The sequence below is a fragment of the Arcobacter sp. genome, from assembly GCF_050300555.1.
Lineage (GTDB): Bacteria > Campylobacterota > Campylobacteria > Campylobacterales > Arcobacteraceae > Arcobacter.
Genome location: NZ_JBNKXY010000017.1, coordinates 1 through 51,656, shown reverse-complemented (window position 1 = coordinate 51,656; position 51,656 = coordinate 1). Strand labels below are relative to the sequence as shown.

General features: G+C 27.0%; 48 protein-coding genes and 1 pseudogene. 41 read left to right on the top strand and 8 right to left on the bottom strand.

Annotated features, from left to right (window positions below; all coding sequences use genetic code 11):
* The first annotated feature begins 467 nt into the window (after positions 1–467).
* The 3 genes from ACQY5W_RS11705 (at position 468) to ACQY5W_RS11695 (ending at position 3,634) form a co-directional block, all read left to right on the top strand.
* Positions 468–2,648, top strand: a complete 2,181-nt coding sequence (locus ACQY5W_RS11705; RefSeq protein ID WP_428025158.1) for a hypothetical protein — start codon at positions 468–470, stop codon at positions 2,646–2,648.
* A gap of 334 nt (positions 2,649–2,982) precedes the next feature.
* On the top strand, positions 2,983–3,294 hold the full coding sequence (locus ACQY5W_RS11700) for a nucleotidyltransferase family protein (protein ID WP_428025157.1): 312 nt from the start codon (positions 2,983–2,985) through the stop codon (positions 3,292–3,294).
* Positions 3,287–3,634, top strand: coding sequence for a HepT-like ribonuclease domain-containing protein (locus ACQY5W_RS11695; protein WP_428025156.1), 348 nt, complete (start codon positions 3,287–3,289; stop codon positions 3,632–3,634). Before ACQY5W_RS11700 ends, ACQY5W_RS11695 begins: the two co-directional genes overlap by 8 nt.
* Before the next feature lie 5 nt (positions 3,635–3,639).
* On the opposite strand, the gene ACQY5W_RS11690 is transcribed toward ACQY5W_RS11695, so the two are convergent.
* Both ACQY5W_RS11690 and ACQY5W_RS11685 read right to left on the bottom strand, forming a co-directional pair.
* Positions 3,640–4,425 (bottom strand): exodeoxyribonuclease III, encoded by a 786-nt coding sequence (locus ACQY5W_RS11690; RefSeq protein ID WP_428025155.1) that lies wholly within the window; start codon positions 4,423–4,425, stop codon positions 3,640–3,642.
* Positions 4,426–4,536: 111 nt separating this feature from the next.
* Positions 4,537–5,202, bottom strand: coding sequence for a peroxiredoxin-like family protein (locus ACQY5W_RS11685; protein ID WP_428025154.1), 666 nt, complete (start codon positions 5,200–5,202; stop codon positions 4,537–4,539).
* A gap of 134 nt (positions 5,203–5,336) precedes the next feature.
* On the opposite strand from ACQY5W_RS11685, the gene ACQY5W_RS11680 reads away from it, so the two are divergent.
* Positions 5,337–6,053, top strand: coding sequence for a TSUP family transporter (locus tag ACQY5W_RS11680; protein ID WP_428025153.1), 717 nt, complete (start codon positions 5,337–5,339; stop codon positions 6,051–6,053).
* Between the two features lie 15 nt (positions 6,054–6,068).
* On the opposite strand, the gene ACQY5W_RS11675 is transcribed toward ACQY5W_RS11680, so the two are convergent.
* Positions 6,069–6,314: a hypothetical protein gene (locus ACQY5W_RS11675; protein ID WP_428025152.1), complete on the bottom strand. Its 246-nt coding sequence runs from the start codon at positions 6,312–6,314 to the stop codon at positions 6,069–6,071.
* Between the two features lie 14 nt (positions 6,315–6,328).
* The gene (locus ACQY5W_RS11670) at positions 6,329–7,243 is read right to left on the bottom strand and encodes an AEC family transporter (RefSeq protein ID WP_428025151.1); all 915 of its coding nucleotides are present in this window, start codon (positions 7,241–7,243) and stop codon (positions 6,329–6,331) included.
* A 121-nt stretch (positions 7,244–7,364) separates the two neighbouring features.
* On the opposite strand from ACQY5W_RS11670, the gene ACQY5W_RS11665 reads away from it, so the two are divergent.
* The 11 genes from ACQY5W_RS11665 (at position 7,365) to ACQY5W_RS11615 (ending at position 20,361) form a co-directional block, all read left to right on the top strand.
* Positions 7,365–8,801, top strand: a complete 1,437-nt coding sequence (locus tag ACQY5W_RS11665) for an alanine/glycine:cation symporter family protein (RefSeq protein WP_428025150.1) — start codon at positions 7,365–7,367, stop codon at positions 8,799–8,801.
* 51 nt (positions 8,802–8,852) lie between these two features.
* Positions 8,853–9,986, top strand: coding sequence for a sensor histidine kinase (locus ACQY5W_RS11660; RefSeq protein ID WP_428025149.1), 1,134 nt, complete (start codon positions 8,853–8,855; stop codon positions 9,984–9,986).
* A complete protein-coding gene (locus tag ACQY5W_RS11655; RefSeq protein WP_428025148.1) occupies positions 9,983–10,669 on the top strand; it encodes a response regulator transcription factor in 687 nt (228 codons plus the stop codon). The genes ACQY5W_RS11660 and ACQY5W_RS11655 overlap by 4 nt, the downstream gene beginning before the upstream one ends.
* A 35-nt stretch (positions 10,670–10,704) precedes the next feature.
* A complete protein-coding gene (locus tag ACQY5W_RS11650) occupies positions 10,705–11,529 on the top strand; it encodes a hypothetical protein (RefSeq protein ID WP_428025147.1) in 825 nt (274 codons plus the stop codon).
* Between the two features lie 70 nt (positions 11,530–11,599).
* Entirely contained in the window at positions 11,600–12,589 is a 990-nt protein-coding gene (locus ACQY5W_RS11645; RefSeq protein WP_428025146.1) for an HD-GYP domain-containing protein, read from the top strand.
* Positions 12,590–12,605: 16 nt separating this feature from the next.
* Positions 12,606–12,962: a hypothetical protein gene (locus tag ACQY5W_RS11640; RefSeq protein WP_428025145.1), complete on the top strand. Its 357-nt coding sequence runs from the start codon at positions 12,606–12,608 to the stop codon at positions 12,960–12,962.
* Positions 12,963–12,988: 26 nt separating this feature from the next.
* On the top strand, positions 12,989–16,273 hold the full coding sequence (locus tag ACQY5W_RS11635; protein ID WP_428025144.1) for a transporter substrate-binding domain-containing protein: 3,285 nt from the start codon (positions 12,989–12,991) through the stop codon (positions 16,271–16,273).
* Entirely contained in the window at positions 16,266–16,961 is a 696-nt protein-coding gene (locus ACQY5W_RS11630) for a response regulator transcription factor (RefSeq protein ID WP_428025143.1), read from the top strand. Before ACQY5W_RS11635 ends, ACQY5W_RS11630 begins: the two co-directional genes overlap by 8 nt.
* A 97-nt stretch (positions 16,962–17,058) precedes the next feature.
* The gene (locus ACQY5W_RS11625; RefSeq protein WP_428025142.1) at positions 17,059–19,032 is read left to right on the top strand and encodes a diguanylate cyclase; all 1,974 of its coding nucleotides are present in this window, start codon (positions 17,059–17,061) and stop codon (positions 19,030–19,032) included.
* A gap of 11 nt (positions 19,033–19,043) precedes the next feature.
* Entirely contained in the window at positions 19,044–19,496 is a 453-nt protein-coding gene (locus ACQY5W_RS11620; protein WP_428025141.1) for a GNAT family N-acetyltransferase, read from the top strand.
* Between the two features lie 4 nt (positions 19,497–19,500).
* Positions 19,501–20,361, top strand: a complete 861-nt coding sequence (locus tag ACQY5W_RS11615) for a helix-turn-helix domain-containing protein (protein WP_428025140.1) — start codon at positions 19,501–19,503, stop codon at positions 20,359–20,361.
* Between the two features lie 9 nt (positions 20,362–20,370).
* Here the strand turns inward: ACQY5W_RS11615 and ACQY5W_RS11610 are convergent, their stop codons facing one another.
* A complete protein-coding gene (locus ACQY5W_RS11610; protein ID WP_428025139.1) occupies positions 20,371–20,742 on the bottom strand; it encodes an EthD domain-containing protein in 372 nt (123 codons plus the stop codon).
* Positions 20,743–20,940: 198 nt separating this feature from the next.
* Between ACQY5W_RS11610 and ACQY5W_RS11605 the strand changes: the two genes are divergently transcribed.
* From ACQY5W_RS11605 to ACQY5W_RS11570, 8 genes are all read left to right on the top strand, one after another.
* The gene (locus ACQY5W_RS11605; RefSeq protein ID WP_428025138.1) at positions 20,941–21,234 is read left to right on the top strand and encodes a putative quinol monooxygenase; all 294 of its coding nucleotides are present in this window, start codon (positions 20,941–20,943) and stop codon (positions 21,232–21,234) included.
* Positions 21,231–21,596, top strand: coding sequence for a carboxymuconolactone decarboxylase family protein (locus ACQY5W_RS11600; protein WP_428025137.1), 366 nt, complete (start codon positions 21,231–21,233; stop codon positions 21,594–21,596). The genes ACQY5W_RS11605 and ACQY5W_RS11600 overlap by 4 nt, the downstream gene beginning before the upstream one ends.
* A gap of 168 nt (positions 21,597–21,764) precedes the next feature.
* Complete coding sequence (locus ACQY5W_RS11595) at positions 21,765–23,858, top strand: methyl-accepting chemotaxis protein (RefSeq protein ID WP_428025136.1); 2,094 nt, start codon at positions 21,765–21,767, stop codon at positions 23,856–23,858.
* 105 nt (positions 23,859–23,963) lie between these two features.
* A complete protein-coding gene (locus ACQY5W_RS11590; protein ID WP_428025135.1) occupies positions 23,964–24,257 on the top strand; it encodes a YciI family protein in 294 nt (97 codons plus the stop codon).
* 63 nt (positions 24,258–24,320) lie between these two features.
* Positions 24,321–24,665 (top strand): zinc ribbon domain-containing protein YjdM, encoded by a 345-nt coding sequence (locus ACQY5W_RS11585; RefSeq protein ID WP_428025134.1) that lies wholly within the window; start codon positions 24,321–24,323, stop codon positions 24,663–24,665.
* Between the two features lie 12 nt (positions 24,666–24,677).
* Positions 24,678–25,022 carry a DUF4430 domain-containing protein gene (locus ACQY5W_RS11580; protein WP_428025133.1) on the top strand — a complete coding sequence of 115 codons (345 nt, stop codon included), beginning with the start codon at positions 24,678–24,680 and terminating at the stop codon, positions 25,020–25,022.
* A gap of 97 nt (positions 25,023–25,119) precedes the next feature.
* Positions 25,120–26,067 carry an N-acetyl-gamma-glutamyl-phosphate reductase gene (gene argC, locus ACQY5W_RS11575; RefSeq protein WP_428025132.1) on the top strand — a complete coding sequence of 316 codons (948 nt, stop codon included), beginning with the start codon at positions 25,120–25,122 and terminating at the stop codon, positions 26,065–26,067.
* Positions 26,068–26,676, top strand: coding sequence for a Crp/Fnr family transcriptional regulator (locus ACQY5W_RS11570; protein ID WP_428025131.1), 609 nt, complete (start codon positions 26,068–26,070; stop codon positions 26,674–26,676). It abuts the gene before it with no gap.
* Position 26,677: 1 nt separating this feature from the next.
* Here ACQY5W_RS11570 and ACQY5W_RS11565 read toward each other — a convergent pair whose 3' ends face one another.
* On the bottom strand, positions 26,678–27,640 hold the full coding sequence (locus tag ACQY5W_RS11565) for a D-2-hydroxyacid dehydrogenase family protein (RefSeq protein WP_428025130.1): 963 nt from the start codon (positions 27,638–27,640) through the stop codon (positions 26,678–26,680).
* Positions 27,641–27,763: 123 nt separating this feature from the next.
* Here ACQY5W_RS11565 and ACQY5W_RS11560 point away from each other — a divergent pair, with 123 nt between their 5' ends.
* Positions 27,764–28,645, top strand: coding sequence for a DMT family transporter (locus ACQY5W_RS11560; protein ID WP_428025129.1), 882 nt, complete (start codon positions 27,764–27,766; stop codon positions 28,643–28,645).
* Here the strand turns inward: ACQY5W_RS11560 and ACQY5W_RS11555 are convergent.
* A complete protein-coding gene (locus ACQY5W_RS11555; protein ID WP_428025128.1) occupies positions 28,642–29,511 on the bottom strand; it encodes a LysR family transcriptional regulator in 870 nt (289 codons plus the stop codon). The two genes, ACQY5W_RS11560 and ACQY5W_RS11555, sit on opposite strands and share 4 nt — an antisense overlap.
* A 100-nt stretch (positions 29,512–29,611) precedes the next feature.
* On the opposite strand from ACQY5W_RS11555, the gene ACQY5W_RS11550 reads away from it, so the two are divergent.
* The 17 genes and pseudogenes from ACQY5W_RS11550 (at position 29,612) to ACQY5W_RS11470 (ending at position 50,238) form a co-directional block, all read left to right on the top strand.
* Positions 29,612–30,631: a YeiH family protein gene (locus tag ACQY5W_RS11550; RefSeq protein WP_428025127.1), complete on the top strand. Its 1,020-nt coding sequence runs from the start codon at positions 29,612–29,614 to the stop codon at positions 30,629–30,631.
* A 199-nt stretch (positions 30,632–30,830) separates the two neighbouring features.
* On the top strand, positions 30,831–32,246 hold the full coding sequence (gene aspA / locus ACQY5W_RS11545) for an aspartate ammonia-lyase (protein WP_428025126.1): 1,416 nt from the start codon (positions 30,831–30,833) through the stop codon (positions 32,244–32,246).
* Entirely contained in the window at positions 32,243–32,734 is a 492-nt protein-coding gene (locus ACQY5W_RS11540) for an asparaginase domain-containing protein (protein ID WP_428025125.1), read from the top strand. The genes aspA and ACQY5W_RS11540 overlap by 4 nt, the downstream gene beginning before the upstream one ends.
* A gap of 63 nt (positions 32,735–32,797) precedes the next feature.
* Positions 32,798–35,407: a PAS domain-containing sensor histidine kinase gene (locus ACQY5W_RS11535; protein ID WP_428025124.1), complete on the top strand. Its 2,610-nt coding sequence runs from the start codon at positions 32,798–32,800 to the stop codon at positions 35,405–35,407.
* A gap of 16 nt (positions 35,408–35,423) precedes the next feature.
* On the top strand, positions 35,424–36,137 hold the full coding sequence (locus ACQY5W_RS11530) for a response regulator transcription factor (RefSeq protein ID WP_428025123.1): 714 nt from the start codon (positions 35,424–35,426) through the stop codon (positions 36,135–36,137).
* Positions 36,138–36,262: 125 nt separating this feature from the next.
* Complete coding sequence (locus ACQY5W_RS11525) at positions 36,263–37,219, top strand: COG2958 family protein (protein WP_428025122.1); 957 nt, start codon at positions 36,263–36,265, stop codon at positions 37,217–37,219.
* Positions 37,220–37,330: 111 nt separating this feature from the next.
* A pseudogene (gene radC, locus ACQY5W_RS11520) lies at positions 37,331–37,966 on the top strand (RadC family protein); the annotation flags it as partial.
* Positions 37,967–38,119: 153 nt separating this feature from the next.
* Positions 38,120–39,148 (top strand): DNA adenine methylase, encoded by a 1,029-nt coding sequence (locus tag ACQY5W_RS11515; RefSeq protein ID WP_319045496.1) that lies wholly within the window; start codon positions 38,120–38,122, stop codon positions 39,146–39,148.
* A complete protein-coding gene (locus tag ACQY5W_RS11510; protein ID WP_428025121.1) occupies positions 39,135–40,037 on the top strand; it encodes a DNA adenine methylase in 903 nt (300 codons plus the stop codon). Before ACQY5W_RS11515 ends, ACQY5W_RS11510 begins: the two co-directional genes overlap by 14 nt.
* 160 nt (positions 40,038–40,197) lie before the next feature.
* Complete coding sequence (locus ACQY5W_RS11505) at positions 40,198–41,763, top strand: AlwI family type II restriction endonuclease (RefSeq protein ID WP_428025120.1); 1,566 nt, start codon at positions 40,198–40,200, stop codon at positions 41,761–41,763.
* Between the two features lie 559 nt (positions 41,764–42,322).
* On the top strand, positions 42,323–43,342 hold the full coding sequence (locus ACQY5W_RS11500; protein WP_428025119.1) for a TAXI family TRAP transporter solute-binding subunit: 1,020 nt from the start codon (positions 42,323–42,325) through the stop codon (positions 43,340–43,342).
* Between the two features lie 94 nt (positions 43,343–43,436).
* Positions 43,437–45,386, top strand: coding sequence for a TRAP transporter permease (locus tag ACQY5W_RS11495; RefSeq protein ID WP_428025118.1), 1,950 nt, complete (start codon positions 43,437–43,439; stop codon positions 45,384–45,386).
* The gene (locus tag ACQY5W_RS11490) at positions 45,370–45,966 is read left to right on the top strand and encodes a lactate utilization protein (RefSeq protein ID WP_428025117.1); all 597 of its coding nucleotides are present in this window, start codon (positions 45,370–45,372) and stop codon (positions 45,964–45,966) included. The genes ACQY5W_RS11495 and ACQY5W_RS11490 overlap by 17 nt, the downstream gene beginning before the upstream one ends.
* 2 nt (positions 45,967–45,968) lie before the next feature.
* Positions 45,969–47,156, top strand: coding sequence for an L-2-hydroxyglutarate oxidase (gene lhgO / locus ACQY5W_RS11485; RefSeq protein WP_428025116.1), 1,188 nt, complete (start codon positions 45,969–45,971; stop codon positions 47,154–47,156).
* 83 nt (positions 47,157–47,239) lie between these two features.
* Positions 47,240–48,415 carry an MFS transporter gene (locus tag ACQY5W_RS11480; RefSeq protein WP_428025115.1) on the top strand — a complete coding sequence of 392 codons (1,176 nt, stop codon included), beginning with the start codon at positions 47,240–47,242 and terminating at the stop codon, positions 48,413–48,415.
* A 76-nt stretch (positions 48,416–48,491) separates the two neighbouring features.
* Complete coding sequence (locus ACQY5W_RS11475; protein WP_428025114.1) at positions 48,492–49,412, top strand: manganese-dependent inorganic pyrophosphatase; 921 nt, start codon at positions 48,492–48,494, stop codon at positions 49,410–49,412.
* A gap of 58 nt (positions 49,413–49,470) precedes the next feature.
* The gene (locus ACQY5W_RS11470) at positions 49,471–50,238 is read left to right on the top strand and encodes a sulfite exporter TauE/SafE family protein (protein WP_428025113.1); all 768 of its coding nucleotides are present in this window, start codon (positions 49,471–49,473) and stop codon (positions 50,236–50,238) included.
* Positions 50,239–50,245: 7 nt separating this feature from the next.
* Here the strand turns inward: ACQY5W_RS11470 and ACQY5W_RS11465 are convergent, their stop codons facing one another.
* Positions 50,246–51,307: an agmatinase family protein gene (locus tag ACQY5W_RS11465; RefSeq protein WP_428025112.1), complete on the bottom strand. Its 1,062-nt coding sequence runs from the start codon at positions 51,305–51,307 to the stop codon at positions 50,246–50,248.
* Positions 51,308–51,656 lie beyond the last annotated feature (349 nt).

Below are 51,656 nucleotides of genomic sequence, written 5' to 3'. Positions count from 1 at the left end.
GTAGTATACGAGTCCTCACTGTTCCCCGAAAAAAAAGCCTAAAATCTTAGCTTCATCAAAGGCAGAAAGAAATCCCTATAGTTTAAACTTTCATATATAAATTTACTAAAGTGAAGTTAAGTATCTAAACAAATCAAAAATGCAAATGTCCTTATCCCACCTTTTATCTTCAACATTTGCAAGTCAGATGCTGGAACGAAGTGACTAAATTCTGGTACAGACAAATGATAAATAATAAATGAGGGAACCCAAAGGGCTTTCAAACTCTGTTGGTGGTTTTCTCAAAGAGAGTGCAAGCACAAGGCTTACTTTGTCCACACAAAGTAAGCGAAGGCGGAGAGGTTTACCTCTTCAAGAAAGAATATAATTTTATAATTTATTAAAAATGTGACATGATATGTGACGGTAAAAAGATAGAATATATTATTTTAAAGTTTTTAAATTTAATTAATATAAGGAAAATTTATATGAATAGGGTAAATGTAAGCTTAGAAAACTGTTATGGCATAAATAAATTAATTAAAGATTTTGATTTTAGTCAAAAAAAGATTAAGAATATTTATGCCCCAAATGGATTTATGAAATCATCTTTTGCTAAGGTATTTATTGACTTAAGCAATAATAGAACACCAAAAGATGAGATATATCCTCATAGAACTCCTATTTGTAATATAAAAGATGAAAGTGGTAATGAACTTATATCAGATAATATTTTTGTTATAGAATCATATAAAGAGGACTATAAATCTAAAAAAATATCAACATTATTAGTAAATGAAAGATTAAAAGAAGAGTATGATGAGATATACACTAATTTAGAAAATTTGAAAAAGACGTTGATTTCCTCGTTATATAGTGTAAGTGGCATATCAAGGCAAAGATTAGAAAATGAACTTTTAAGTTCTCAAATTAATAGTGGGCAATCTTTTTTTCAAGTATTTGAATATGCAAAAACTGAAATTGAAGCAATGGAAGAAAGTCAATTTGAAGGTATAAAATACGATGTGATTTTTAATGATAAGGTTAAAAAATTTTTAGAGACACGAGGTATTCAAGAAAATCTACAAAATTATATAGAAAAGTATAATAGCTTAATTGAACAATCACAATATCTACAACCAAATTTTACCCATAACAATGTTGCCACAATATCATCCTCCTTATCAAAAAATGGTTTTTTTAGTGTACAAAATAAGATAAATTTGAAAAAAAATGATGGAAGTTATCAGGAAATATTATCTGAAAATGAATTGTCATCATTAATAGAAGAGGAAAAACAAGCAATTTTAACAAATCCTGAGCTACAAACAATTTTTCAAAAAATTGATGATGCTTTAGAAAAAAATGCAGAACTAAGAAACTTTAGAAAATTACTAGAAAATAATCAAGATATACTTTTAAAATTAAACAATCCTCAACTTCTAAAATATGATTTATGGATGGCTTATTTTAAAAAGTGTGAGAGAGAAATCTTTGATTTATTAGATTATTATACTGAATCCAAGACAAGGTTATTGGAAATAATTGATGAAGCAAAAAATCAAGAAACAGATTGGCAAAATGTAGTTGATAAATTTAACCAAAAATTCAATGTTCCTTTTAAATTAATTGTTGAAAATAAAGCAGATGTGATTTTAAATGAAGATACACCTCCTAACATAAAGTTTATATATACTGATAGAGGAGAGGAACAGACAATAGATGAACAAAAATTAAAAGAAAATATATTAAGTAATGGCGAAAAAAGAGCACTATACATTTTAAATCTTATATTTGAAATTGAAGTACGAAAAAAAGATGGAAATGATACTTTAGTAATAATTGATGATATTGCTGATTCATTTGACTATAAAAATAAATATGCCATTATTGAGTATCTAAAAGAGATATTAGAAGAAGATATTTTTTATATGATAGTAATGACACATAATTTTGATTTTTTTAGGACAATAGCAAGTAGATTAGATATTAAACGTGAAGATTGTTTTATGACATTAAAAAATGATAGTGAAATCAAACTTATTCCTGCAGGTTATTTAGAAAATGTATTTAATTATTGGAAAAACCATATTAATACTAATCAAACAATTTTAATAGCTTCAATTCCATTTGTAAGAAATTTAGTTGAATATATACAAGGTAAAAGTTCTACTAATTATAGTACATTAACATCTTTACTTCATATAAAGTCTAATACAAATAGTATTACACTAAATGATTTACAAAATATTTTTCAAGGTATTTTATCAAGCCAAACTTTTAACTTTGGAAATAGTAATTATGTGTTAGATTTGATTTTTAATGAAGCTTATAGTGTTTCTACTGTAGATGAAAATAACAATCTTGAAAATAAGATAACACTTTCTATTGCAATTAGGTTAAAAGCTGAACAGTTTATGATTGATAAAATAAATAACCCTACTTTTGTAAATAGTATAACTAAAGTTCAAACATTTGAACTTTTTAATAAATATCAAGAATTGTATCCACAAGAAACAGATAATTTAAAGGTATTAGGACAAGTTAATCTAATGACACCTGAAAACATACATTTAAATTCATTTATGTATGAACCTATACTAGATATGTCAGATAGGCATTTGATTACTTTGTATAATGATGTAAAAAATTTAAATAATAATTTATAAATATTTAAAAACTATAATGGTAAAAATCAAAAGTGATTTTTACCATTTTTATATTTCCAAGACCAAAGCAATAGGGTAGTGATTACTTCCAAAATTCAAAATTTCAGTAACAGGATACATTTTTTATTTAATTAAATATACACTTACATAATTTTCATAAAATTCAAAGGTATTTGCTTTTTTTGTTTTGTATAGAAAAAGTAAGAAAGCGGAGAGGTTTGTCTTTTCAAGAGAGCAATATATTTTAAATTTAACCTAAAGACATTCAAACACAAAATTTGTAATCATCATAAATATTTTGATATAATCAAAACACTTAAAAATAGAGGTACTTATGGATAATCAAGAAGTATTTGAAAACTTAAAAGCATTAAAACAAACATTGATGACTGATGGCTTTATTATTGATGGAGTTTTTGGTTCGTATGCTAGAAATGAAAATCTTAAAGATAGTGATGTAGATATTTTATACCATCTTGAAAAAGTTTTTTATGATAAATATAGTGGTTTTATAGGGTTTAAAAAACTTGATGAAATAAAAGAATATATTGGTAAAAGTTTAGGTAAGAAGATTGATTTAGCTCCTAAAACAAATCTTTCTAAAACAGCTAAAAAGTATATTTTAAAAGATGTAGTTTATGTCTGAAAACTCTTGTTTAGCAAAAATTGATTTTATTCTTGAAATGATAGAAAATGTCGAGTTAATAATTAATAGACATAAAGGTATTGTTGAAACTTTAGAAGATATTGAGGGACAAATGGCAATATTAATGGCTATTTCTCAAATTGGCGAAACTCTAAAAAAGTTTGATGATACTTTGATTGAAAAATATGATTTAAAAGAAGATAAAGAGGGTGCTTATTACACTCGAAATTATATTGTACATGATTATGAAGGTGTCGATTTAGGCTTTATAGAAAATATTCTAAGAGAATATCTTCCAAAGCTTAAAACTAAAATACTAAAAATTAAAAGTGATTTTTAGTATCTTCATATCTCCATCTCCAAAGCAATAGGACAGTGGTCACTTCCAAAAATATCACTCATAATATAAGCATTTGAAATATGAGGTTTCAAGTCCTCACTTACATAAAAATAATCAATCCTCCAGCCAACATTATTGGCTCTGGCATTTGCTCTATAACTCCACCAGCTGTAATTATGTGGTTCATCGCCAATTACGTGTCTTAGGGTGTCTATGTAGCCGTGAGATAAAAATTTGTCTATCCAAGCTCGCTCCATGGGTAGGAAACCTGACACATCTTCATTGGCTTTTGGTCTTGCTAAATCTATCTCTTTGTGGGCTGTGTTTACATCTCCACATACTATGATTGATTTACCTTGTTTTTTTAAATTTTCACAATGCTCTAAAAATCTATCGTAAAACTCCATTTTATATACAAGTCTCTCTTCTTTACTTTGACCATTTGGAAAATATACATTAAAAAATGCTATATCCTTATCTCCTAAAGTAAAGTGAACTTCGTTGATTCTTCCTTCATCTAAGATATCTACACTTGGGCAGTTACACTCAAAAGTTATATCCAAATCAGTAAAAAGTGCAGTTCCACTTCTACCTTTTATGGCTGATTCACTTGCTGTTACATTTTTAAAGTTTTTTTCAAAGATAGTTTGAGGGATTTGTGTTTTCATTGATTTTGTTTCTTGAACTCCAAGAAGATGGATATCATGTTCATCTACCCATTTAAGAGCTTCTTTTTTATCAACTGCTCGGATACCATTTACATTCCATGATACAAATTTATATTTATTCATTTAAAACCTTATAATATTTTTTAAAGTTTTTATTATAGCTAAGATTATTTTAGTTCAAAGTTTTGTGAAGAGAAATAAATATGTACCTAAAAAGATACATATCTATTTTTATTATCTTTTGTTGATAATATCTTTTTTAAGTACGTCTATTATTGTTTTTGGTTCACATCTTTTTCTGTGATTTGCATCTACAAAAGCATAAATGATTTCATAATTTTTATTTACAATATAAGTTGCAGGTAGTGGCAAAGCATATGTTCCATTTCTATTTGCTTCAATAATATCGATTTTAAGTTTTTCATAAATAGGAATAACTTCATCACTTAAAGTATAAGCGATTCCAAAATCTTTAGCTATGGTATTATTTTTATCATAAAGAATATCAAAATTTAAAGAGTGCTTTTCACTTAAATAAAGTGATTTATCTTGTGTTTGAGGACAAATTGTAACAAGTGTAGCATTCAAGATTTTTAGTTGAGAAACAATTTTTTGTAAAGCTAGTAGTTGAAAGTTACTATAAGCAGACCAAGAACCTTCAAAAAAACTCAATACTGTATATTTGTTCTTTTCTACTACATCTTTTATGTTTATTATTTTTTTATTTTGATTTGATAGTGAGAATTCTGGAATTTTATTTCCAACATTAAGTGCTTTGCTAAAAATATTTGATTCTTCTAATTTTTTAATTGCACCATTTAATATATCTTGAGTTTCTTTCGGGACTTTCCCTTGAAATTCTGTTAGATAATTTTCTATTTCTTTTTCCAACGTAGCCATATAAACTCCTCATGTGAAAAGATTATCTCTTTTTTTCACAACTTAAAATAAAATATTTTGTCAGCATTATAAAGAAAGCTAACTTTAAATTAATTGTATTATATTACAAAAATATAATATTTTTGGGAAGTTTTATGAATCAAGAGTTAATTTTAGGTTTAATTACCTTTTTAACCTCCACAGTTGCAGGTGTTGTTGGTATTGGAGGAGGTATGATGTTAATTGCAATTTTACCTTCATTTTTACCACTTAATGCTCTTATTCCAGTACATGGTTTGACTCAAATGTCTAGTAATTTTAGTCGTGCTGTATTTGGATACAAGGATGTTAAGTTAGAAGTCATTCCAAAATTTTTATTTGGATCACTATTTGGTATTGGTTTTTTTGCTTCAATTTTGTATTTTATCTCTTTAGATTATGTACCATTTTTTATTGGGGTTTATATACTTTTATCTCTTTGGTCTGAAAAATTCAATGAAAAACTTAAAAAATACGAAAGCTATTTTTTGGCAGGATTTTTTCAAACGGGACTTTCTATTGTTGTAGGGGCAACAGGACCTCTTACTATGACACTACTATTAAAAGATTATAATGATAAAAATATAGTTGTGGCAACAGGAGCAGCTTTGATGAGTATTACTCATACTTTAAAGGTCTTTGCTTTTATGTTTTTTGGTTTTGTATTTTTTGATTATATTGGAATTTTAGTTGTAATGATAATTGGAGCAATAGTAGGGAGTTGGACAGGTACAAAGTTAAGAGATACTATTGATGGTAAAAAGTTTATTATGTTTTTAAAAGTTTTATTATCGTTATTGGCAATAAAAGTAATAGTTAGTGTATTAATTTAAAATTAATACACAAGCTTATAATCCTAGCTCTTTTAACTCTTTAAACTCTTTTTCTTCAATTACTTCTGTTTTAGGTTCTTTTTTCTTTTTTAATTGATTGCTTAAACTGTTTGAATTCATATTTGAAAGTGAATTTTTATCTTTTAATAAGTTATCAGATTTGCCACCATGCATATCTATTTTACCACTATTTTGATTTGAGTAATTATAATTTGCAAAAACTAAAGTTGTAAAAAGTATGCTAAAAAGCAAAGTTTTCATAGTATTTTCCTAACTTAGATAAAATAGTGCAAAACTAAAAGTATGCAAACTATTGATAAAAGTGTTTGCACAGTTATAATTGAAGACATTAACCCCACATCTCCACCAAGTTGACGTGCTAATATAAACGAAGAAGGTGCAGTAGGTAATACTCCAAAAAGTACTAAAATAGACAACATCATACCATCTATTCCAAAAAACTTTCCAAATAAAAAGATTAAAATAGGAAAAATAAGATGCTTCCCTAAACTTGAGATAATAACTTCACTTTTTGAAGATTTTATCTCTTTTATTACAAGTCCAAAACCAACAGATAGAAGTCCCATTGGAAGTGCAGCTTTACTTAATATTTCTAAAGTATTATTTAAAACTACAGGAAGATGAATCCCTAAAAAGTTTATACTTCCACCAACTACACAAGCTACTATTAAAGGGTTTGTAATAATTGATTTTAACAGATATAAGAAGTTTAATTTATCATTTGTAATATAAATAGCAAATATACTTATACATAAAATATTGATAAATGGAATTGCAAATGTAAGTATAATTGCAGAATAGACTAAACCTTCATTCCCAAATATAGATGCTGATAGGGCTAAAAATACATAAGTATTAAATCTTATTGCTCCTTGTACCATAGATGTAAAAGCACTTGGTGCAGATGGGATAATTTTATTTATAATTATAAGAATAATCATAGTAAAAAGTATTGCTAGTAATGCTGATGCTACAAAGCCAAAGCTATTTTCTGAATCAAGGGATGCTGTCGAAAGTTTATAAACTAAAAGTGAAGGCATAAGTACATAATATGTCAGTTTATCTGCTTGTGGCCAAAATTCATGGGATGGAAATTTTATTTTTTTGAAAAAATAGCCTATTAGAATAAGGCTAAATACAGGGATTAGTGCTGAAAAAATATGTATCATAAAAAAATCTTTTTATTAATTTGAACAGAATATTATCATATTATCAATAAATTATAAAACAAACCCACTTTTTAAACTCTTTGGAATGTTAGAATTTTTTTTTGCAAAAAGGAGAACATAAATGTTAGCAGAAATAAATACATTCCTAAATGATTTGATTTGGGGATCGCTTTTAATTTACTTACTACCAATTCTTGGTATCTTTTTTACAGTAAGTTCTAGATTTGTACAATTTAGATATTTCTTTAAAATGTTTCACATTTTAAGAGAAACTGTACATGATAAAGATGGACATATTAGTTCATTTCAAGCACTTATGTTAAGTGTTGCTGGTCGTGTTGGTGGTGGAAACATCGCTGGGGTTGCAGTTGCAATCACACTTGGTGGTGCTGGAGCTGTGTTTTGGATGTGGGTTATTGGACTTGTAGGAATGGCGACAAGTTTTTTTGAATGTTCATTGGCACAACTTTACAAAGAAAAAGATGAATTAGATTCTTGTGTTTATAGAGGTGGACCTGCTTATTATGCTACAAAAGCATTAGGTCAAAGATGGTTAGGTGTGGTTATCTCTATATTATTAATGATTACATTTGGTTTTGCTTTTAATGCAACACAATCATTTATTATTTCTACTTCATTTGAAGCATCATTTAACTTACCAACATGGATTAGTGGTGTTATTTTAACACTTGTATTTGGTATCACTATTTTTGGTGGAGTAAAAAGAATTGCTAGAATGTCAGAAGTTATTGTTCCTATCATGGCTGTTAGTTATTTACTTATTGCTTCAGTTGTAATTGTTTTAAATTTTAGTGAAATCCCAGCATTAATTACAAGAATCATAACAGAAGCATTTAGCCCAAGTTCTGCAATTGGTGGTGGAATTGGTGCAGTTATTTTACAAGGTGCAAAAAGAGGAATGTTTTCAAATGAAGCAGGTTTAGGTTCTGCTCCAAACGTTGCAGCGGTTGCTTATGTTGGTCACCCAGTTCAACAAGGAATTGTTCAATCATTCTCTGTATTTATTGATACAATTATATTATGTTCTTGTACAGCATTTATTATTCTTTTATCAGGTGCTTATGTTCCAGGTGCTCAAGGTGTTCAAGGGGTATTATTAACTCAAACTGCATTAATTGAGCATATTGGACCATTAGGTGGTTACTTTGTAACTTTTGCATTATTTTTATTTGGTTTTTCTTCAATGATTTATAACTACTACTTAGCTGAAAATAGTTTAAACTTTTTTAGCAAAGGAAATGCAACATCATTTAATGTATTTAGAATAATTTGTATTGCATTAATTATTTGGGGTTCAATGCAAGATTTAGGTTCAATCTTCTCTTTTGCTGATTTATCTATGGGATTATTAGCTATTATTAATATGGTTGTTATTGCATTATTATACAAACCTGTATTAAAATTAATTAGAGGATATGAAAGACAACTTAAAGAAGGAATTGTACCTGTTCTTAGATATAATGATTATAGTGAATTTAAAATTGATAAAGCTATTTGGAAAGAGATAGTTGATAATATTAATGATAAAAAATCATAAATCAGTATAAGGTGTGAGATGATTCTCACACTTTACATTCAAGGAAAAAAAGTGTTTAATAAAGACGGGATACCATTTTTTATAATAATAATACCGTTTTTGACTATTGTTTTTTGCTTATTCTTTATTAGCTCTTACTACTTAAAAGTTTCACAAGAGAACTTTGACAAAGATTTAAAAAACTACGTAGAAATTTATATACAAGAAAATAAAAAAAGCGATAAATTAACAGAAATTATAAAAAATAAAACAGAACTATATGAACAAAGTAAAGAAAAATTTTTATATTTTGTTATTGTATTAGGTTTATGTGTTTTAGTTTTTATGATTTTATTTACTCTTTTAATGATTACTATAATTAGTGATATTGTAAAAAAATATGTAAAAAAAGTGAGAGAAGAAGAGATTAAGTTAAAAAATCTAAATGAAACACTAGCTTCTAAAGTTGCATTTGGAATTGAAGTTGGTAAGAAAAAAGATAAAGCAATACTTCAACAATCAAGATTGGCAAAAGTAGGTTCAATGATTTCTATGATTGCTCATCAGTGGAGACAACCACTAAGTGAGTTATCTGGTATTTTGATGGAACTTGAAACCGCAACTAGATTTAAAAAAGTCGATGAAAAACATATTTTAAATTCTATTGATAGAAGTAATGAAATGATTGATTTTATGTCAAATACTATTGATGATTTTAGAAATTTTTATAAGCCAGATAAGAAAAAAGAGTATTTTTGGATTAGTGATGCTTGTAAAAAAGCACTTAATTTAGTGGATGCAACATTGCATAATCTTTCCATAGAATTGCTTTTAGATATAAAAAATGACAAAAAAATATTTGGATATCCAACAGAGTATTCACAAGTTATTTTAAATCTTATAAGTAATGCAAAAGATATTTTGGCAGAAAAAAAGATATCTGATCCTAAAATTAGTATTACAATAGATTCTAAAGGTATGCAAAGTATCGTAACCATAAAAGATAATGCAGGTGGAATAAATGAAGAGAATCTTGATTTGATTTTTGATCCTTATTATAGTACTAAAGACTCCACAAAAGGAACAGGACTTGGACTTTACATATCAAAAATAATTATTGAAAATAATATGGGTGGAGATTTAAGTGTTGAAAATGATGATGAGGGAGCAATTTTTAAAATAATAGTATTAGGAATAGATATATGAATGATGAATTAATAGAAAAGTTAAAAGATATAAGTATATTATGTGTAGAAGATGAAAGTGGTATTAGAGAGTTTATTGTAAATACTTTAAAATATTATTTTAAAGAAGTATATGAAGCTAAAAATGGTTATGAAGGTTATGAATTATATCAAGAATATAAACCTAAAATAGTTTTATCTGATATTGAAATGCCAAGAATGAGTGGAATTGATCTTGTAAGAAAGATACGTAGAGATGATTTATCAACTATGGTTATTATGTTAACTGCATATTCAAGTGAAGAGTACTTGATGAATCTAATAAATTTAAATGTTGACCATTTTATTTTAAAACCTTTAAATTCAAAAAAATTAAATGAAGCCTTACTTAAATATATAGATAAAAATCTTAGAGAACAAATATTTTTACATGATGATTTAAAACTTGATTTATCTAAAAGAATACTTATTTATAAAGAAAATGAAGTAATACCTTTAAGAAAAAGAGAACAAGATTTTCTATATCTTTTATATAAAAATAAGAATTCAATAACAACTTATGAGCAAATAGAAGTTGAATTATGGCAAGATAAATTTATGACAAGTCATGCCTTAAAATCTTTTATTAAAGAGATTAGGCATAAAATGCCAATAAATATAATAAAAAATGTATCACAAGCTGGATATATTTTTGAAAAAGAGTAATATTTTTATATAAAAATTCTAAATAAAGACATCATATGCAATTTTTAAAAACTCATTGGAATAAGCTGTTAATTATTTTTTTATCAATAATTATAATATTTTTTGCTTTTTCTTATACTTTGGATATAAAAGGCAAAGAGTTAGTTGATAAAAGTTTTACACAATCAGTGATTGTTTTTGGAAGTGCAAAAGCTTTAAATGCTGTGATTTCTCTCGCTCAAGGTACTGAACTAGATTTACCTTTTTTAACTGTAGCTATTGGAGAAGTTTTAGATCCTATAAATGATCTAGTAGAACAATTTTCTTTTGTTATGTTAGCTAGTATGACTTCTCTTGGTATTCAAAAAATAATGATGAATTTTGTTACAAATGATTTATATAATTTTATTTTACTTTTTACTTTAGTGATTTTAAATGTGTGGTTATTTTATAGATTTTCAAAAGATGAACGATTTAGAACACTATTTTTTAAAGTTACTATAATACTTATTTTTCTTCGTTTTGCAGTTCCACTCATAGGTTTAGTAAATGATTTTGCATATAATAGTTTTGTAAAGCAAGATTATAATATTAGCCAACTAAATGACAATATTCTAAAAGTAAAAGATGAAGTTAATCAAGTAACAGTAAATACAATCCAACAAAAAGAAAATAGCTCTATTTTTAATAAAATTGCAGAAAAATTTGATTCAGATTATTACTCAAAAAAAGTAGATGAATATAAAAAAGCAGTTGATAATTCTAGTGAGTATATAGTCTCTTTAATTATTGCTTTTGTATTTCAAACTATACTTCTTCCTCTTATTTTTCTTTTTATTTTATATCAGTTTGTTAAAGGGATTTTTAACTTAGGCAAATAATAAGCCACAACTACTTTTCACTACTTTTTCACTACTTTGTAATACAATTTTTTTTTGGAGGTGTATTGCATTGAACAACATTATTAATACAGAAAAAATAGTGACAACTGTTAGTTATGAAAGAGATAAATTAATAAAAATATCACCTAAAATACTATTTTTAGGTGAAAGTTTAAGCTACTCCATATACAAAGAAAATGAAGAAAATATATTTAATAAATTTTTAGGATTTGAAGACAACTATGATAAAAGAACTGTTGAGTCTTTAGAAACTGAAAATATAGAAAATTTATATATTAAACATGAAGATTTTGATAAATATTCAAATGATATAAATAAGTATCTCTTTTCTATTTTAAACAATAAAGAAAATACACCATTAATAAAATCAGAACTTATGCACGAATTAGCAAACGATACCATGCAAGATTTATTGGTTGGTGAAGTTACAAAAAATAAGATAAATCACATATCTGAAATTGTTAGTAGTAGTGTTGATTTTATATTAAATGATTCAAATGCACTAAAATCTATGATTGAAGTTACAAGTCATGATTATTGTACATATACACATTCTGTTGATGTTTCAACATATGCTTTAGCCTTTGGAGCATATTTAGGATTAAGTGAAAATCAACTCAAATCAATAGGAAAAGGTGCCATGTTGCATGATTTGGGTAAGAAAAATATTCCTTTATCTATTTTAAATAAAAAAGGAAAATTATCAGATGAGGAGTTTGAAATTATGAAAAACCATCCCTCTTATGGTGTTGATATTCTTCGTGAAATGGGAGAAGAAGAGGAAGGTGTACTTTCAATAGTAGAACAGCATCATGAAAAAATAAATGGAAAAGGTTATCCAAAAGGATTGGAATATATTCAAATTCATCCATTTTCACAGATTGTAGCTATCTGTGATATTTTTAATGCTTTGACTACAAAAAGATCATATAAAGAACCAATGTCAAGTTTTGAAGCTATTAAACTTATGTATGTACATATGAAAGATGAGTTAAATCTAAAGTTGTTAGCAAAATTTATTAATTTTTTAAAAAAATAATTAAAAGGAGACAAATTTGAGTGCTAAAAGAATAATTGATATAATAAAAGATGATAAAAATTTTAATTCAAAATCAGATTTAGATTATTTTGGACTTATAAATATTTTTCTTCGATTAGATATAATTTGTCCAAATGAAAATCATTGGTTTATTTTATGGGAAGATTTGAAAAACTATTCTCAAGATAAAGAGTATTTACCTATAGCTTATGTGGCTACTTCATGGCATTATACGACTGATACCCAAAAGCGGGAAAGATTTTTTGAGCATCTTAAATTTGCAGAAGAAAAAAATGTTCTTAAAAAGGCTATTAATTATCTTCTAAATCTTACTATTGATGATTTTAATATTGAATTAAATTTTTATTTTTAGAATAGTTTATTGTAAAGGGTTATTTTGTGATTAGATTTTTATTTCTAGTCTTTATATTATTTAATTATCTTTTTTCTGATTCTATAAAAGTAGAACTTCAATGGAAACATCAATTTGAATTTGCTGGATTTTATGCTGCTTTGGAAAAAGGGTATTATAAAGAGGTGGGCTTAGATGTAGAACTTTTAGAGAGAGACCTATCTGTTCCTTTTGGTGAAAAATGTTTAAAAAATGAAGTACAGTTTTTTATAGCTTATAGTAGTATAATCCGAGATATTCAAAATAAAAAACCATATTTATTGGTAGCAAACTATCTTAAAAGATCACCCCTAGCACTTGCCGTTAAAAAAGATATTTTAGTTCCAGAAGATTTAAAAAACAAAACTATTGTAGCATCAAAAGAAGAAATAGAAAGTGCTAACTTTAGAAAAATGTTTTTAGAACACGGAATTAAAGAGGGTGATTATAATTTGATTCAAAACTCTATGGATTTTGAAGATTTTAATTTTGGCAAGGTAGATGCTATGTCTATATATATTACAAATGAGCCTTATTATTTAAGAAAAAAGAATATCCCTTTTGTAATAATGGATCCAGCTCACTATGGTGGAGAGCTTCTTTATGACGTAAATTTAGTTACAACAAAAAATTATGCTGAAAATCATCCTAAGGTGGTAAAAAACTTTGTAGAAGCTACAAATAAAGGCTGGAAATATGCCTTAGATAACAAAGAAGAGATAGTTAATATTATTTTAAAAAAATACAATACCCAACATAAAAGTAAAGAACATCTTCTTTTTGAAGCAGAAGAAATAGAAAAACTTATGGAGCCAGATGGATATGAGATTGGTAGTATTGATTTAAATAGAATTAAAAAAATAGAAGAGCTTTATATAAGTTTAGGGGATACAAAAGAGTTTATAAATCCTGATAAATTTGTTTTAAATCAAAGTAAAAAGGGCATCTCTTCATATCAAGAAAGAGAACAATTTAGTACATCTTCAAATAAAAAAATTTCACAAATATATTTTACAGAAGAAGAAAAAAAGTGGTTAAAAAAACATCCAATTATCAAAGTTAGTAGCGAGTTTGATTGGCCACCAATGGATTACCATGAAGAGGGTAAACCTGCAGGATATAGCATAGAATATTTAAATCTTATTGCTAAACAAGTTGGAGTCAAGTTTGAGTTTGTTTCTGATAAATGGAGTAGTTTAGTAAGAAGATTTAAAGAGCATGAAATAGATATTATTCATTCTTTAGCAAAGACAAAAGAGCTTGAAAAATATGGAGAGTTTATACCTTTTTTAAAATTACCAGGTTATTTTATTATTAGAAATGATATTTTAGAACCAAGAACAATCGAAGACTTATATGGAAAGACAGCTATTTATTTTAAAGGATGGCAAAGTAGTGAATTGTTGAAAAAAAAATATCCTCAATTAAAATTTTATGAAGTTTCTACAACTGAAGAAGGATATGAAGCCGTTGCTACAGGTAAAGCTGATTTTTTATTAGATCAACGACCAAGTGCATTTTATATGATACAAAAAAATAGATTTTATAATCTAAAAGTTGCAGGAATTTTTGAAAAAGACAACAAAACAGGTTTACATATTGCGGTACGAAAAGATTGGTCTCTCTTTGCAAATATACTACAAAAAGCTATGAATTCTATTTCACTAAATGAAATGAATAAATTAAATAAAAAATGGCATATTTGGGATGATAAATTAGAAATACTTTCATTTAAAGAGCGTGAATTTCTTAAAAATCATGGAGATATACAACTTTGTGCAGACTCTGTATGGCAACCTCTTGATTATATTGATAAAAAAGGAAAATATTCAGGTGTTGGGGCAGAGTTTATAAAATTATTCTCTAAAAAAATAGGACATAAAATTGTTAATTATCCTGCAAAAAATTGGCAAGAAGTATTAGAAGCTGCAAAAGAAGGTAAGTGTGACATAGTATCAATGATCGCTAAAACTTCAAGTCGTGAAAAATATCTATCTTTTACTACTCCTTACTTTTCAAGTCAAAATGTAATAGCAACCCGTGAAGATGTTTCTTATATTGAAGATTTATCAAAATTTAAAAATGAGAAATTTGGAATAATTAGAGGTTATGCTTCCATAGAATTATTAAAAAAGAAATATCCTAGTATTAAATTAGTTGAAGTAAGTTCAGTAAAAGAGGGGCTTATAAAAGTAGAGGATAAAGAAATTTTTGGTTTTATTGATACTATTCCTACTATTGCATGGCATATTCAAAAGATAGGATTTATACACCTTAAAATTTCAGGAGATACTGGAATCCCTTTGGAACTAAGTCTTGGCATAAAAAAAGAACTTCCTATACTTCATGACATTTTCCAAAAAGCAGTAGATTCTATAAAAGATAGTGAAAAAGAAACTATTTTAAAACATTATATCAATGTACGTTATGATAAAGGGGTTGACTATACATTATTATATAAAATTTTAATTTTTATCCTAGTTGTTTTTGCTTTTATTTTATATCATACTATCCAAAAAGAAAAATTAAACAAAGAATTACAAAAAAAGGTAAAAGAGGAGTTAGAAAAATCAAGACAAAAAGATAATCTGATTTTTCATCAAAATAAGCTTATATCAATGGGAGAAATGATAGAAAACATAGCTCATCAATGGAGACAACCACTTTCGCAGATAAATGCTTCGGTGCTTATTATAGATGATGAGATGTCAGATAAAGGGTTTAGCTCTGAAATTATGGAAAAAGAGTTGGATGAAATAGAGAAGATGACAAAATATATGTCTCAAACTATAGATGATTTTAGAAATCTACTTTCCCAAGATAAGTTTAAAGAAATATTTGCTTTAGAAGATGTGATAAATGAATCTTTAGCAATTGTAGAATCATCTTTAAAATATCATCATATAAATCTTGAAAAGAAAATTCAAAACAATTTTAATATTTGTGGTTATAAAAGTGAATTGTTGCAAGTACTGCTTGTAATCCTAAATAATGCCAAAGATGTTTTGATTCAAAATAAAATAGAGTATCCTAAAATATTGGTACACTTATATTCTAATGATGAGTCGATATTTATAGATATGATTGATAATGGAGGGGGAATAGATGAAAAAAATATCAACAAAATATTTGAGCCATATTTTACAACAAAACATAAAGCACAGGGGACGGGATTAGGATTATATATATCAAAAATAATAGTAGAGCAAGGTATGCAAGGAAAATTAGAAGTTGAAAATATTAATGAAGGTGCATGCTTTAGAATAAAATTTAATAAGGATATTAATGAGTAATGAACAAAAACCTTATAGCATTCTTTTTATAGAAGATGAGGATGATATTAGAAAAAAATATATAACTTATTTTCAAAAATGGTTTAAAGAAGTTTATGAGGCAAAAGATGGAGAAGAAGCATATAAAATATATAAAGAAAAAAAGCCACATATTTTGATAATAGATATAAATTTACCTAAACTTAATGGTTTAGAACTTTTAAAAAAGATTAGAGAAAAAGACCATACTACAAAAGCTATAATGCTTACAGCCCATTCTGATACGCACTATTTATTAAGTGCAACAGAATTAAAGCTTACAAAATATTTAGTAAAACCAATAACTAGGGTAGAGTTAAAAGAGGCTTTAAATTTAGCTATGGAAGAGCTGGATAATTTTAATATAACATCTAAAAGAATTGTTAATCTAAAAGATAATTATTATTGGAATGTTGAAACAAGTGAATTGTACAATAATAATCAACTCATCTCTTTAACAAATAATGAAACGAAAATTGCAGAAATATTATTTTCAAATATAAATCAGACAATAACTTATGATAATATTATTTTGTATGTATGGGAAGATAATTTTGAAAGGAATTTTTTAGATACATTAAAATCAACTATAAAAAATCTTAGAAAAAAATTGCCTGAAAATAGTATTAAAAATATTTTTGGTTTGGGTTATCGTATAGAAAATAGCTAAATAACACCACTTTTTGTACTAAAGTTTTATTTTCATTAGTTTAAAAGTATTAAAATAATAAACTAAAGCATAATAAGTAGATATTTAGGATTTATGTGTGTTAGATGAAAAAGTTATAAATGATGGTGCTAGGTATAAATTTGATGATTTAGTTGATATTACTGAATTTGATGAATTATTACAAAGTTTTTATAAAGCAACTAAAATCCCAAATGGCTTAGTCAATAATGAGGGGAAAATTATAACTCAAGCTGGTTGGGTTAGTGCCTGTTCCTTATTTCATCGTGTTAATTCTGAATCCAGTAATTGTTGTGAAGAGAGTAATCTTTCTTTGATGAAAAATTTACATGAGGGAGAAGTTAGTTACTCAAAATGTAAAAATGGTCTTATTGATTATGCCACTCCTATTGTGATTGATGGAAAAATACTAGCAACAGTTTTTTTAGGACAAGTTTTAGAAGAAAAACCTAATGTTGATTTTTTTATTGAACAAGCTAAAAAATATAACTATGATGAAAAACAATACTTAAAAGCAATAAATAGTGTTCCAATAGTTACAAGAGAAAAGATGGAAGCACTTATGGATTGTATTGTAAAAATGGTGCAAATGTTAGCTCAAAATAAGTTATCAAAATTAAATGAATCAAAATTGAAATTTCGATTAGAAAAAAGTACTAAACAACAGATTCAATTAAAAGATATCTTAGATTTTTCTCCTGTGGGAGTTGGATGGTCAAATCAAGATGGAAAAATAGAGTATGTAAATCATCAATTTACAAAACTATTTGGCTATACCATTGAAGATTTACCTGACCTTGATACTTGGTATAAAAAAGCATATCCCGACATAAGATACAGAAACGAAGTTATTGTTCCTTGGCATAAAGAAGTTGCTTCTTCTATTCGAGGAGGTACATCTTGTCCTGAATTAGAGGTAACAGTAACTTGTAAAGATGGCAGTGAACGTAGAGTTTTTATAAGAGTTTCTTGGATTGGAAATAAACGTTTAGTTAATTTTAGTGATATAACAAATCATTGGAAAAGTGAACTAAGAAATCGTGCCCATGACCGTATGTTAGAAATGGTGGCAAAAGGTTCTAATTTAAATGATATTCTTTTCAATATTGTTCAAACCATAGAATCTGAAGACCCAACGTCTTTATGTAGTATATTATTATTGGATTGTGATAAAGAACATCTGAAAACAGGAGTTTCATCTGCTAATCTTCCTAAATTTTATAATGAAGCAATTGATGGTATCAAAATTGGTGTAGGTGTTGGCTCTTGTGGTACTGCTGCTTTTCTTGGAGAACGTATTATTGTAGATGATATCTTAACTCATGAGTACTGGCAACCATATTTAGATTTAGCAATAAAAGCTAATTTAAAAGCTTGTTGGTCTGAACCAATAATCTCTTCTAGTGGTGAAGTTTTAGGTACATTTGCAATATATCATAAAGAACAATGTTGTCCAAATTTAATGGATATTGAAAGAATTACTTTTGCTGCAAATATAGCTGCTATTGCTATAGAAAATAGAAATGTAAAATTTGAATTAGAGCATAGAGCATATTATGATTATCTTACAAATCTACCAAATAGAAGATATTTTATAGAGCGTAGTGAAGTAGAGTTATCTAGGTTTCATAGATATAAAGGGCAGTTATCTATAATGATGTTTGATATTGATTTTTTCAAAAAAATCAATGATAAATATGGTCATAGTACAGGAGATTTAGTTTTAGAAAAAATATCTGATATAAGTCGTGAACTTTTAAGGGATGTGGATATTATAGGTCGTATTGGAGGAGAAGAGTTTTCTGTTTTATTACCTCAAACAAGTGTTGATGAAGCAGTAAAAGTAGCTGAACGATTACGTATGAAAATTTTTGAAACACAGATAGTTTTAGAAAATGAAATATCATTGAGCTTTACAGCCTCTTTTGGGGTAGCTAGTGCAAATAATTGTGATAATATTGATAATCTTTTAAATAGAGCTGATTTAGCCTTATATGATGCAAAAAATAGTGGACGAAATAGGGTCTGTCTTTATACAAAAGAAAATAGTTAAACTACTAAAATATGAGCAATTCAATAAACGAAAATATAAGAAAAGTAAATCTTAATGATGTGGATGATTTAAGTAAATTATCAAATAGTTTATTGGGTTTTATTTTTGAAAAAGATGCTCCAAAGTGGTTTGTTGATGAGATATCATCAAAAGCTTTTAAAGAGAGAATTTTAGATAAAACTTATGAACAATTTGTATATATAATAGATAAAAAAATTGTAGGACTTCTTACTATAAAAGATAAAAATCAAATTTTTCATTTGTTTGTTGATTCAAATTATCATAAGAAAGGTATAGCAAAAAAGTTTTGGGAATTTACTAAGATGACTTATAATACTGAAAATATGAAAGTTAATGCCTCTTTATATGCTATAAAAGTTTATGAATCATTTGGTTTTGTAAAACAAGGTGAAGAAAAACTTTTTCAAGAACTGAAATATCAACCTATGGTATATAAAAGCTAAAATAATGACAATTACCTTACCTAATTATATATTGGAAAATAAAGAGTTATATCAAATTATTAGTGATGACAAGATATTAGTATCAAAGTCAACAATATATAAAAAAGATAAACTTTTTTTACGAAATAGTGTGCATATTGCTATTTTATTAATCAATGGTGGTAAAACTTTACATCTTAAAAACAGTGATATTAGTATCGATACTACTGATATACTTTATTTGTCTCAAGGTAACTATTTTATGAGTGAAATAATTGGGAATGAAAATGGTTATGAATCTATATTAGTATTTTTTGATGATGAGTATGTTTTTAATTTTATTAAAAGATATAATATCACTGTAGATACAGATGAACAAGAAGATGTTTTACCATTAAAAAGAGATGAGTTTATAAATACTTGTATTGGTACTATAAATAAATATTTTGAAAAAAACATAGAAAATAGTATCGATTTAGTAAAACTTAAACTTGATGAGATATTTTTATACTCCCTTTCAAAAGATAAAGAAAAATTTGCTGCTTTTTTAAATAAAATTATTCAAACAAAATCTTCAAGAATCAAATATATCTTAGAAGAGAATCTTGATATTATAAATAGTGTTGATGATATGTGTAAACTTACAAGGCTGAACTCAAAAGCTTTGCGAAAAGAGATGAATAGACTATATAATAAAAACCCAAAAGAGTGGTTAGATGAAAGAAGACTTCATAGGGCTGTAACACTTCTTAAAAATACTCAAAAAAGCATATCTCAAATAGCAACTTCATGTGGATATTCAAGTGTATCTTGGTTTATTATCCAGTTTAAAAAATATTATAAAATGACTCCCTTACTTTATAGAGAACAAAAAGTAAGAGAGTAAGATTATTATTTATTTTACTATTTCAAACTCTTTTGTAAAAAAAGCAGTAGATTTTGAAAAATTTAAAAATTTTGCTTCATCATCTAAAAATACAGTACGTAATTTTACACCTTCTTCTGAACTTATCGCTTCAATAAATTCTTTTTCTGATTCCCACCAAAGTTCAGCAATTCCATCGTATTCTAATTCTGGCATTTGTCTTGATTTTCTTACATTTTCATTTAATGAAGAATCTATTGTATGGCTTTGAGTATATTTTTTGACATTATATGTTTTTGCAAATTTTTTTAGTAACTCTCCATGAGTATTTAGCCAATACTCTTGAAATTCTTTTCTAGTCATATCATCTTTTTTTGTAACACACATTATTAGTTTTATCATTAAAAATATCCTTTTATATTTATATTATGTTTTGTAATAATAAATAGAAATACCTTAATTTTGTGTGAATATTCATAAAAATATTATAAAACTATCTTTTTGAATTTTATAGAACAAAACTTATAAAAAAAGATACTTTTCTTATACTGTTAAATTTCAAATTCTTTTATAATCTTCTCAAATAAAAAAGGAGATTATATGAAAACTACATTATTTATTTTTGCAACATTACATCCCAAAAAGGAGAGTTTTGATAAAGCAAAAGAGATATTAAAATTAATTATTGATGATACAAGAAAAGAATCAGGTTGTATAGAATTTAATCTATATGAGGACTTAGAATCTAATAAGTTATATTTATATGAGCAATGGAGTGATGAGTTATCATTAAACAATCATTTTACATATCATTACACTTTAAAAGCACTTGAAGATATAAAAAATCATTTAGAAAAACAAACAGATGTTATAAAAATGGAGAAAATAAAATGAAATCAGATAGATATAAAAAAGGTTGGGAAAAATTAAAAGAAGTAGATGGAAGTGCTGGAGAGAAAGTAATCGAGTCACTAAATGATATAGCACCAGACTTTGCAGATATACTTATAGGAATGTTTGGAGAAATCTATGGAAGAAAAGCCTTAGATTTAAAATCAAGAGAAATAGCAACTATTGCTGCACTTACTGTTATGGGAAATGCAGCACCACAACTAAAAGTGCATATTCATGCAGGATTAAATGTAGGGTGTACAAAAGAAGAGATTTTAGAAGTAATTATGCAAATGTCCACATATGGAGGTTTCCCTTGTGCTTTAAATGGATTGTTTGCAGCTAAGGAAGTTTTTGATATATAAGACTTAGAAAATAACTTTATTTGTATTGTGCTAGGTCTTATTTACTCTAATATAATTTTTTCACTACTTTTTCACTAGTATAAGTTAGAATTAACGGTTTTATATAAAATAATATTTTTACTATGTAAAAAAACGTAATTTAAACTAAAAAATAATTAGGAGAAAAAGTTGAGTATAAAGTTAAAACTACTAATATCAATATCAGCAATGGTGGCATTGTCATACATCATACTAGGGTATATGATGCTTTCAAACAGTTATACAGATAATTATAACAATTTAAAGAGTAAAGAGAAATTTCTTTCTACTGAATCAGCAAAATATGTTAATGATTATTTAAACTCTAAAGCAGATGTAATAAAATCTATTGCTAATCAATTGTCATCTTATGATTCTGAAAATTCTAAGGAAGAGATTAAAAACATGTTAGTAGCTGGAAAAGATGCTGGAGGTTTTGGTTCTGTATATGCTGGGTATGAATCAAATGGTTCAATGCTTAGATGGAGTGGTAGAAATACAATGGCAGCAAAAGATGGATATGACCCAAGAGCAAGACCTTGGTATAAACTAGCTAAAGAGATAAAAAAAGAAGGTGTAACAAAACCTTATATTGATAGTGCAACTAAAAAACTTACAATCTCTATTTTTGCACCAATTATAAAAGATAATAATATGATAGGAGTAGTTGGTTCTGATATATTTTTAGACACAATTGTAAAAACAGTTTTAAATATTTCTATAGAGAATTATGGATTTGCTTATTTAGTTGATGAAAAAGGTAAAATTTTAATACATAAAGATAAAAAAATGCTAGATAAGCAAAGTGATATTTTAAAATCATTTAGAACATCAGATGATAAGTTTGGTGAAATCAATGGAAAACTTGTAGCATTTTCAAAGATTGAAGTTGCAAATTGGTATCTATGTGTAGAGCTTGATAAAGAAAAAGCATTTAAAAAAATTTATAATAGTCTATATACTTTTGGTATCTCTTCTATTATTTTTCTAGTTTTGACTCTTATTATTGTTTTTTTATTTTTAAATAAAGTTTTATCTCCTATAAAAAAAGTTCAAGATGGTATTATTATGTTTTTTGAGTATCTTAAAGGAAAAAATGACCATTTAAACGAACTTGATATAGATTCAAAAGATGAATTTGGAGTTATGGCAAAAGAGATAAATAAAGGTATAAAATCTCTTAGAATATCTTTTGAAGAAGATAAAGCCATACTAAATGAAATAGTTCAGGTACTTGGTGAATTTGAAAAAGGTGACCTTTCTCAAAGATTAACATTGCAAGTATCAAACCCAACACTAAGTAGGCTAAAAACTGAATTAAATAACATGGCAGATAATTTACAAAAAAATATTTACAATGTACTTTTAGTTTTAGAAGAATATTCAAATTATAAATATTTAAATAGTGTAGATGTATCAAGTCTAAAGGACGATTTTTTAAAGCTTTCAAATGGTGTTAATACTCTTGGTAAATCTATTAGTGATATGTTAAAAAAAGATAAAAGTAATGGTTTAGTTCTTCAAACAAGTGCAAATGAACTTATGAATAACGTTGAAACACTTAGTAGTTCTTCAAATAAAGCAGCGGCTTCTTTAGAAGAAACAGCTGCAGCACTTGAAGAGATAACTTCAACTATAGCAAACAATACGGAAAATATAATAAAAATGTCAAACTATGCTAAAGAATTGGCAACTTCTGCAAAAGAGGGTGAATCTTTTGCTAAAAAAACTACAACATCAATGGAACAAATAAATGAAGAGGTAAATGCTATAAATGAAGCAATAAGTGTTATTGATCAAATAGCATTTCAAACAAATATCTTATCACTAAATGCTGCCGTCGAAGCAGCAACCGCTGGAGAAGCAGGAAAAGGTTTTGGTGTAGTTGCACAAGAAGTTAGAAATCTTGCAAATAGAAGTGCTGAAGCAGCTAAAGAGATAAAAAATTTAGTTGAAAGTGCTTCAACAAAAGCAAATGATGGAAAAAATATAACTGATTTGATGATAAAAGGATATGAGAGTTTAAATAATAATGTTTCTAAAACTTTGGAGCTTATTCAAGATGTTGAACAAGCAGGTAAGGAACAACGAGCAGGAATTGAACAAATAAATCATGCTGTTACAAGTCTTGATAGGCAAACTCAAGAAAATGCAGATGTTGCATCAAAAACAAGACAGATTGCAAGTGATACATTAGCTTTAGCTACTGCAGTTGTTGATGATACTCAAAAAAAGAGTTTTTAAAGGTTAAAATAAAAGATGATAGATAAAATCATTTTATTTATATATGTTTATAGTTAGATTTAGAAATTTCTATTATAATTTATTTTTAAAATTTAAAGGGTAAGCATGTTTATAGTCAATTTAACATATATTAAATCATTGGATGAGGTAGATAAATATCTTGAAGCTCATGTAAAGTATTTAAAAGAACAATATGCAAAAAAGAATTTTATAGCTTCTGGAAGAAAAATACCAAGAGATGGTGGAGTGATACTTTCAAAACTTACTTCAAAAGAGAAGTTGCAAGAAATATTGGCAGAAGACCCATTTAATATTGCAAAGTTAGCAAATTATGAAATTATAGAGTTTGTTCCAAGTATGACATCAGTTGAGTTTGAGAATTTAAAAGAAGAAATCTAATCATTATATTTGACATTATTTGATTAATATTCTACAATTCCAAAAAAGTTTTAAAGGAAAAGAATGAGTCAATTACCAAATTGCCCAAAATGTGGGAGTGAATATACATATGAAGATGGGAGTTTACTAATCTGTCCTGAGTGTGCACATGAGTGGTCAAAAGATGCAGGTGAAACAGAAGAAGCTACATTAGTAGTTAAAGATGCAAATGGAACTATATTAAGTGATGGTGATGATGTAACTGTTATCAAAGACTTAAAAGTAAAAGGTAGTTCTTCTGGTATAAAAGTAGGAACAAAAATCAAAGGTATTAGACTTGTTGAAGGAAGTGATGGTCATAATATTGACTGTAAAGTTCCAGGAGTAGGGGCTATAAAACTAAAACAAGAATTTGTAAAAAAATCTTAAAAAAAATATTTTATGAAATATATTTTTCTATTATTTGTTCTGACAACTTTTTTAATGTCAGAGCAAATCAAAGTTACTATCATATATGGTACTCATAAACTTGATAAAGTTGTAAATACTGAATATCAAAATGGGACTACTGCATTAGAGTTATTAAAAAAAATCAGTGATGTTCAAGCTGTAAAAACTGGCAAATATAATTTTGTACGTTCTATTGATGGAGTAAAGTCTGAAGTGGGAGTTTATGGTTGGTTTTATTTGATTGATGGTGAATCAACACATAAAATGGCTGAAAAATTTTTATTGAATAACAATAAAACAATGACTTGGTATATACACAAAGAACAATGCAATTAGTTTGCAAATATTTTTTAAAATGGTAAAAATAAAAAATATATACAATTAACCAAAATCAAGTTAAAATATCGAAAATATAATAATTTAAAGAGTAAAAATGAAATATAAAATTTTTGTAGATGGACAGTTTGGAACGACTGGATTAAAAATAAACGAGATGTTAAAGAATAGAAGTGAATTAGAGCTTCTAACAATAAGTGAAGAAGAAAAAAAAGATATTGAGATTAAGAAAAAGTTTTTAAATGAAGCTGATTTAGTCTTTTTATGTCTTCCTGATGCTGCTTCAAAAGAGTCTGTTGCATTAATCACAAATGAAAATGTGAAAATAATAGATGCAAGTACAGCCCACAGAACAAACCCAGAATGGACTTATGGAATTGCAGAAATAACTCCTACTCAAAGAGAAAAAATAAAAAACTCTAAAAGAGTTTGTGTTCCTGGTTGTCATGCTAGTGGATTTATTATGGCTATGAAACCATTGATTGAAAATGGGATTGTTTTAAAATCACAAAAAATAGTTTGTCACTCTATTACAGGATATAGTGGTGGAGGAAGAGCATTGATTGATGCTTATGAAGATCCAGCAAATAAAGGTAAATTTGATAGTCAAAGACCATATGCTTTAGGACTTAGTCATAAACATTTACCTGAAATGAAGCATGTTTTAGGATTAGAATCAGCTCCATTTTTTACTCCAAGTGTTGGAAACTTTTCACAGGGAATGTTAGTTATGTCTTATTTGATAAAAGATGAACTATCAAAAAAAGTTTCTAAAGACGAAGTAATTTCTATTTATAAAGAGTATTACAAGGGTGAGCAATTTGTAAAAATTATTGAAAATGATATTGAATACCTTGATGATGGTTTTTTAAATGCCATGAATTGTAATAATACAAATACAATTGAAATATCAGTATATGATAGTGAAGATTATATGCTTGTAATTTCAAGACTTGATAACCTTGGAAAAGGAGCTTCAGGTGCTGCTGTTCAAAATATGAATATCATGTTAGGTCTTGATGAAAAGTTGGGTTTAAATATTTAAATGCCAAAACAAAGTTATGAAAAAAGTTGTTTTAATCAGTTAAGGGAAACTTGTAAACAGTATCAAAATTTTTCCGATAAATCATTTGGAGAATTTAGAAAAATAAGCTTTTTAAAAGAGGTAAAAAAAGGTGAGGTCTTACAAGATGTATATTCACCTGCAAAATATATTTATTTTATTTGTAAAGGTATCTTACGCACTTTTTTTTCAAATGAACAAGGTGCAATTTATACTAAAAATTTATTTAGTGAAAACTATTTTTCAGCTTCAAAAGTTTCTCTTATTACTGGGGAAGATTCATATCTTTGCATTGATGCTTTAGAGGATTCTACGCTTATTTATATTGATTTTTTTAAATATAAAAAGCTTATTGAAACTAATGATGAGTTTAAGAATTTTTATATTAATTATTTAGAAAAAAATTGGATAATAGTAAAAGAAAAAAATGAGATATCTTTAATACTTGATGATGCAACAAAAAGATATGAAAACTTTATAAAAAATAATCCAAATATAGAAAATAGAATTCCACTTCACCATATAGCAAACCATTTAGGTATCACTCCTACACAGTTAAGTAGAATTAGAAAAAAGATAAAAGAGAGTTAAGCTATTTGGCTAAGTTTTGAGGTAAACCATTTGCATATGCAATGATATTTTCAAATGCTATTTTAAAATATAGTTCATAGCTATTTTTTTCAACATAACCAAGATGTGGAGTACAAAGTACATTTGGTAAAGTTAAAAGTGGCTCAGACTCTTTTGATATGGGTTCATTTTCATAAACATCTATTGCTGCTTTTTTTGATGGATTATTTAACAGTTCTTCATATAAAGTACCACTTTCAACTAACTCTGCTCGACTTGTATTTACAAATAAAGAATCTTTTTTCATCAATTTTAAGTCCTCTTTCGTAACGCAATTTTTAGTAGCTTCATTAAGTCTTAAATGTAAAGTTATAATATCTGCTTCTTTGAAAAAATGCTCTTTATTATCAGTAGATTCAAATCCATGCTCGTTTGCTAAAGTCCTAGATGCTTCTCTTCCATAAATTAAAATATTCATACCAAAAACTTTTGCGTATTGGGCTATTTTTTGACCAATTTTTCCATATCCCCAAATACCTAAGGTAAGACCATTTAAACTTCTTCCTAAACCTAAGTTCCTTGATTGTTGCCATTTATTTTGTAGCAGGTTTGATACATATTCAGGTATATTTCTAGCAGATGTCATAATAAGTGCCCAACATAATTCAGCTGGTGCGATAGGTGAACCAACTCCTTCTGCAACTTCTACCTTATATTTTTGACATAGTTTTAAGTCTAGGTGATTGCTTATTTTCCCTGTTTGACTAATAAGTTTTAAATTAGGAAGTTTAGATAAAAGTTCTTCAGTGATAATTGTTCTTTCTCTTATAAGTACTAAGGCTTCAAAATCTATTAATTTTGAAGCTAACTCATTTGTATTTTTATATGTGTCATTGAAAATGTGTACATCATGATTATTTAAAATTTTGAAACAATCAAGTGTTCTTACCACATCTTGATAGTCATCTAATATCGCTATTTTCATTTTAATTCCTTTAGCTTAGTTAATCTGTTGTATTTTAACCAATTCAAATAAAAATCAACATATGTAAAGGACAAACTATTTTTTTTTGATTAGTATTTTAATATATATTTCAAAAGGATAATTTTGACAAATCAAATAAAAGCTCATCTTTTACTTCTACTAGCTACTTTTTTAGTAGCAGGTTCATTTATTGCTTCTCAAAAGCTTTCTGGTGTTATTGACCCAATTTCATTGACCCTATGTCGTTTTATTTTTGCAACACTATTTTTAGCTCCGTTAATTTTTATAAATAAAAAATATAGAAACAAAGTTTTATCTACTCTTCCAAGAGGTATGATTATTGGATTATTTTATTCTTTATATTTTATTGGATTGTTTAAAGCTTTGGAAAGTACAACTGCTCTAAATACGGGAACACTTTTTACCCTTGTACCTTTGCTTACAGCAATATTTGCAATCTTTTTATTAAAACAAAAAATAGGGCTAATCCAATTAATAACCTATCTTGTAGGTATAGTTGGAACTTGTATCGTAGTTTTTAAAGGTGATTTACAACTGTTTTTAAAATTTCATTTAAACCAAGGTGATATTATTTTTCTTTTTGCCATTATTTCTATGGCTTTATACTCTATATCTACAAAGTTAGTTCATAAAAAAGGTGATGAACTAATAGTATTAGTTTTTGTAACTTTATTTAGTGGAATTATTTGGATGTCACTTGCTTTATTGTTTATGGAAATACCTCTACAATGGGAAAAAATATCAGGTGATTTGATTTATTATATGCTTTATTTGATTATTGGAGCAACGTTATTTACTGTTTATTTATACCAACAAGCATCAATAAATCTAGGTCCTAAAAAAGTTATGGCTTATGTTTATATAAACCCAGCTTGTATTGCTTTATTGATGTTTATAATTCAAGGACAAACTATTGGGTTAAAGGTTCTAATTGGAATTTTAATCTCTTCAATAGCTACACTAATTCTTTTATTAAAGGATTAGTGTAGCTTGTTTTTTAGATATTCAATAAAAGTTTTAAAAAGAAGATTGTTTGATTTATTTTTATGATATATCAAATAAAACTCTCTTTTGAACTCAAAGTTTTTTAGTTTTATTTCGAAGAGTTGTTTATTTTCAATCTCTTTTTTAACTGCAACTTTTGATATGGCTGTTATACAATCTTTGTTATCCATAACTATTTTTTTTATCTCTTCAAAACCATGAAGTTCCATAAAGATATCTAGTTTTTCTGTGTGTTTCCCAAGTTTATTTATAAATATTTCCCTTGTCCCAGAACCAATTTCTCTTAAAATCCATTTTTTATCTATGGTATCTATATAAGAAGTTCTAGGATAGTTTTCATCACTTGTGACAATGATTAATTCATCATCATATAATTTTTCTCTTATTATATTTGAATGAGTAAAATCTGTTTCTATTAGTCCAATATCAAGTTTTGAATCTAAAACTTTTTCTAATATTATTGTTGAATTTATAGTTTCTATGTCAAATTTTACTTCTTTATATTGAGATAGAAAATCGAAATAAATATCTGGCATGATGTAGTTAGAAATAGTTTTACTAGCTGCTATTTTCATCTGACCTGCTAGTTTGTTTTTTTGAAAAATATTTTTTGCATCTTTTATGGCAAGATAGTGTGAATAGGTTTTTTCCTTAAAGAATCTTCCTCTTTCATTAAGTACTAACTTTTTTCCAAGCCTATCAAAAAGTTGTTCATTAAGTTTGTTTTCTAAAGATTTTATTGCTAGTGAGATAGCTGATTGACTTATATTTAACTCTTGTGCTACTTGAGTTACTTGTGGGTTATCACATAGCTTATAAAAAAAGCTTAATTCCTTTAATGTCATATTTTTCCTTATTAAAAATATTTATTATTATATTAAAAATAATATATTTTACATATTAAAAAAAGAGAGTTATACTTCAAAAAATCAAAAGGAGCTAAGGGTGTTATTTGAAATAGATAATAAAAAAGGAACAATATTTGGGATTATTTTTGTTGCTTTATTTTCTTTATTGGCAACTTATCTTTCAGAACTTAGGATATTTAAAAGTATTGGAATAAGTCCTTTGATTATTGGTATTGTATTGGGCATGATATTTGCAAATAGTTTAAAAAGTAAATTTCCAAAAAGCTGGAATAGAGGGGTGAAATTTTCTACAAAAACAATATTAAGACTAGGTATAGTCCTTTATGGTTTTAGATTGACTTTACAAAATTTGCAAGAGGTAGGATTAAATGGATTTTCAGTTGCTATTTTAATTGTATGTTTTACATTTATTTTGGGATATTTTTTTGGAGTAAAAGTTCTAAAAATGGATAAAAAATTGACCATATTAATAAGTGTTGGAAGTTCTATTTGTGGAGCAGCAGCAGTTTTAGCTACAGAGTCAGTTTTAAAATCACAAGCATATAAAAGTACAATTGCTGTATCAACTGTTGTGATTTTTGGAACAATTGCGATGTTTTTATATCCTTTTATGTACAAAGCAGGATTTATTAATCTTGATGTTTTTAATATGGGAGTATATATTGGTGGAACATTGCATGAGGTTGCACATGTGGTTGGAGCAGGCAATGCCTTAGGAACAGAAGTATCAGAAAATGCTGTAATAGTAAAAATGATAAGAGTAATGCTATTGGCTCCTTTTTTAATAATTTTGTCTATTTTTATAATTAAAACTGGATTATCAAAAAGTGATGAAAAAAAGAAAATAACTATTCCTTGGTTTGCTGTGATGTTTATGTTAGTTGTTGGAGTTAACTCTTTTGATTTTTTACCAAATGTGGCAGTAGATTATATAAATATTATTGATACTTTTATTTTAACTATGGCAATGAGTGCTTTAGGTATGGAAACTACTTTTGAGAAGTTTAAAAATGTAGGTTTCAAACCTCTTATTTTGGCTTTAGTCTTATTTATATGGTTGATTTTTGGTGGATATTATATTGTTAAATTATTTTAATAATTAAGCTTATTATCTTAATAGTTATTAAATTTTGAAATTTCAAGTTTTATTACTTTTTTTTGTTGATTTTATATTTATTTAATAGTAGAATTTGCTTTTATTTCGTAATTTAAAATTATGAAATAAAAACACACTTTTTACATACTTATTTACACTATTATTTTGTGAATTATTAATTAAAAACAAAAGAGGGACTATGGGAACTAAACATAGAATAGAAAAAGATTTTTTAGGGGAAAAAGAGATTCCATCGGATAAATACTTTGGAATACAATCATTAAGAGCAAAAGAGAATTTTGATATTACAAAAACAGATATATCATTGTTTCCAAATTTTATAAAGTCAATTGCAAAAGTTAAAAAGGCTTGTGCTTTAACAAACTTTGAACTAGGCGATTTAACAGATGCACAAAGAGATGCAATCGTTCAAGCTTGTAATGAAATTATTGATGGAAAACTTCATGACCAATTTATAGTAGATCCAATTCAAGGGGGAGCTGGAACTTCTACAAATATGAATGCAAATGAAGTAATCGCAAATAGAGCTTTAGAAATTATGGGAAAAGAAAAAAGTGCATATGAGTTTATTCATCCAAATAATCATATCAATATGAGTCAATCTACAAACGATGTTTACCCAACAGCTATTAAACTTACTTTACATGAGTTAATTTATAAATTAAAAGATTCTTTGAGATTTTTAAGAGATTGTTTTGAAGAAAAATCAGTAGAGTTTAAAGATGTACTTAAAATGGGAAGAACACAGCTTCAAGATGCAGTTCCTATGACATTAGGTCAAGAGTTTAAAACTTATGCTGTAATGATTGACGAGGATATTTATAGACTAAGAGAAGCACAAGCACTTTTAAAAGAAGTAAATTTAGGTGCAACAGCAATTGGTACAGGGATTAATTCAAAAGCTGCTTACCAAAGAAAAGTTATCAGTAACTTAAGAGAAGTAACTGGTGTAGATTATGTTGCTGCTGGAGATTTAATTGAAGCGACTCAAGATACAGGTGCTTTTGTACATATCTCTGGAATATTAAAAAGAGTTGCAATTAAAATCTCTAAAATATGTAATGACTTAAGACTTTTAAGTTCAGGTCCAAGAGCAGGATTCAATGAAATAAATCTTCCTCCAATGCAACCAGGAAGTTCAATCATGCCTGGTAAAGTAAATCCAGTAATACCAGAAGTTGTAAACCAAGTTGCTTTTGAAGTAATTGGTGCTGATGCGACTATCTCTATTGCTTGTGAAGGTGGACAATTACAGCTTAATGTATTTGAACCATTAATTGCATATAAATTATTTACTTCTATAAATATGATGAGAAGAGCATTTTATTCTTTAGGTGAAAAATGTGTTAAAGGTATCACTGCAAATGAAGATGTTTGTATGAACAATATCTTAAACTCTGTTACTTTAGTAACTTGTTTAAATCCAATTTTAGGGTATGAAAAAAGTTCAGCTCTTGCAAAAGAGGCATTAGCTACTAACAAAAGAGTATATGACATAATTTTAGAGCAAGAATTATTTACAAAAGAAGAGTTAGATGAATTACTAAAACCTGAAAATATGGTAAATAATCTTATGAAGGAAACTACAAAATGACAATAACTGTTCTAAACACTGGTGGAACTTTTAATAAAAGATATAATCCTATCAAAGGAAAACTTGAAGTTCCTAGTGATAATATAGCATTGGACAAGATAATTAAATCTTGTCACAATGTAACTTTTGATATTAAAAATATAGTTTCTAAAGATAGTTTAGATTTCACAGATGAGGATAGAGAAACAATTTTAAAAGAAGTACAAAATAGTACATCTGAAAAAATTATAATCATCCATGGAACAGATACAGTTGATTTGACTTCAAAATTTTTTGAAGGAAAAATTGAAGGTAAAATTATAGTTTTTACAGGTGCAATGGTTCCTATGAGTATTGATGAAGTTGAAGCTACTATGAATTTCTCACAAGCTTTAGGATTTTTAAATGCAGATGTTAAACCTGGCATTTATTTATCTATGCACGGTGTTGTTGTTGAACACAGCAGACTAAAAAAAGATAGATCTGTAGGACAGTTTTTAATTAATTAGCTATATTTAATATAGTTTCAATATAATTGTTAAGTCTGAAACAATTATGAAACAGGTAATTAAATGCTTTTTAAAAATGATAAAAAATATAGCTTAAATGATATAGAGCGATTATACTCACAAATACCACTTATTTTTATAATCGTAATCGCTTTATTATCATGTATTATTACTTATTTTATTTTAGATTCAAAACAAGCAAGAGAAATAGATTTACTTAAACAAAAATATTTTTTAAATTATGAATTTACAAAAAAAGAAGAGATTAGTAGATTTAAAACTTTTGTAGAAAAAAAGTTAAAAAATAGATTTACTATCGAAGAGATACAACTTAAAAATATCACTTATAAAGTAATAGGTTTTGTTCAATCAAATCGTTTAAAAGATCCTAAAAAACTAGAAAATTTTTTAAATAATATAGAACAATCAAATAATATAAATATTGCAATATTTAAGAAAAATGATTTATCTATACTTCATGGAAAAGAATCAATTTCATATCTACAAGAACTGATTTTTTCTTATAAAAAAGATAAAGATAAAAATTTAATTCTTAAGTATATTTATTCTCAAGGGAAAAGTAATCTTCAATATTGGAAAGATGATGTTGCAAGAACAGTAAGACTTAGTTTTTTTGATACTATTTCTATAAATGGTGATGATTATTATATTGGCACATTTTCTACTATTAACTCAATTAGTGAAATCACAAAAAATGCAATTATAAGTGCTATAAATACTGATAAATTTGATATTTGGTTTTATGATATTATTTCTAAACGCACATACAATTTTTATAAACAAAAGAAATATAATGATTCAACAAAGTTATTAAGAACAAAGCAAAAGAGTAAGTCTTTTGAGATATTAGAATATTATTATAATAATTTCGGTTATAGTGAGAAATTTAGAAGTTATACATACTTTTACGAAAAATATGATTTTTTGGTATCTATATTTTATGATAGAAAAATTGTAGAAAATGAGATAAAAGATACTATTAACAAAATCAAAAAAGATTATCGAACACTGCTTTTTAAAATTTATACTTATATCTTGATAAGTGCTGGGTTACTTATCTTACTCACATATTTATTTACAAACTTTATTAAAACAATTATTACTGAATATAATGATGAATTGGAAAATAAAACTGTCTCTTTAATTCATTGGAAAAAAAGATTTGAGTTGGCAATTATTGCTTCAAATGATGGATTGTGGGATATTGATTTTAAAACCCAAAAAATATATTTTTCAGATAAATGGTTAGATATGTTTGGTTATGAAAAAGATGAAGTACTTACTTTTTCTGATTGGTTTAGTCTAATTCATAATGAAGATAAAGTAAATGTGGAAAAACTCTTTGATAAAATTTTTGCAAAAGTAGATGATACTTTTATATGTGAGTATAGATTAAAAACTAAAAACGATGGCTTTAAGTGGGTACTTGCTCGTGGTAAATCTTTCCTTGATGATAACAATGAACTAGACAGAATGCTTATGATGTCTATGGATATTGATAAAAATAAAAGGATGAAAAAAGAGTTACTTGACGTTGAACTCTTAGTTGAAGATGGGAAAATTGTAATTTTTAAACTTGTTAATAATCAAAATTTATCTGTACAATATATTTCAAATAGTATTCAAACTTTTGGATATACCAAAAAAGAGTTTGAAAAAGAGAATATGAAGTTTATGGATTTGATTCATGAAGAGGATGTTGATAAGGTACAAGTTGCAATAAATGCAGCTGTGAAAAATGATTTACAAAATTTTACTTTTATTTGTAGGATGATAAATGCAGCAAATGAAATAAGATGGATATCAAGTAGGGTAATACTTATTAAAAATCACTCTGGGCAAGTAAGCCATTTTTACGGATATTTAAATGATATTACAAAAATAAAACTAAGTGAAGAGGAACTGAAATTAAAAGTAGAAGATGAACTAGGTAAAAATAGAGAAAAAGATAGAATCCTAATCCAGCAAAATAAACTAGCAGCTATGGGAGAGATGTTAGGTAATATCGCTCACCAATGGAGACAACCACTAAATAATGTCTCCTTGATACTCCAATTTTTAAGGGATAATTATAAAAATATTGCAGTAAGTGAAGAACAAATAGATAAGTTCATAAATAAAGCTAATAAACATATAGAGTACATGAGTGAAACAATTGATGACTTTAGAAACTTTTATAAACCCTCAAAAACACAAAACAAATTTTTTGTAAATGAGTCTATTGATACTTTACTTTATATGGTAAGAAATCAATATGAAAGTGAAAATATAAAGATAAATTTTGAGTATGAGAAAGTAGAAATTACAAACTATGAAAATGAACTAAAACAAGCTTTATTAAATATTTTAAATAATGCAAAAGATGCCTTACTAATGAAAAAAGAAAAAGAAGATTTTGAAGCAATTATAAACATATCTTTGAAAAAAGATAAGGAAAAAATGAAGTTAGAAATATCAAATAATGGAGGAAATATAGGTGAAGAGATTTTATATAAAATTTTTGAACCATATTTTACAACTAAGTTTGAAACGCAAGGTACAGGAATAGGTTTATATATGACAAAATCAATTATAGAAACTAATATGAAAGGAAAAATAGAAGTAGAAAATATAAGTGATGGTGTTAAGTTTACCATTACATTAAATATTTAATTTCTTAGGATATCAAATGAGTGAATATATTACAAGAGTATTATTAGTTGAAGATGAAGAGGATGCAAGGGAGATATTAAGTTTTTATCTTGATACGGTTTTTGATGAAGTTAAAATTGCTTGTGATGGAAAAGAGGGATTAGAACTTTATGAAAAAGCATATAAAGATAATGAAATCTTTGATTTAGTTTTAACAGATATCAAAATGCCAAATATGGATGGACTAAGTATGATTGAAAGTATTACAAATATAAATGAAAATCAAAAGTTCATAATAGTATCAGCATACAAAGATGAAGAGTATTTGTTTAAATCAATAAATTTAAATGTTATCTCATATTTTGTAAAACCATTAGAAGTAAAAAATATGATGGAGATGCTAAAAAAAGTTAAATCAAAAGTTTTAGAAGATAAGTCAAATGAAATAGTAGAAGAAGAGATTGTAAAAATAAACAATACCTATGAATACAACAGAAAAACAAATCTTTTATATAAAAATAATGACTTAGTAGATTTATCAAAAAAAGAAAAACTACTTTTAGAGGCTTTAGTTAAAAATATAAAAGAGATAAAAACAAAAGAATATCTTAAAAAATATATTTGGGATGATATAGAAACTTCTGATGCAACTATGAGAACGGTTATAAAAAGGGTTAAAGATAAGATTGCTGATGATGATTTTATTGTTTCAAAAAAAGGTTTGGGGTATTTGATTGAGAGAAGTTATTAGTGTAGAATATAAAATGATATATGTTTATTTACTATATTTTTAATGTATAGAATTTGTAATTTTTAGGCTATTTTGTATATAGTGTATACTGAATAAATTGTTATCAATATAAAAGGAAGATTAATATGGCAATAACTTTTAAAGACTTTGCAAAAGAAGTTTTAACAAACTCTGATATACCATTAACACCTCAAGAAATATGGGATCATGGTCTTAATCAATCACTTGACCAACAATTAAAATCTAGTGGTAGTACGCCATGGAATACACTTGGTGCACAATTATTTGTAGATACAAGAGATAATGAAAAAAGTTTTTTTGTTAAAGTTGGGAAAAGACCTGCTAGATTCTATTTAAAATCAAAACAAGATGAATTACCGACAAATATTATTGAAAAAATAGAAGAAAAAGAACAAAAAACACCAGTTAAAAAAACTACGTTTCACGAAAGAGAATTGCATCCTCTCTTAGCATATTTTGCAAATGCAAATCCATTATTTAATAGAGGTAGAAATATTTATACAAAGACAATATTTCATGAAAAATCAACAAAAAAAGGTTTTAATGAATGGCTACATCCAGATATGGTTGGATTTTATTTACCTATTGATGATTGGAACACAAATTTATTAGACTTTAATAAAATTACTGACAATAATTCTCTAAAATTATTTTCATTTGAATTAAAAATAAAACTTGATAAAAGTAATTATAGAGAATCGTTTTTTCAAGCTGTTTCAAATTCAACTTGGGCACATGAAGGCTATTTAGTCGCATCTAATATTGCAAATGATGATGATTTATTGTCAGAACTTGAAAGATTATCAATGTCATTTGGTATTGGTATTATCAAATTAAATCTTGATGATATTGACTCTTCATCTGTTTTATTCCATGCTAGAAAAAGAGAGAATCTTGATTGGGAAACAATGAATAAGTTATCCGAAAAGAATCCAGACTTTATGAAGTTTCTACAAGATATTAAAATAGATTTTGAATCTAAGAGAATCCATAAAAATGAATATGACAAAATTATTGACCCATATAAACACATTGAAGATAAAATTGCTAATAAGTACTAGGAGATAAATAAGTTAATATGCTGGTAAACTTATTTTTCAAAATAGTCGTTATGTGCATATAGAAAAATAAGATTAATATGGTAAAATTCAATTAAAAAAGACAAATAGAATATGGCAAAAATCAAAGATATACCAAAAGTAGAAAGACCAAGAGAGAAGTTATTAAAATATGGAGCAGACTCTCTGTCTAAAACTGACCTATTGGCTATATTATTAGGAACTGGAATAAAAGGTACTAATGTACAAAAATTATCAAATCAAATAATTAAAAAATTTGGAAAAACTTTTTTAGATGTTACATTCAATGAATTAAAAATGGTTTCAGGAATTGGAGAAGCTAAAGCTTTACAAATTATTTCTGCTATTTCATTGATAAAAAGATTTTTTGATGAGAATAAAAATGAAATAGTTATTAAAAACTCACAAAATGTACTTTCTTTATCCTATGAATTAAGAGATAAGAAAAAAGAATATTTAGTATGTTTTTATCTTAATGCTAGAAATGAATTGGTAAAAAAAGAAACTATAAGTGTTGGTACAGTAGATAAAAGCTTATTTCATCCAAGAGAAATTTTTCACCCTGCAATTGAACTAAATGCTTCAAATATTATTTTGATACATAATCACCCAACAGGCAATGCAACTCCAAGTCAAAATGATAAAGAAATCGTTAAAAAAATTACAGAAGCTGGCAATTTGATAGGTATTAAAGTTATTGATTTTTTAATAATTTCAAAAAATGACAGTTATAGCTTTTTTAGTCAATTATCAAATGAAAATAAGATTGATTATATATCGGAAGGAGAACAAAAAACATTATTTGATTTTTTAGAAATAGAAAAACCAATTTATGAAAGTTCAATTGCCAAAATTACAGAGTATAAATACTTTTTACCTAAAATAAAAAATAATTATCATCAATTACACAATAGAAGATATATAGGAAATAAACAAAAATTATTGGATTGGATTTTTTCAATTATTAAACAAGATTGTAAAAATGTCGAAAGCTTTACAGATATTTTTGCAGGGACAGGGATTGTTTCTAGTGTAGCGATTAGCCAATATAAAGAAGTAATATTAAATGATTTTTTGTACTCTAACAATATTATCTACAAAGCTTTTTTTGAACAAAAAAGCTTTGATGAAGATAAAATCAATAATATTATTAGAAACTATAATAATATAAATTCTGATGATTTAGAAGAAAATTATTTTTCTAAAAATTTCGGAGGAAAATATTTTAGCCATAACTCAGCTAGAATTATAGGTTTCATAAGAGAAAACATTGAAGAAAACAAAGAAAATTTAACAGATAAAGAGTATTCAATTTTAATAGCTTCATTATTGTATTCAGTAGATAAAATAGCAAATACTGTAGGTCATTATGATGCTTATTTTAAAAAGCATCATATTGAAGATAAATTCTTTTTAAAGCCAATTGAGCCAATAAAGTCAAGTAATAAAATATCAATATTTAAAGAAGATGCAAATAAATTAGTAAATCAAATAAATACAGATTTGGTTTATATTGATCCACCATATAACTCAAGACAATACAGTAGATTTTATCATGTCTTAGAAAATTTAACAAAGTGGAATAAGCCAAAGCTTCATGGAGTAGCATTAAAACCAGAACCTGAGAATATGAGTGATTATTGCAGAATTAGTGCAAAAAAAAGACTGTATGAACTTGTACATTCAATAAAAACAAAATATTTTGCAGTTTCTTACAATAATACTTATAACTCAAAAAGTAACTCATCAAAAAATAAAATTACACTAGAAGAGATTGAAGAAATTTTAAATTCAATAGGAACTACAAAGATATATGAAAAAGAGCATCAGCAATTTAATACAGGAAAAACTGAATTTGATAATCATAGAGAATATTTATTTATTACAAAGGTAAAACATGGAGAAAATTAAAAGATCACCAATGTTTTATGTTGGAGACAAGTACAAACTTATTAAAGAAATAAAACAATATTTTCCAAAAAATATCAATACATTTATTGAACCTTTCGTAGGAGGAGGTTCAGTATTTTTAAATGTAGAGGCAAATAGTTATATTTTAAATGATATTGATAAAAACATATATAATTTACATCTTTTTTTACAGACAAAAGCTTGTGAAATTGACTTTATAGATAAGGTATTAAAATATATCAAAAAATATAATCTTTCACGGTCTTTTTTAGAAGATATAGTTCCTAAACAATTAAAAAAAGAGTATAAAAAAACATATTATGCCAAGTTTAATAAACAAGGCTATGATAAGTTAAAACAAGATTTTAATATATTAGAAAGTAAAAATTATCTTTTATTATATTTACTGCTAATTTATGGTTTTAATAGAATGATACGATTCAATTCTAAGGGTGAATTTAATGTTCCCGTTGGAAATGTTGACTTTAATAAAAATGTTCTACAAGCTTTAGGTGATTATTCTGAGTTTATAAAAAATAAAAATATTAAATTTGAAAATTTAGACTTTAAAGACTTTATCATTAAAAATGGTTTTAAAGAAGGTGATTTTATGTATTTAGACCCACCATATCTAATTACATTCAGTGAATATAATAAAGTTTGGAATGAAGATAAAGAACATGAACTATTGAATTTTTTAGATAACTTACATCAAAGAAATATAAAATTTGCAATATCAAATGTAACACATTATAAAGGAAGAGTAAATAATATTTTTCTTGATTGGATGAAAAAGTATAGTGTAAAAAAGATTCAAAGTAATTATATAAGCTATCATGACAATTCAGTTAAAAATATTGAAGAAGTTTTAGTTATTAATTATGATTGATATTGAATTTAATGTATGGCTAGATAGAAGATTTGATAATTTAGCTTTTGAACAAATTGCGTTAAGATATAATATCAACATAGAAACAACGAAATTATAATATAAATTAAATTTACAAAGAATTGAGGAAGTTAAACAAAATATTTTAAGGAAAAGAGAGATGGCAAAAAGAAAAAAGAGAGTTCCAACATATAAACAAATGGCATTTGATACTGCGGTCAGAAATCCAGAAAGATATATTGATATTCTAACAGTAGTTAGGGATTTTGATGGAGAAATTTTAAATGATAATATTTTATTGAATATGGTATCAGCCTTATATTTAGAAGGTGTTGTTACAAGTAGTGAAATAAATATTAATGAAAATACAACAATTAGCGACATTAAAGATTTAGTGATTCAAGTAAATAGTTCAAGAAATGCTGATGGTGGTTTTCCTAAAGGGTATCAATCAAGATTTTGGACATATATGAGAGCTTTATGTGAACTTGGTTTTGTATTTGCTAGATATAACCAAGAGTTTAGATTGTCCAAAACTGCAAAAATGTTAATAGATAGAGATATAGATGAGCAAGAAGCCTTTTCTATACAAGCTATGAAATATAATAGAAAATCTCCTTATCGTAATGTTAGTAATGATTTTAATTTTTTTAAATTTATTCTAATGGTTTTGTTAAAATTAAAAGAAACTAATAAATCGTTAAGTTATGAACAGTTTATTATCGCCACTTTTAGTAATGATGGCAATGTAGAAAATTTTTTAAAAATAATTGAAAATAATAAATTTAAAGATTATGATACTACTTTTGAATTTATTAAAGAACATTATAGTTTAACTACAAATTATAAAACCACTATGCAAGATTATCCCGATGTAGTTAGAAGATTTTTTATAATATCAGGTTTTATTACAATAAAATATTCAGGCAAAAAACTTATTCAGATAAATGAAAATAAGCTAGACTACATTAAGGAAATTTGTAATATTGATTTTAATTTAATTGATGATGAAAAAAATGACGAAAATTTATTCTTCCAAAAATTTGAAACTTACACAGATATATTTTTAGATTTACTATATAAATATAGAGAACAAGATAAAATTGTTGGTGATATTTATACTGAACAGCTTTATAATATTATTAAAGATTATAATATTACTGAAGATATTATCATTAAGAGTATCGAAAAAATTGGTTCTAAAACTACAGAAATACAAGAGTTTAAAGAAATTCCAGAACCTTTAAAATTGGAATTTTTCATTTCAATATTAATAGCTCTAAAATATAAAAGTCAGTTTATTATTAGACCTAACTATAAAGCAGACCATATTGGAAAACCATATTCACATGCACCTGGAAATACAGGTGATATTGAAGTGTTTTCTAAAACAATATATTGGCTAATAGAAGTAACTTTAATACGAAATAAAACACAGCAATTAAATCATGAAACTACATCAGTTATTAGACATTTATTTTCAAATGATGAATTTGCAAATCGTTTTATAAAATATTTATCCTTTATTGCTCCTCAAGTACATCAAGATACACAAGAGTTTTTTGATTATCAAATTGTAAAATCTAAAAATGATACACATGATATATATATCAAGCCGTATTCAATAAGAGAGTTTATAGATATTATTTCAAATTTTAATATTTTAGACGATATGAATAAATATACACAAAAAGTAATTGAAGACTTTAGAAATAAATTAACTTAATCACACAACAAATCCTATCACCAAACAGGTAAAACTGTCGGTTTAGTCAAATGTTAGGCAAAAATTTGGGAACAGGATACTAATTATTTGTAAATAGAATTATATTCTATTCTCTTGAACACCTGACGGTCTTCGCTCTTTACTTTCTTTTGTTGAAAAGAAAGTAACAAAGAAAGCAACTGCCCAGTTGATGAAGGCAAAGCTCCCTAAGATTTCAGTCTTTTTTTTCTGCGTTGCGGAACTTATATAATAATAAGTGAGGGAACCCAAAGGGCTTTGAAACTCTGTTGGTGGTTTTGCTTACTTTGTCCACACAAAGTAAGAGAAGCGAAGAGGTTTACCTCTTCAAGATAGAAATATATAATGCATAAAAATATAAAGAAAAAATACTATATAAGTATAAATTGTTTCAAAGTAAAATCAAATCTATTAAAATTATAAAAAATAATATCCCTATAAATGGTAGTTCTTAAATAAATTCATAAATTAAAACAATTTTGAAACAATTTGGTTTCAAAATATGTTATACTTCTTTTGTACAAAAACAAAGGAGAATAAGATGTTGAATATTTCAATTTTCAAAAAAATATTAGCTACTTCAGTTATAACTGCAGCAATGCTAACTGGTGCTAATGCTGCATCAAAAGAGACTAAGTATGTTATAGCAACAGCTAGTACAGGTGGAACATATTATCCAGTTGGTGTTGGTATTGCAACAATTGCTTCTATTAAATTAGCAAAAGAGCATAAAGTTACTTTTTCAGCAATTACAAGTGCGGGAAGTAATGAAAATGTTGATATGCTTGGTAAAGGTGAAGTGAATTTTGCTATTTTACAAGGTCTTTTTGGTTCAATGGCTTGGCAAGGAAAAGATAAATATGAAGGAAACCCTCAAAAAAATCTTAGATCTATTACTATGCTTTGGCAAAATGTTGAGCAATTTACTATTAAAAGTAAATATGCAAAAACAGGAAACATAAAAGATATAAAAAATCTTTATGGTGAAAGATTTTCAATTGGTGGAAGAAGTTCAGGTTCTAGAGTTTCATCTGAAACTATTTTAAGTTCACTTGGAATTGATTTTAATAAAATGGATTTACAATATTTAGGTTATAGTCCAAGTTCTACTGCATTTCAAGATGGAAAAGTACAAGGTATGACAACTCCATCCGGTCCTCCAACATCAGCAGTTACAAATGCTTTTGCTTCTATTGGAAATGACAATATTAAAGTACTTGACTTTACTAAAGCTGATTTAGATGCTATCAATGCTAACTATCCAGTTTGGACTCCATTTGTAATAAAAGCTGGAACATATCCTGGTCAAACTAAAGATATAAATACTATTGCTCAACCAAATTTGCTTGTTGTAACAAAAGATACTCCAGAAGAGACAGTTTACTTATTAACTAAAACGATTTATGAAAACTTACCATTTTTAAATAGTGTTCATAAAGCAACTCTTGCAATGTCATTACAAAAAGCAATAGATGGATTACCAATGCCTTTACACAAAGGTGCTGCAAAATATTATAAAGAGCAAGGTATAAAAATACCTGCAAATTTAATAGATAACTAAAATAAAGAGAGTTTTTACTCTCTTTATTTACTATATATCTTACATAAGTGATTAGTAATCATTTATGTAGCTTATAAGAACAAGGACTAAGATAATGATTCAGATAAAATACTTCAAAGAGTTTACTTTTGTTTACGCAATATTAATTTCACTTTTTCACTTCAATGTAAATATTTGGGGAGGAATTAGTGATTTATGGTTTAACTCCGCTCACTTTGCACTTTTAGCATCACTTGGATTTTTGACATTAGAAGCTACTAAAGATGAAAATAAAATTTCTATATTAAATATAATTTTTGCCGTTCTATCAATAAGTACATTTATGTATATGATGTTGTTTGAAGAGAGTTTATATGCAGTTGCCCATGGTCAAATGAGAACAAGTGATGTGATTGTTGCTTGTCTTACAATTGCTTTAGCAATAGAGATGGTTAGAAGAAGTACTGGATATATAATTCCAGCGATAATTATTTTATGTATTTCTTATATACTATTTTTAGGTCAATATTTTGAGGGTGTATTTGCTTTTGGTGGGATGGATTTTGAAAGATTTTTATATAGAATGTTCTATACAAGTGAAGGGCTTTTTGGTCCCATAGCTACTATTTCATCTACATATGTATTTATGTTTATTTTATTTGCTGCTTTTTTACTTAAATCAGGAGCAGGGGATTTTATAGTTGATGTTTCAAATGCAGTTGCAGGAAAATACACAGGTGGTACTGGACATGTGGCAGTATTCTCATCAGCACTTATGGGAACAATTTCAGGAAGTGCAGTTGCAAATACAGTTTCAACTGGTTCTATTACAATTCCTATGATGAAAAAAGCAGGTTTCAAAGGAACTTTTGCAGCAGCAGTTGAAGCAGCAGCTAGTACAGGTGGACAAATAATGCCTCCTATTATGGGAGCAGGGGCATTTATTATGGCTCAAATTACTCATATACCATTTGTAACTATTGTTACAGTTTCAATCTTACCAGCAATTTTATATTTTGCTTCAATATCTTTTTATATACATATTCATGCAAAAGAGAACAATATAAAAGGAGAAGAAAATAGTGTAAAAATTCTTCCACTTTTAAGAGAAGGTTTTCATTTTATTATTCCATTATCTACATTAGTTGGACTTTTGATTTATGGTTTTTCTCCTACATATGCAGCTTCAATTGCAATAGTTACTATTGTTTTAGCATCATATTTAACAAAAAACAAAAGAATGGGCTTAAAAGAGATATTAGAAGCTTTAGCACTTGGAAGCCAAAATATGGTAGTAACAGGAGTTTTACTGATTGCTGTTGGTATTATTGTAGGAGTTATCAATATCTCAGGAGTTGGAATAACATTCTCTCAACTTATTATGGAGTGGTCAGGAAACTCTTTACTTATAGCTATCATCTTAGTTGCAATTGCTTCACTTATTTTAGGGATGGGATTACCTGTAACTGCCTCATATGTAGTATTATCAGTTTTAAGTGCTCCAGCACTTGTAGGTTTGATGTTAACTCCTGAAATGGCAGCTCTTGTTAATGCAGGAATTGAACTTCCTGAAGTTGCTATGTATTTACTTTCAGCTCACTTGATTATATTTTGGTTATCTCAAGATTCAAATCTTACACCACCTGTTTGTTTAGCAGCCTTTGCAGCAGCAGCAATTGCAAAAACTCCTCCTATGGAGACTGGACTTGTTTCATGGAAAATAGGAAAAGGTATGTATATTATTCCTTTATTATTTGCCTTTACTCCACTTGTAAATGGTACTTGGTTTGAAAGAGTTGAAGTATTTACTTTCGCATTTTTTGGAATACTTTGTTTTTCTATTGTTATGGAAGGTTTTTGGGATAAAAAAATGATGATTTTAGAAAGAGTTGTTTTTGCTATTGCTGCAGTTTTACTTTTAACAGAAGATGAAGCATACAATTTTGAGACATATTTTGGTATAGTTCAAAATACACATATTGTTGGATTTGTATTATTTGCAGCTTCAATGTTGTTACATAAAATGATGTTTAAAGAAGGAAAAAAATATGCAGAAACTAATTGATACACTTAAATCTTGTGGATATGATCCACACTTTGTTCAGACTAAAGAAGAGGCTTTTGCATTGGCAAAAACATTTATAAAAGAAGGAATGAGTGTAGGGCTTGGTGGTTCAGTAACTGTTGGAGAAATAGGTTTATTGGATTATTTGATAAATAAAAAAGATATTACTTTACACAATCAATATGAAGCTGGTATTACTATGGCTGAAAATAGTGAAAGAAGAAGACAGGGTTTAGTATCTGATATCTTTGTTACAGGAATAAATGCTTTAACTCGTGATGGAAAAATAGTAAATGCCGATGGAAGTGGAAATAGAGTAGCTGCTTTTTGTTATGGTCCTAAAAAGATTTTAGCAATTGTTGGAGTAAATAAGATTGTTGAAGATGTTGAATCTGGCTTTAAAAGAGTTATGGAAGTTGCAGCTGTTAAAAATATAGATAGAATGAATAACAAAGCAATAGAGATGGGAAAAGAGCCACGGCATAACCTTGATAATATTGCAAACAAGTTCACATGGGTAAAAGCCGATGAGAAGGATAGAATTACTATAATTTTAATAAATGAAGAGTTAGGATATTAAAAATGTATGATTATTTGGTAATTGGTGCAGGAATTATTGGACTAAATATTGCTAAAAATTTAAAAGAGAGATTTCCTCAAAGCAAGATTTTAGTGATAGAAAAAGAGCCTGAAGTAGCACTTCATAGTAGTGGTAGAAATTCTGGAGTTTTACATGCTGGATTTTATTACACTGCAAACTCATTAAAAGCAAAATTTACAAAAGAGGGAAATATCGCTTTAAAAAACTTTTGTAAACAAAGAAATCTTAAAATAAATGAGTGCCAAAAAGTTGTTGTGGCTATAGATGAAGAGGAACTAAAAGGTTTAGAAGAGCTAAAAAGAAGGGGAGATATAAATGGAGTTGAGCTTATTTGGCTTGATGAAAAAGAGTTAGAAAATCTTTATCCAAATATAAAAACTTATAAAAAAGCACTTCTTTGCCCAAGTACTGCAACTGTAAATCCAAAAGAAGTGACAAAAGAGTTTGCAAAAGTAATAGAAAAATTAGGTATTCAACTTATTCTTGATTGTAAATACTTAGGCTCATATAATAATATTGTTAAAACTTCTCAAGGTGACTTTGAAGCTAAGAAAGTGATAAATTGTGCTGGATTATATGCTGATAAAATTGCACGAGATTTTGGTTTTTCTCATGATTATGTAATTATTCCATTTAAGGGAATTTATCTAAAAGATAAAAACAATATCTCAAATCTAGCAACAAATGTTTATCCAGTGCCAGATTTAAAAAATCCATTTTTAGGAGTTCATTATACATTAACGGTAGATAATGAAAGTAAAATAGGACCAACAGCAATTCCAGCATTTTGGAGAGAAAATTATCAAGGTTTTGATAATTTTTCATTTTCTGAATTCTTTGAAATACTTTTTTATGAAGCAAAACTTTTTATTACAAATGCTTTTTCTTTTAGAAAGTTAGCCTTTAGCGAGATAAAAAAATATAATCTAAACTATTTTAAAAATCTTGCAATGAAACTTACAAAAAATATGAATCACGATGGCTATAACTCTTGGAGTACACCAGGGATTAGAGCACAACTTTTAAATAAAAATACTTTGGAGTTAGTACAAGATTTTGTTGTGGAATCTGATGAAAATTCTGTACATGTTTTAAACGCAGTAAGTCCTGCTTTTACTTCATCAATTCCTTTTGCTAATTGGGTGGTAGAAGAACATATTTTAAAATAATAATTTAGTAACTAAAAGCAAAAATAAAGTCTTATTTTATATTTAAAAGCTATTATTTCAAAACAATTTATAATGGAATAATAATGATACAAAATCTTTTCAAATCAAGAGTAGCTTTACTTTATATTATGTCAATTTCTATGGTATTTTCTTTTTCTGCTTGGATGAGTTTACTTAATAACTATGTTATTGAAGTAGCCTCATTTAATGGTAGTCAAATAGGTATTTTACAAAGTCTAAGAGAGATACCTGGATTTTTAGCTTTTACAGTTGTGATTGCTATTATGTTTATTGCTCAACAAAGACTTGCTTATTTGTCTATTATAGCTTTAGGATTAGGTGTATTTTTAACTGGATTATATCCTAGTGCTTTAGGTTTATACATAACAACTATCCTTATGTCTATAGGATTTCACTATTTAGAAACACTAAATCAATCTTTAGCTTTACAATGGGTAGATAAACAACGAGCCCCTATTGTTTTAGGAAAAATTACTGCTGCTAAGTCTTTTACATCGCTTGTAGCTTTTGTGATTATTTATGTGATGATGAAATTTTATAGTGTGGAGTATAAATATGTTTATGCCTTTTTTGGACTTACTACTTTATTTGTAGGTATTATTGCTTGGATAGGATTTGAACATTTTAAAGATGATGTTGTTCAAGAAAAAAAATTAGTTATCAAAAAAGAGTATTGGCTTTTTTATACTTTAACTTTTTTTGCAGGTGCTAGACGTCAGATATTTGTGGTATTTGCAGGATTTTTACTTGTGGAAAAGTTTGGAGTAAATATAGAAAATATGGTTTCACTACTTTTTATAAATGCTATACTAAATATGTATCTAGCTCCAAAAATTGGTAAGTTTATTGCAAGAGCAGGGGAGCGAATAACACTAAGAATTGAGTATATTGGACTTATTTTAGTATTTGTTTCTTATGCTTTTGTAAATAATGTTTATATTGCTTTTTTTCTATATGTTGTGGATCATTTACTATTTTCTATGGCAATTGCACTTAAAACATATTTTCAAAAAATTGCTGATCCAAAAGATATTGCAAGTGCAAGTGCTGTTAGTTTTACTATAAATCATATTGCAGCAGTATTTTTGCCATTTGGACTAGGATTATTATGGTTATATTCATATTCACTTGTATTTATTATTGGTGTTTGTATCGCTTTTTGTTCTTTGGGATTATCTTTATTAGTTCCAAAAAATCCAGAGCGAGGCTTTGAAACAACTTTAAAGGTTAAAATTTAGTTATAGAAATATTTTTTAAAACATCCCTAACTAAAATTTAGATAGAATCTCGAAAACTTAAAATAGGAAATTTTTTATGGCAATTTATACTTGTGGACACACAACACCTGATTCTGATTCAATTTGTTCAGCAATTTCATTAGGATATTTATTAAATAAAATTGGACGTGAAGCAATTCCTGCACGTCAAGGAGTAGTATCTCCTGAAACACAATTTATCTTAGATAGATTTGGATTTGAAGCACCTTTATTAAAAACTGAATTTGCTGGTTGTGAACTTTTTATTACTGATTATTCTGATAGAGGACAAGCTCCAAAAGATTTAGATGAAGCAACTGTTGTTGGAATTGTTGATCATCATAAATTAGGAGATATTACTACTTCTACTCCTTTAGAGTGTTGGATAAGACCTGTTGGATGTACAAATACTATTGTTAAAGAGATGTATGATTTTCACGGTGTTGAAATTCCTGCAAATATAGCTGGAATTATGATGTGTGCAATTTTATCTGATACTGTTATTTTTAAATCACCAACTTGTACAGAAACTGACATAAAAGCAGTTAGAGAATTATCAAAAATTTGTGGTGTTGAAGACTTTGGGGCTTTAGGTATGGAGATGTTCAAAGTAAAATCAGCAGTTGAAGGAGTTCCTGCTAGAGAGTTGATTTTAAGAGATTATAAACCTTTTGATATGCACGGAACAAAAGTTGGTATTGGACAACTTGAAGTTATTGATTTAGCTATTTTTGATGATGTGAAAGATGAATTACAAGCTGACTTGGACAAACTTAGAGCTGAAGAAGGTTTACATACAGCAGCACTTCTTTTAACTGATATTATGAAAGAAGGTTCTGAAATATTAGTATCTTCTAGTGATGCTTCAATTTTCGAAAAAGCATTTAATGTAAAACTTGAAAATGGAAAAGTATGGCTTGATGGTTGTCTATCAAGAAAAAAACAAATTATTCCTTTCTTAGAACCTGCATTTGCTTAACATAAAAGATAGCTTCATGCTATCTTTTTTATAAACTATATTTTTATTAGGATTCCCTATGGAACTTTTTGCTGATATTACCCTTTATTGGATAATAGGTTTTGTTATTGCTGGTTTTTTGGCTGGTTATATAGACTCAATTGCTGGTGGTGGGGGAATGATTCAAGTTCCAGTACTTCTTTTAAGTGGACTTTCTCCAATTCATGTTTTAGCTTCAAATAAAATGGCTAGTTTAGTTGGTGTTTTAATGGCAACAATTAAATATGCTCTTAGTAAAAAAATATCTTGGAAAGTTGTAAGTATTGCTATTATTCCTTGTTTAGTTGCTTCTTATATTGGAAGTAGATTAGTAATGTTTGTATCTGATGAGATAATTAAATGGGCAATAATTATTGCAATTCCTATTGCTTTGGTTTTTTTATTAAAAAAGAGTAAAAAAATTGTTGAAGAAAAAACAGAAGTAAATAAAAAAAATATAGTTTTAGCTACTGCTCCTATTGGATTTTATGATGGTTTACTTGGACCTGGGACTGGAACATATATGACTATTTCTATGAAAAAGTTTTTACATCTTGATTATTTAGTTTCTACTGCATCAACCAAACCTTTAAACTTTGCTACAAATGTGGGTTCTGCCATAGCTTTTATTGCAGCTGGAAAAGTTTTATGGGGAGTTGCTATTGTTTTAGGATTAGCAAATATAGCTGGTGCTTATGTTGGAAGTCATTATGCTATCAAAGGTGGAGAAGAGTTTATAAAAAAAGTTCTTATTTTTGTACTTGTTTTTATGCTTGTTGCTAATATTATAAAGATAATTGTTAGTTAAAGATAGATTATTTAAAATCTATCTTTCCCTGACTTGCAAGTATGGCTCCACAAAGTTGGTATAAAACCCTTGAGCCAACATTTGCATCCCAACCATCATCACTATCTCCCACTTCACAAAGGTCAAAACCTATGATATTTCTTCCACTTTTTACTATCATAAAGATTAAGTGTTCTAACTCTCCATATCTTAAACCACTAGGAACTGGTGTTCCAGTATTTGGGCAGTTTAATGGCTCTAATCCATCAATATCAATAGAGAGATAAACATTATGTGGAAGTTGTTCAATATATGGTGTAAAAACCTCTTCCAATGATTTACCGCTAGCTAATTGAGCTTGCATGTTTGTATCATATAAACAATCACCTCTTTTACCATACTCTTTCATTCTTAAAGCTTCTTCAGAACTATAATCTCTAATTCCCACTTGAATTAAATTTGAGATTTTGTCACACTCATTCATAACATTATAAAAAATAGAAGCGTGAGAGTAAGTAAAGCCTTCGTATGCTTTTCTTAAGTCATGGTGTGCATCAACGTGTAAGATTCCAAAAGCTTCCTCTTGTGTATCATTTAAAGCTTTGATAAGTCCAAGAGGACAAGAGTGATCTCCTCCTACAACTGCTACGAGTTTGCCTTTTTTTATTTGTTCAAGAGATTTTTCATAAACTGAACTGTTTAGTGTAACTGATGCTTCATTTACAAACTTTAGAGCTTTTTTATTTGTTTTCCCTTCTTCAAGTGCTTCGATTACTTTTAGGGCTTTTTTTCTGGCTTTATTACTTAATTTTAACAGACTTTTATCTGTATCAAGCATAGCAATACCTGCAACATAAGGTTTGATATAGTGGAAAGTTTCCACATCAAGTTGGTGGCTAGAAATTCTCATGGCATCAGGAGCCTTTGCAGTTCCCTCTCCAAAAGAAACAGTAGCTTCCCAAGGAACAGGGATGAGAACTAAACTAGCCTCATCAGGGTCTAATCTTCCCCCAATAAATCCATCACCTTCTTGTGGTGGAAGTCCTTGTTCCAATACTTTTATCTCTTCTTCTAAAGTTCTATAAGACATCAATTTTCCTATTTAATAATATATTGGAATTATAGAATAAATATGGAAATAATAATGTTAATTTGTGATTAAATATAAAAATTAGAGGTGGGATTGGATTTTAAATATTATTTTCTTGAAAACCAAAAGGTTTCCGTTTCTCTTACTTTTTACCTTACAGGATTTAGTCACTGCGTTCCTGCATGGTCTCGAAAAAGTAAGCAAAAAAGACTGCCGAGTTGATGAAGGCGAAGTTACCCTCCCAGTTCTAAATTTATTTTCTAGTCTGCGGGACTCATAAAAAAGAGTGAGTTTATCACTCTTTTTTATTCAAACAGTTGCCACCTTAAAAAGTCATAAAAGATATAAT

Coding starts and splice junctions, on each gene's coding strand:
- ACQY5W_RS11705 (WP_428025158.1), top strand. CDS start 468: ATGAATAGGGTAAATGTAAGCTTAGAAAACTGTTATGGCATAAATAAA.
- ACQY5W_RS11700 (WP_428025157.1), top strand. CDS start 2,983: ATGGATAATCAAGAAGTATTTGAAAACTTAAAAGCATTAAAACAAACA.
- ACQY5W_RS11695 (WP_428025156.1), top strand. CDS start 3,287: ATGTCTGAAAACTCTTGTTTAGCAAAAATTGATTTTATTCTTGAAATG.
- ACQY5W_RS11690 (WP_428025155.1), bottom strand. CDS start 4,425: ATGAATAAATATAAATTTGTATCATGGAATGTAAATGGTATCCGAGCA.
- ACQY5W_RS11685 (WP_428025154.1), bottom strand. CDS start 5,202: ATGGCTACGTTGGAAAAAGAAATAGAAAATTATCTAACAGAATTTCAA.
- ACQY5W_RS11680 (WP_428025153.1), top strand. CDS start 5,337: ATGAATCAAGAGTTAATTTTAGGTTTAATTACCTTTTTAACCTCCACA.
- ACQY5W_RS11675 (WP_428025152.1), bottom strand. CDS start 6,314: ATGAAAACTTTGCTTTTTAGCATACTTTTTACAACTTTAGTTTTTGCA.
- ACQY5W_RS11670 (WP_428025151.1), bottom strand. CDS start 7,243: ATGATACATATTTTTTCAGCACTAATCCCTGTATTTAGCCTTATTCTA.
- ACQY5W_RS11665 (WP_428025150.1), top strand. CDS start 7,365: ATGTTAGCAGAAATAAATACATTCCTAAATGATTTGATTTGGGGATCG.
- ACQY5W_RS11655 (WP_428025148.1), top strand. CDS start 9,983: ATGAATGATGAATTAATAGAAAAGTTAAAAGATATAAGTATATTATGT.
- ACQY5W_RS11650 (WP_428025147.1), top strand. CDS start 10,705: ATGCAATTTTTAAAAACTCATTGGAATAAGCTGTTAATTATTTTTTTA.
- ACQY5W_RS11630 (WP_428025143.1), top strand. CDS start 16,266: ATGAGTAATGAACAAAAACCTTATAGCATTCTTTTTATAGAAGATGAG.
- ACQY5W_RS11620 (WP_428025141.1), top strand. CDS start 19,044: ATGAGCAATTCAATAAACGAAAATATAAGAAAAGTAAATCTTAATGAT.
- ACQY5W_RS11615 (WP_428025140.1), top strand. CDS start 19,501: ATGACAATTACCTTACCTAATTATATATTGGAAAATAAAGAGTTATAT.
- ACQY5W_RS11610 (WP_428025139.1), bottom strand. CDS start 20,742: ATGATAAAACTAATAATGTGTGTTACAAAAAAAGATGATATGACTAGA.
- ACQY5W_RS11605 (WP_428025138.1), top strand. CDS start 20,941: ATGAAAACTACATTATTTATTTTTGCAACATTACATCCCAAAAAGGAG.
- ACQY5W_RS11600 (WP_428025137.1), top strand. CDS start 21,231: ATGAAATCAGATAGATATAAAAAAGGTTGGGAAAAATTAAAAGAAGTA.
- ACQY5W_RS11590 (WP_428025135.1), top strand. CDS start 23,964: ATGTTTATAGTCAATTTAACATATATTAAATCATTGGATGAGGTAGAT.
- ACQY5W_RS11585 (WP_428025134.1), top strand. CDS start 24,321: ATGAGTCAATTACCAAATTGCCCAAAATGTGGGAGTGAATATACATAT.
- ACQY5W_RS11580 (WP_428025133.1), top strand. CDS start 24,678: ATGAAATATATTTTTCTATTATTTGTTCTGACAACTTTTTTAATGTCA.
- argC (WP_428025132.1), top strand. CDS start 25,120: ATGAAATATAAAATTTTTGTAGATGGACAGTTTGGAACGACTGGATTA.
- ACQY5W_RS11570 (WP_428025131.1), top strand. CDS start 26,068: ATGCCAAAACAAAGTTATGAAAAAAGTTGTTTTAATCAGTTAAGGGAA.
- ACQY5W_RS11565 (WP_428025130.1), bottom strand. CDS start 27,640: ATGAAAATAGCGATATTAGATGACTATCAAGATGTGGTAAGAACACTT.
- ACQY5W_RS11555 (WP_428025128.1), bottom strand. CDS start 29,511: ATGACATTAAAGGAATTAAGCTTTTTTTATAAGCTATGTGATAACCCA.
- aspA (WP_428025126.1), top strand. CDS start 30,831: ATGGGAACTAAACATAGAATAGAAAAAGATTTTTTAGGGGAAAAAGAG.
- ACQY5W_RS11540 (WP_428025125.1), top strand. CDS start 32,243: ATGACAATAACTGTTCTAAACACTGGTGGAACTTTTAATAAAAGATAT.
- ACQY5W_RS11535 (WP_428025124.1), top strand. CDS start 32,798: ATGCTTTTTAAAAATGATAAAAAATATAGCTTAAATGATATAGAGCGA.
- ACQY5W_RS11530 (WP_428025123.1), top strand. CDS start 35,424: ATGAGTGAATATATTACAAGAGTATTATTAGTTGAAGATGAAGAGGAT.
- ACQY5W_RS11525 (WP_428025122.1), top strand. CDS start 36,263: ATGGCAATAACTTTTAAAGACTTTGCAAAAGAAGTTTTAACAAACTCT.
- ACQY5W_RS11510 (WP_428025121.1), top strand. CDS start 39,135: ATGGAGAAAATTAAAAGATCACCAATGTTTTATGTTGGAGACAAGTAC.
- ACQY5W_RS11505 (WP_428025120.1), top strand. CDS start 40,198: ATGGCAAAAAGAAAAAAGAGAGTTCCAACATATAAACAAATGGCATTT.
- ACQY5W_RS11500 (WP_428025119.1), top strand. CDS start 42,323: ATGTTGAATATTTCAATTTTCAAAAAAATATTAGCTACTTCAGTTATA.
- ACQY5W_RS11495 (WP_428025118.1), top strand. CDS start 43,437: ATGATTCAGATAAAATACTTCAAAGAGTTTACTTTTGTTTACGCAATA.
- ACQY5W_RS11490 (WP_428025117.1), top strand. CDS start 45,370: ATGCAGAAACTAATTGATACACTTAAATCTTGTGGATATGATCCACAC.
- lhgO (WP_428025116.1), top strand. CDS start 45,969: ATGTATGATTATTTGGTAATTGGTGCAGGAATTATTGGACTAAATATT.
- ACQY5W_RS11480 (WP_428025115.1), top strand. CDS start 47,240: ATGATACAAAATCTTTTCAAATCAAGAGTAGCTTTACTTTATATTATG.
- ACQY5W_RS11475 (WP_428025114.1), top strand. CDS start 48,492: ATGGCAATTTATACTTGTGGACACACAACACCTGATTCTGATTCAATT.
- ACQY5W_RS11470 (WP_428025113.1), top strand. CDS start 49,471: ATGGAACTTTTTGCTGATATTACCCTTTATTGGATAATAGGTTTTGTT.
- ACQY5W_RS11465 (WP_428025112.1), bottom strand. CDS start 51,307: ATGTCTTATAGAACTTTAGAAGAAGAGATAAAAGTATTGGAACAAGGA.